This is a genomic window from Streptomyces sp. NPDC053560 (genome assembly GCF_044544605.1).
Classification (GTDB): Bacteria; Actinomycetota; Actinomycetes; order Streptomycetales; family Streptomycetaceae; genus Streptomyces.
The window spans coordinates 1-57,671 of the sequence record NZ_JBITXI010000012.1 but is presented as its reverse complement, the minus strand read 5'-3'; the positions used below and the strand labels follow the sequence as shown (position 1 = coordinate 57,671).

Sequence of the window (57,671 nt, the reverse complement as noted above, 5' to 3'; positions counted from 1 at the left end):
CAGTTGGCGCGGGTCGGCGAGGTAGCGGCAGCCGGTCGGGCCGCGTACCGCCAGCAGTCCCGGCTCGCCGTCCGGGACGGACCGGCCCGCCGCGTCCACCACCCGGGCCTCGTACCCCGGCACCGGCACCCCGGTGACGCCGGGGCGGGCGTGCTCGTCGGCGCCGGAGAGGAAGATGTGCAGCATCTCCGTCGCGCCGATGCCGTTGATGAGCCGCAGCCCGGTCGCGGCGTGCCAGGCGCGCCAGGTGGCGGCGGGCAGGTTCTCGCCCGCCGAGACGCACCGGCGCAGCGAGGTGACGTCGTGTCCGGTCAGTTCGGGCAGCATCGCGCGGTAGGCGGTGGGCGCGGTGAACAGGACGGACACGCGGTGGGTCTCGATGTGCCGCAGCAGTCCGCGGGGGCCGCCGGGCTCGGCGAGCAGGGTGGAGGCCCCGGCCCGCAGCGGGAAGACGACGAGTCCGCCGAGGCCGAAGGTGAAGCCGAGTGGCGGCGTGCCGGCGAAGACGTCGTCCGGTTCGGGGCGCAGCACGTGTGCCGAGAAGGTGTCGGCGATGGCGAGCACGTCGCGGTGGAAGTGCATGCAGCCCTTGGGGCGGCCCGTGGTGCCGGAGGTGAAGGCGATCAGCGCGACGTCGTCGGCCGCGGTGTCCACCGCGGGGTAGTCGACGGGCTTCCCGGCGGCCCGGCGCAGCAGGTCGTCCGGGCCCTCGCCGCCGTATGCCGTGATGGCGAGGCCGGGTACCGCGGCCTTGGTGAGGTCGTCCACCGTCCGTATGTCGCACACCGCGTGGCGTACCCGCGCGATGTCGCAGAGGGTGGCCAGTTCGTGGGCGCGCTGGGCGGCCGGCACGGTCACGGCGATGGCGCCGGCCTTCATCACGGCGAGCCAGCAGGCGGCCAGTTCGGGGGAGGTGGGGCCGCGCAGCAGGACCCGTTCGCCGGGCCGCACCCCGAGGTCGTCGGTCAGCGTGTGGGCGAGGCGGTTGACGTGCGCGCGCAGATCCTCGTACGTCCAGACCGTGCCGTCACCGTGGCGTACCGCGGGCCGGTCGGCGCCGAACCGGCGCAGGGAGCCGTCCAGCAGTTCGGTACCGCAGTTGAGCCGGGGCGGGTAGCCCGCATCGGCCATCAGAGGCCATTGCGCGGGTGGCGGGAGATGGTCGCGGGCGAAGGTGTCGGTGTGGGCCGTTGGCTGCAGATCCATGACGCATGCGCCCCCTCGTGACGCTCGGCCGTGGTGTCCGAGGGCCGCCGGGGGCTGCCGTACGGACGCTTCGTCAGCGTAACGTGTTCGTGACGACAGTCAACAGATCGCGATAAGGCAGACCGTGACAAGGGAGCCGCCCTGTGACCGCATTCGCGCTCGACTCCGACGACGTGGCGTGGTGTGCCGAACTCCGGGCCCTGACCGCCGACCGGCTGCGCCCGCTCGCCGAGAAGGCCGAGCCGGGGCGGGTGAACCGCCCCCTGGTGGCGGCCCTCGGCGAGCTGGGCCTGCTCCGCCGCCTGTTCCCCGACGGCGGCACCGTCCGCGCCCTCGACCTGTGCCTTCTGCGGGAGTCGCTGGCGCAGGAGTGCACGGAGGCGGAGACCGCGCTGGCCCTCCAGGGACTGGGCGCCTCTCCGGTACTCCAGTCGGGTACCGAGGAGCAGCGGGCGCGCTGGCTGCCGGAGGTCACCGCCGGGCGCGCGGTCGCCGCCTTCGCGCTGAGCGAGCCGGACGCCGGGTCGGACGCGGCGGCGCTCACCCTGGCCGCCGAGCCGGACGGCGCGGGCGGCTGGCGGCTCAGCGGCGAGAAGTGCTGGATCTCCAACGCGCCCGAGGCGGACTTCGCCACCGTCTTCGCGCGTACCGGCGAGGCCCCCGGCGCGCGCGGCGTGACCGCCTTCCTGGTGCCCGCCGACCGGCCCGGGCTGAGCGGCGAGCACCTGGACATGCTCAGCCCGCACCCCATCGGCACGCTGGTCTTCGACGGCGTCCCCGTGTCCCGGGACGACGTCCTGGGGGAGCCGGGCCACGGCTTCGGCGTCGCGATGCGCACCCTGAACCTCTTCCGGCCCAGCGTCGGCGCCTTCGCCATCGGCATGGCCCAGGCGGCGCTGGACGCCGCGCTCGAACACGCCGCCACCCGCACCGCGTTCGGCGGCCCCCTGAAGGACCTGCAGTCCGTCTCCCACCGCCTCGCCGACCTCGCCACCCGCGTCGAGGCGGCCCGGCTGCTGGTGTACGCGGCGGCCGCGGCCTACGACGCGGGCGCGCCCGGCATCGCCAAGCGCGCCGCGATGGCCAAGCTGCTCGCCACCGAGACCGCCCAGGAGGCCGTCGACGCGGCAGTGCAGATCCACGGCGCCCGCGCGCTGCGCCGCGGCCACCTCCTCGAACACCTCTACCGGGAGGTGCGCGCGCCGCGCATCTACGAGGGCGCCACGGAAGTGCAGCGGACGATCATCGCGCGGGAGCTGTACCGCTGACGGCGGCCCCGCCGTCGGGCGCCCCGCCACCGTCCCCGTCCCCGTCCCCGTCCGCGGCGCCGTCCTCCGGCCCGGCCGCCTCCAGCCCCGCGTCCGCAGCGGCCACCGCGGCCCGCTCGGCCGTCAGGTCCAGCCCGCGGCAGGCCAGCAGGTACACCCCGGCCGAGACCGGTAGGCCGATCAGCATGGTGATGTCGGCGCCGCCCACCCCCGCCAGAGCGAGGCGCTGCGGGCAATCGACGAAGCGCACGAACGGCTGCTGAAACTCATCGACATGCAGCTGCCGCGGTTCGGCCGGGTGCGCGAGGAGTGGTCGATCCGGCTGCAGTACTGGGCCGAGGCGGTCGTACGCCCCGAATTCCACGCCGCGCACAACGAGTTCTACGCCCGCTGGCAGGACGCCGTGATCCGCATAGTGCTGCGCGGCCGGCGACAGGGCGCCTTCCGCGCCGACGTCGACCTGGAGGGCGTCGCCCTTCCGCCTCACCGCCCTCACCGACGGCGCCGCCGTCCAGGTCCTCACGGGAGCCCCCCGCATGACGGTCCCGGTGATGCGCGAGCTACTGATCGACTTCGTCCGCCGGGAACTGGTGGCACCGCCGGAGATGCGGAAAGGCGCCGCCGTCCGGTACAGTCGATCTTGAGCTCGCCGCCGGAACCCCGGCGAACGGCCCGGCGTTGGTGGTCCAAGGAAAGACGCCCCGCTTCCTGCGGGGAAATGCAGGTGCAAGGCCTGCCCAGCGCTCGTGACGAACCCCGGCTCTCCGCACGGAGAGCCGGGGTTCTTGTCTGTCCGGTCCGCCCGGCCGCCAGGAAGGCGACCGGGGAGCCCCGTACCGGTCACGCGGCCAGCCGGGCCCCGAGCAGCACCATCCGCAGCGCCCGCTCGGTCGCGTCCGTGAGGAACTCGGTGCCTCTGCCGAGCGCCTCGTGCAGCGACACGGGGGCCGGCAGGATCGCGCTGTACGCGTCCACGCCCACGGCCCCGACCTGGTGCGCGCCCTCGCCGATGGTGCCCGCGAGCGCCAGGACCGGGCGCCCGAAGCGCTTGGCGCGCCGGGCCACCTCGGCCGGCACCTTGCCGCGCGGCGTCTGGTAATCCAGCGCCCCTTCGGCGGTGACCACGAGGTCGGCGCGGGCCAGGCGGGCGTCCAGGTCGAGATGGTCGAGGAGCACGTCGAAGCGGGGGAGCAGCCGGGCGCCGAGGGCCGCGAGCCCCGCGCCCAGGCCGCCGGAGGCGCCGGTACCCGGGGCGAGCCGGAGGTCGGTGCCGCAGGACAGGTCGCGCCCCAGGACGTACGCCCAGCGCTCCAGGGCGGCCGAGAGCTCCTCCACCTGCCGCGGCGTCGCGCCCTTCTGCGGGCCGAAGACGCGGGCCACACCGCGCTCGCCGCACAGGACGTTGTAGGGATTGCACGCGACGAGCAGTTCGACGTCCTTCAGGCGGGGATCCAGACGTGCCGGGTCGATCCGGTCGAGGCGCCCCAGCTCCCGGCCGCCGGGCGGCAGTTCGTACCCCCTGGCGGTGAGCAGCCGGGCACCGAGGGCCTGGAGGGCGCCGGCGCCGCCGTCGGACGTGCCGGAGTCGCCGCAGCCGATCAGGATGCGGCGTACGCCCGTGCCGAGGGCGGCGCGGATCAGTTCGCCCACGCCGTACGTGGTGGTGGCTCCCGGGTCGCGGCGCCCGCGCGGCACCAGGGAGAGCCCGGCGACGGCGGCCATCTCGACGACGGCCGTACCGGAGCCCAGCAGCGCGAAGTGGGTGCCGACAGGCTCGCCGACCGGGCCCGTCGCGGGCCGGGACACCAGCCGTCCGCCGGTCGCGGCGGCCAGCGCGGCGGCCGTGCCCTCACCGCCGTCCACCAGCGGAATCAGATCGATCTCGGCCCCGGGGACCACCCGGCGTACACCGGCGGCGATGGCCTTCGCCGCGTCCTGGGCGGAGAGCGACTCCTTGAAACCGCTGGGGGCGACGGCGAAACGGGTCAGCATGGCGGGGTTCCTTCCGGAAGGGCCGGCACTCGGGGAGCGGCTTCAGGGCTTGAGGAGCGGTACGCCGAGCAGTGGCCACACCGCGAGGGCGAACAGCAGGACCAGGGCGGCGGTCAGCGGGGCCAGTACGCCCGATAGCCGCAGCAGGTCACGCGGGGTGTAGGTGGGGGCACCGGGAAGCTGGGCGAAGAGTGCGACCGGCTTCGCCGAGGCGGGCAGGGTGTGGCAGAAGCCGGCCGCCGCGGTGGACGCGAGCGCCGCGGCCACCGGATTGACCCCGGCACCCACGGCGGCGGCCACGACGAGCGGGACGAGGACCGAGGACCGGGCCGAGCGGGACTGCAGGACCAGATGAGCGGCCGTGCTGATGACGATCACGGCGGCAAGGAAGAGGCCGGGCGGTACCGCGATGGGCAGGCCGGAGACCAGCCACCGGGCGGCGCCGGAGTCGGCGAGCGCGACGCCCATCGCCATCGTCGCGGCCATGAAGAGCAGCAGCGACCAGGGCACGGATTTCAGCGCGTCCTTCAGGCGCACCGTGCCCAGGGCCGGGGACGCCGCGACGACCGCGCCGGTGAGGGCCACCACCGCGGGCGGCACCTGGTGCAACGGCTCGCTGCACCACAGCGCGACCACCGTGCCGAGCAGCAGCGCGCACCGGGTCTCGTCGGTGCTGAGCGGGCCTGTGACCGGCTTGTCGCTGTGCTCCTGGATCTGCTCGGCGGTGATCCGCACGGGACCGCGGCGGTCGGCCCGCCGGGTCGTCGTCAGCAGCACGGCCTCGGCGGCCAGATGGGACGAGGCGACGGCGAGCGGCAGGCCGAGCAGCAGCCACCGGGTGAAGCCGATGCGCTCACCGGTCGCCTCCCACAGCACCGAAACGGTGATCAGGTGGGCACCGGCGCCGATCAGGGTCGCCACCGCGGAGAGCAGGATCACGGTCGGGAAGAGCAGCGCGAGCATCACGACCAGTCGCCTGCGGTCGGCGAGCACCTTGGCGAGCGCCAGGAACACCGGCAGCGCGAGCGCGGCCCGCCCCGAGGTGGCCGGCACCGCGAAGGCCGTGACCACCAGCGCCGCGGTCGTCAGATGCGTCAGCTGCCGCACGCTGCGGGCCCCACTGACCAGGAACGCGGCGGCCCGCCCCGCGAGCCCGGTGCGCGTGACGGCGGCGGCGAGCACGAAGGCGCAGATGAGCAGCCACACGGTGGCGTCGCCCAAGGTGCCGAACAGGGTCTCGCTGCTGATCACGCCGGTCGCCGTGAGCGCGAGACCGGCGCCGAGGGCGATGTACGTGTCGTCGATCGGCGTGCCGATCCAGGCGCAGGCCGCCAGCGCGAAGACGCCGAGGGTCAGGCGGGCCTCACCGTTGAGCCCGGGGAAGTTCCCGGGGACGGCGAGCAGGGCGCAGAGGCTGAGGGCCACGCACAGGGCCGCGGCGTGGCGGAGGTTCACACTCACCCTCACAGCGTCGGGCGACGCCGTGAGTCACCGATGAGCCGTACATGAAGGGAACTTCACGCGGGCAGCCGGTACCCCATCCCGCGTACCGTCTCCACCCGCTCGGCGCCCAGCTTCTTGCGCAGCGCCCGTACGTAGACGTCCACGATGTTGGAGCCGGGGTCGAAGTCGTACCCCCAGACGTGGGACAGGATCTGCTCGCGCGAGAGTACCTGCCCCGGGTGGCGCAGGAACAGTTCCAGCAGCACGAACTCCCGGGCGGTCAGGTCCACCAGCCGGTCGCCCGAACGCGCCCTGCGGGTCCGCAGGTCGAGCGTCAGCCCGTCGCTGCGCAGCACCGTCACCTCGGGCGCCCGCGCCGCCGTGCGCAGCCGCAGCCGTACCCGGGCGAGCAGTTCCTCGAAGCGGAACGGTTTGGTCATCCAGTCGTCCGCGCCGCCCTCCAGGCCCGCCACCGTGTCGCGTACGGAGTCGCGTGCGGTGAGCACGATGACCGGCACGGTGACCCGGGCCTCGCGCAGCTCCCGCAGCACGGTGAAGCCGTCCCGGCCGGGCAGCCCGATGTCGAGCACCATCAGGTCGAAGCCGCCGGTGAGCGCGTACTCGTAGGCCTCGTCGCCGTCGCCGACGACCGTGGTGGTGAAACCGTTGGCGCGCAGGCCCTTCTCGACGAACGAGGCGATCCGCTCCTCGTCCTCGACGATGAGTATCCGCTTCAACTGCCCGCCCCGTTCCTCTCCGTGGTCTTCTCGGCGTTCTCGATCTCCAGGACGAAGGTGGCTCCGCCGCCCTCGGTGTCGTGCAGCCGGACCCGGCCCCGGTGTCCCTCGGCGATCGCGCGGACGATCGCCAGGCCCAGCCCGGCCCCGCTGGTACGTGCCCCGCGGCGGGCCGTACCGCGCCGGAACCGCTCGAAGATCACCTCGGCGTCCTGCGGCTGTACGCCCGGCCCCGAGTCGGCGACGTACAGCTCGATGCGGCGGCCCCCGGCGCGTGAGCCGATCCGGATCGTCTGCCCCTGCGTGGTGTGCTGCACGGCGTTCTGTGCGAGCTGCACCATCGCCTGCGTGACGCGCTGCGGGTCCAGACGCGCCGCGCGGTCGGCGACCCCGTCCAGTTCCCAGCGGCGCTCGCCCAGCGTACGGGCCTTGACGAAGACGTCCGCCGTGAGTTCGGCGAGCTGCACCGGCTCCGGGCTGACGAAGTCGGGCCGCTCGGCCTTGGCGAGGAGCAGCAGGTCCTCGACGATCCGGCTCATCCGGTCCAGCTCGTCGGTGACCAGCCGTACGGTCTCCTCGCGCTCGGCCGGGTCGTCACCCATCAGCTCCAGGTGGCCGCGCACGATGGTGATGGGGGTGCGCAGTTCGTGTCCCGCGTCGTCGACGAACTCGCGCTGCGCGGCGAAGGCGCGCTCCAGGCGGTCCAGCATTCCGTTGAACGTGTCGGCCAGGGCGGCGATGTCGTCCCGCCCCTGCACGGGGATCCGCCGGGTCAGGTCCTGCTCGGTCAGCTGGGCCGCGGCGGTGCGCACCACACGTACGGGCTTGAGTATGCGGCCGGCGACGGCCCAGCCGATGCCGGTCGTCATCAGCAGCGCGACCCCCGAGATGGCGAGCAGGATCCGGAACACCTCGTCGGCCTTGGCACGTTCGCGTTCCGGGTGGAAGGCGACGACGAAGGCGGCCTCGGGGCTGTCACCGTGCCGGGCGACATCGACCTTGGCCCAGCGGATCTCGCCGGCCGCGCGGCGCAGGGTGCCGGTCGGCCCCTTCGAGGCGAAGATGGCCCGGCGGGCCGCGGCGTCGTCGCGCAGCGGCCGCCCGGTGGGGATGTCGCGCGGCTGCACCAGCTTCGCGGGATCGCGGCCCGCCCGACGGACCAGGCCGATCAGTTCCTCGTCGGCATCGGCGTACTGCCGCTCCAGGAAGACCCGGAGCAGCCGGTCGGGCTCGGTGAACCTGCGGCCGGTCTCCGGGTCGAAGCCCTGCTCCTCGAAGTGGGCGAACTCGCCGGCCTCCTGCGCGAGCAGCCGGGTGATCCGGTGCTCCACGTCGCGCAGCAGGATGGAACGGGTGGTGGCGGCCACGGCGGTGAGCGCGACGGCCATCACCACCAGCAGCCAGAGCAGGATGCGGACCCGGGCGGATATGCGCCTGCGCGGCGCCGGTTCATCCGTCGTCACGGTCTCCGGCACCGTGGTCGTCACCGTCGTCGGAGGAGTCGTCGGCGCCGTCATCGGAGGCGTCGCCGGACGGCTCGTCGGAGGCGTTCCCGGAACTGTCGTCGCTCACCGGAGGCCGCGGGACCACCTCGTCGCTGGGCGCGGGCCCCGGCCGCGTCGGCCCGGCCGACGGGGAACCGCTGTCCAGCTCGACCTTCGGGGGAACCTTGGGGGATTCCGGACTGTCGGTGAGGGCGTAGCTGGTCGCCGCGATACCGAGCGGTATCGCCACGACCGCGGCGAGCGCCGCCATGCGTTGCGAGAAGGCCATGGCGACGAGCCTGCGGGGCGTACCGCACCGTCACGATGAGCCGGAGATGAAGAACTCTTCATCCCGCGAGTCCGTCCCCCGCGCGCGGGACGGCCACCGGCACCCGGGCGCGCGCGGGACGCGCACGGGTGCCGTGGGCCGGGACGCCTGTACCGCAGCCGCCACTCAGATGTCCCGGAAGATCTCGATCTGGGCGCCCAGGGAGTTGAGGCGTTCGGCGAGGTCTTCGTAGCCGCGGTTGATGACGTAGACGTTGCGGAGGACGGAGGTGCCCTCGGCGGCCATCATGGCCAGGAGGACGACGACGGCGGGGCGGAGGGCCGGCGGGCACATCATCTCCGCCGAGCGCCAGCGGGTCGGGCCGTCGACCAGGACGCGGTGCGGGTCGAGGAGCTTGACCTGCGCGCCGAGGCGGTTGAGGTCCGTCAGGTAGATCGCGCGGTTGTCGTAGACCCAGTCGTGGATCAGGGTCTGGCCCTGGGCGCTGGCCGCGATCGCCGCGAAGAACGGCACGTTGTCGATGTTCAGGCCCGGGAACGGCATCGGGTGGATCTTGTCGATCGGGGCGCTGAGCTTGGACGGACGGACCGTCAGATCGATCAGGCGGGTGCGGCCGTTGTCGGCGGTGTACTCCGCGCTGCGCTCGTGGTCCAGGCCCATCTCCTCCAGGACCGCGAGCTCGATCTCCAGGAACTCGACGGGGACGCGGCGGATCGTCAGCTCGGACTCGGTGACGACCGCGGCGGCCAGCAGGCTCATCGCCTCGACCGGGTCCTCCGACGGCGCGTAGTCCACGTCGCGTTCGATGTGCGCGACGCCGTGCACGGTGAGGGTGGTGGTGCCGATGCCCTCGACCCGTACGCCCAGCTGCTCCAGGAAGAAGCAGAGGTCCTGGACCATGTAGTTGGAGGAGGCGTTGCGGATGACCGTGACGCCGTCGTGCCGGGCGGCGGCGAGCAGCGCGTTCTCGGTGACGGTGTCGCCGCGCTCGGTCAGTACGATCGCGCGCTTCGGGGCCACGGACCGGTCGACGTGCGCGTGGTACGTGCCCTCGGTGGCGGTGACCTCCAGGCCGAAGTGGCGCAGGGCGGTCATGTGCGGGGTGACCGTACGGGTGCCGAGGTCGCAGCCGCCCGCGTACGGGATCTTGAAGTGCTCCATGCGGTGCAGCAGCGGACCCAGGAACATGATGACGCTGCGGGTGCGCCGCGCGGCCTCGGTGTCCATGGCGTCCAGGTCCAGCTCGGCCGGCGGCACGATCTCCAGGTCGTTGCCGTCGTTGATCCAGCGGGTGCGGACACCGATGGAGCCGAGGACTTCGAGGATGCGGTAGACCTCCTCGATGCGGGCGACACGACGGAGCGTGGTGCGGCCGGCGTTCAGCAGCGTCGCGCAGAGCAAGGCCACGCAGGCGTTCTTGCTCGTCTTGACGTCGATGCTGCCGGACAGCCGCCTGCCGCCGACGACGCGGAGATGCATGGGTCCTGCGTACCCCAGGGAGACGATTTCACTGTCGAGCGCTTCGCCGATTCGGGCGATCATCTCAAGGCTGATGTTCTGGTTGCCGCGCTCGATGCGGTTCACCGCGCTCTGGCTGGTGCCGAGCGCCTCCGCCAGCTGCGTCTGCGTCCAGCCCCGGTGTTGGCGGGCATCACGGATGAGCTTGCCGATGCGTACGAGGTAGTCGTCTGCCATGAGGAAAACGGTATCTCAGATATGAGATGGATGTTCAATCGCCTGTTGTTCTACTACTATGCGAACAATAGGCCGTACGGCGGTAGTGGCAGGAGCGTCGCGACGGCTGCGGACGGACCGGAGGGGGAGCCGGAAATGGCCGGAGGCTGGGGCATTACCGCAGGACAGCGAGGTGGCGGGGCGGGTGCGCGCGGGCGGCCGGGCCTGCGCCGGGCGATCGTCGCGGCGGCACCCTTTCCGGTGGCCGCCGCAATCGTCGCAACGGCGTACGCGCGCCTCGCCGAACGGCTGCCCGAGACGCTGGCCACACACTTCCGTGCCGACGGGCGCGCCGACGGCTTCTCCTCGGCCGGCGGCTTCCTCTCCGTCGCGCTCGGCACGCTCCTCGTATGCGGGGTTCTTTTCGGGATTCTTGTCCTCGCGCCGGCCGCCGGCCGGCGTACGAGTGCCGTGCGGAACAGGGTGGACGGGGACCGTGCGGACGGCGTACGGAGCGCGGACCCGCGCCGTGCGACCGTCCGGGTGACGCCGCCGCGCTCCGGGCTCGGCGGGGCCCGCGCCTTCATCACGCTCGGTTACGGCCTCGCCGGCCTGCTCGGGTACGCCTTCGTGGCCACGCTGTACGCCAACGCCGCGGCCGCCGGCGGCAGCCCGGCGGCGGGCCTCCCGATGTGGCAGCTCGCCGCGGCCCTTGGGGCGGGAGCGGTGGCCGCCGTGCTCGGCCGGCTGCTGGCCGGCAAGGACACGCCGCTGCCCGACGACGGCGTCGGCGGCGACGCGCCCCGCCTCGCCCTCGCCGCCTCCGAGGTCGCCGGCTGGTCCCGGACGGTCACCTCGCCGCTCCTGTACGGCCTGGGGGCCGCGCTCCTCCTCGCGGGCCTGATCACGGGTCCGGCCGCCGGCTGGTCCGCGACGCCGGGCCTGTTCGTCGGCGGGCTGCTGGTGCTCGCGCTCGCGGGGCTGCGGGTGACCGCCGACCGGCACGGCCTCACCGTCACCCCGCCGCTCCTCCCGTACCCCCGCATGCGCATCCCGCCGGCCCGCATCCGGGAGGCCGACAGCCGGGAGATCTCCGCGCTGCGCGAGTTCGGCGGCTGGGGCTACCGGATGCGGCCCGGCGGCAGCGGGTTCGTCCTCCGCTCCGGCGAGGCGCTGTCGCTGCGGCTGGTGAGCGGGAAGGAGTTCGTGGTGACGGTCGGCGACGCGGCGACCGCCGCGGCCCTGCTCAACACCCTCATCGACCGCTCGGGCGCCGACGGGAACGGCCGTGCCCGCGGCCCGGAGGGGCCCGCGAAGGGTGCGGGCGACCCGGAGGGCACCGCCTGATGCTCGTCCGTATCGACCCGGCCTCCGCCGTGCCCCTGGGCGACCAGATCGCCGCATCCGTACGGGGCGCGATAGCCGACGGCTCGGTGCATGCGGGGGAGCGGCTGCCCGCCGCCCGTACCCTCGCCGTCTCCCTCGGCGTCAACGTCCACACCGTCCTCCGCGGCTACCAGCGCCTGAAGGAGGAGGGCCTGATCGAACTGCGCCGCGGCCGCGGCGCGGTGGTGACCGGAGCCGCCTCCCCGGCTCGCGCCCGCCTCACCGACGCCGCCGCTGGCCTGATCACCCAGGCCCGCGCCCTCGGTCTCTCGGACGACGAGATCGTCACCCTGGTCCGCACGAACCTGAGCAGGCCCCTGGGCACCGGCTGAGCCCCGTCGGGCCGACGCTCCCACGTACCCTCGCCACCTCTGTGCCTGCTCTCTCTTGCGCCCACCACCTCTGTACCTACTGGTATGTATGCTGGCCACATGACCTCAATGACCAGGCCGGAGGGTGCGCCGGACGGCCGCGCGAGCGCCACCGCGAGCAGCGCCGTCGAACGCCTCATCGAGAGCACCCGCGAACTGCTGTGGGAGCGCGGCTACGTCGGCACCAGCCCCAAGGCGATCCTCCAGCGCGCCAACGCGGGCCAGGGCAGCATGTACCACCACTTCAGCGGCAAGCCGGACCTCGCGCTGGCCGCCATCCGCCGGACCGCCGAGGAGATGCGGGCCGAGGTGGCGCGGCTGCTCGACGGGCCCGGTACGGCGCTGGACCGGGTCGGCGCGTACCTGCGCCGCGAGCGCGACGCCCTCAGGGGCTGTCCGGTCGGGCGGCTCACCCAGGACCCTGACGTGATGGCCGACCCGGCGCTGCGCGCGCCGGTCGACGAGACCTTCGACTGGCTGCGCGGCCGCCTCACGGAGGTGCTGGCCGAAGGCCGCGTGCGGGGTGAGCTGGACGCCGGACTGAATCCGGAGGCGACGGCCGCGAGCGTGGTCGCGGTGGTGCAGGGCGGCTACGTCCTCGCCCGCGCCGCCGGTACACCGGCCGCCTTCGACCAGGCCGTCACCGGCGTGCTCGGCCTGATCGAAGGCCACGCGGCCGCCGGGAACCGCTGATGTACGCCGCGCAGTACGAGATCACCCTGCCCGCCGACTACGACATGGGCGTCATTCGCGAGCGGGTGGCGGCCAGTGGGCATCTGCTCGACGACCGTGCCGGGCTGGCCCTGAAGGCGTATCTGGTCCGCGAGCGCGGTGTGCACGGCTCACCGGTCAACCAGTACGCGCCGTTCTACCTCTGGCAGGACACGGGCGCGATGGGTCACTTCCTCCTCGGCGGGGGCGGCTTCCAGAACATCGTGCGCGACTTCGGTCGCCCCGCCGTACGGCACTGGACGGGCGCCGCCGTCATGGCCGGCCCGGCGCGCGGCACGCCTCCGCGCACCGCCTCCCGCCGTCTCACCCCGGTCCCGGCCGACCTCGGCCCGGACCCCGACGGCCTGGCCCTCGGCCGCCTCCTGGCAGCGGAGACCGAAGCCCTCCGGGAGCTGGCCCGGCACCCCGCCGTCCACACCGCGGCCCTCGCCGTCGATCCCCACCACTGGACGCTGCTCCGCTTCGTCTTCCGAACGGACGCGGCCCCCGGGGCCGATGACGGCAGCGGCGACAGCGCCGAGCGCTACGAGGTCCTGCACCTCTCGGCACCGCAGCTCTCCGCCCTCCCGGCAGGGCCGGTGTGACGGTGGCATATCTGGTCATATCGGGTGGGTCGGGGTGAAGTGGACATCGGGCGGGCAGAGCATGACCGCACGGCGGCGATGTACTAGAGTTATCTCGACATCGAGATATCTGCCGAGAGGCGTACCGCTGCCGCGCTAGTAAGGCTCACCTAACTAAGCCTTACCTTAGCTGATGTGCTGGGGCCGGCGACGGCAGGATCGTGGTGGTACGCGCGAATTCATGCATGAAGGAGACTGTCGTGTCGGCGAACAGCTTCGACGCCCGCAGCACCCTGCAGGTGGGCGACGAGTCGTACGAGATCTTCCGGCTGGACAAGGTGGAGGGCGCCGCCCGCCTGCCGTACAGCCTGAAGGTCCTGCTGGAGAACCTGCTCCGTACCGAGGACGGCGCGAACATCACCGCCGACCACATCCGGGCGCTGGGCAGCTGGGACTCCCAGGCGCAGCCCAGCCAGGAGATCCAGTTCACGCCGGCTCGCGTGATCATGCAGGACTTCACCGGTGTGCCCTGTGTCGTGGACCTCGCCACCATGCGTGAGGCCGTGAAGGAGCTCGGCGGCGACGCCGACAAGATCAACCCGCTGGCCCCGGCCGAGCTGGTCATCGACCACTCCGTCATCGCCGACAAGTTCGGCACCAACGACGCGTTCGCGCAGAACGTCGAGCTGGAGTACGGCCGCAACAAGGAGCGCTACCAGTTCCTGCGCTGGGGCCAGACCGCCTTCGACGAGTTCAAGGTCGTCCCGCCCGGCACCGGCATCGTCCACCAGGTGAACATCGAGCACCTGGCCCGTACGGTCATGATCCGCAACGGTCAGGCCTACCCCGACACCCTGGTCGGCACCGACTCGCACACCACGATGGTCAACGGCCTGGGCGTCCTGGGCTGGGGCGTCGGCGGCATCGAGGCCGAGGCCGCGATGCTCGGCCAGCCGGTCTCCATGCTGATCCCGCGCGTGGTCGGCTTCAAGCTGACCGGCGAGCTGCAGCCCGGCACCACCGCCACCGACCTGGTCCTCACGATCACCGAGATGCTGCGCAAGCACGGCGTCGTCGGCAAGTTCGTCGAGTTCTACGGTGAGGGCGTCGCCGCCACCTCGCTCGCGAACCGCGCCACCATCGGCAACATGTCGCCGGAGTTCGGCTCCACCGCCGCGATCTTCCCGATCGACGACGAGACCCTGAACTACCTCAAGCTCACCGGCCGCTCCGAGCAGCAGGTCGCGCTGGTCGAGGCGTACGCCAAGGAGCAGGGCCTCTGGCTCGACCCGGCCGCCGAGCCCGACTTCTCCGAGAAGCTGGAGCTGGACCTCTCGACGGTCGTCCCGTCGATCGCCGGCCCGAAGCGCCCGCAGGACCGCATCGTCCTGGCCAACGCCGCCGAGCAGTTCGCCGTCGACGTGCGCAACTACGTCGCGGACGACGAGGAGGCGGGCAAGGAGTCCTTCCCGGCCTCCGACGCGCCGGCCGCCCACAACGGCGTGCCCAGCAAGCCGACCCAGGTCATCGCCGCCGACGGCTCGACCTACGAGATCGACCACGGCGCCGTGACCGTCGCCGCGATCACCTCCTGCACCAACACCTCGAACCCCTACGTCATGGTCGCCGCGGCGCTCGTGGCCAAGAAGGCGGTCGAGAAGGGCCTGACCCGCAAGCCGTGGGTCAAGACCACCCTGGCCCCCGGCTCGAAGGTCGTCACCGACTACTTCGACAAGGCCGGCCTGACCCCGTACCTGGACAAGCTGGGCTTCAACCTGGTCGGCTACGGCTGCACCACCTGCATCGGCAACTCCGGCCCGCTGGACGAGGAGATCTCCAAGGCGGTCAACGAGGCCGACCTCGCCGTCACCTCGGTGCTCTCCGGCAACCGCAACTTCGAGGGCCGGATCAACCCCGACGTCAAGATGAACTACCTGGCGTCCCCGCCGCTGGTCGTCGCGTACGCCATCGCCGGCTCCATGAAGGTGAACATCACCGAGGAGGCCCTGGGCGCCGACCAGGACGGCAACCCGGTCTACCTCAAGGACATCTGGCCCAGCGAGGCCGAGGTCAACGACGTCGTGGCGAACGCCATCGGCGAGGACATGTTCAACAAGTCCTACTCCGACGTCTTCGCGGGCGACGCCCAGTGGCAGGCCCTGTCGATCCCGACCGGCAACACCTTCGAGTGGGACGCCGAGTCCACCTACGTCCGTAAGCCCCCGTACTTCGAGGGCATGACGATGGAGACCAGCCCGGTCGAGGACATCGCCGGTGCCCGCGTACTGGCCAAGCTGGGCGACTCGGTCACCACCGACCACATCTCCCCGGCCGGTGCGATCAAGGCCGACACCCCGGCCGGCAAGTACCTCACCGAGCACGGCGTCGAGCGTCGCGACTTCAACTCCTACGGCTCCCGCCGTGGCAACCACGAGGTCATGATCCGCGGCACCTTCGCCAACATCCGCCTGCGCAACCAGATCGCGCCCGGCACCGAGGGCGGCTTCACGCGTGACTTCACGCAGGAGGACGGCCCGGTCTCCTTCATCTACGACGCGTCGCAGAACTACCAGGCCGCCGGCATCCCGCTGGTCATCCTGGCCGGCAAGGAGTACGGCTCCGGCTCCTCCCGCGACTGGGCCGCCAAGGGCACCGCGCTGCTCGGCGTCAAGGCCGTCATCGCCGAGTCCTACGAGCGCATCCACCGCTCGAACCTGATCGGCATGGGCGTCCTGCCCCTGCAGTTCCCCGAGGGCGCCTCCGCGCAGTCCCTGGGCCTGACCGGCGAGGAGACCTTCTCCATCACCGGCATCACCGCCCTGAACGACGGTGGCATCCCGGAGACCGTGAAGGTGAAGGCTGCTTCTCCCTCCGGGGCAGATGTCGAGTTCGATGCCAAGGTCCGCATCGACACCCCCGGCGAGGCCGACTACTACCGCAACGGCGGCATCATGCAGTACGTGCTGCGCTCGCTCATCCGCAAGTAAGCGCAGCGCCGCACGCGCGCACCGGCTGCCCGTAGCAGCCTGAAGGGCCGCACCCCGTTCCCGGGGTGCGGCCCTTCGCACGTGTGCTGCCCGCCCCAGGCGCGAACGTCCCGGAAGGCGCAACGGAATGGGGCCGGACGGGGGGCCCGTTCGGCCGGGGGAGTGGTGTACGGGGCGGGAAGGATGGGGTGCAGTCGTACCGCGGTAGATCTTCGCTCGTCGTTATTCCCTGCTTGTAGGAGAAACACATGCGCAAGACCATCGGCCGCTCCGTGGCGGCGGCCGTGCTCGCGGCAGTGACCATCGTCCCGGTCGCGGGCGTTGCCCAGGCCGCCCCGAAGGCCCCGGCCGCCATGTCCTGGAAGGACAAGTGCGACTGCAAGAAGGGCCACCACGACGATGACGACTGGGGCCGTTGGGGTCACTGGGGCGGTGGCCTGCTCTCCGACCTGCTGAGGATCCTCCTCTGACGCGATGTCGGAAGCGCTCGGGGCCATACCTCCTGGAGGAAGGGGTACGGCCCCGATGCCGTGGCGGAGCGGGTCAGGAGATCAGCTCCACCTCCGCGAGGCCGGCCCGGCCGGACGGGACCAGGCGGTAGTGCCGGTACGTGCCCGGGTGGTCCACCGAGAAGACGCGGGTCTGCTTGTCCCACGTGAAGGACTCGGCGGAACGGCGGTCGACGGTGGTCCACCGCTTGCCGTCGCGCGAGCCCTGGAGCGTCCATCCGCTCGGCGCCTCGGCCTTCGCCGACGAGGTCAGCGTGTACGAGGTGACGCGCGCGGACTTCGTGAGATCGGCGGCGGCCGTCTCGAAGGACGCCTCGGTGTCCGAGGTGTTGTCGAAGAGCGCCGAGCCGCCCGGTGAGGTCACGTCACCGGCCGGGGCCGGCACCTTGTCGTCCTTGGTGAGCGACGTGGGGCCGGCGTTCTTGCCGGTGCCCCAGCGGGACGGCTCCGGGCCCATGGCGAAGTCGAGCGTGCCGCCGCGGGCCAGGACCGAGTGGGGGAGCGCCGTGGAGTTCCACGTCTTCCCGTTGACCTTCACGCCCTGCACGTAGATGTTGCGCGCGCTGTTCTTCGGGGCCTTGATGACCAGGTCGCGGCCGTTCTCCAGGTGGACCGTGGCCTTGGTGAAGAGGGGGGAGCCGATGGCGTATTCGGGCGACCCCATCACCAGCGGGTAGAAGCCGAGGGCGCTGAAGACGTACCAGGCCGACATCTCGCCGTTGTCCTCGTCACCCGGGTATCCCTGGCCGATCTCGCTGCCCAGGTAGAGCCGGGAGAGGACCTCGCGGACCTTCTCCTGGGTCTTCCACGGCTGCCCCGCCGCGTCGTAGGCGTACGCGATGTGGTGCGACGGCTGGTTGCTGTGGCCGTACATGCCCATCCGGGTGTCGCGGGCCTCGGTCATCTCGTGGATCACGCCGCCGTAGCTGCCGGCGAACTCCTTGCTGCCGGTCTCGGGCGTCGAGAAGTACGTGTCGAGCTTCTTCGCCAGGCCCGCGCGGCCGCCGTAGAGGTTGGCGAGCCCCTTCAGGTCCTGCGGGGCCGTGAAGGCGAAGGACCAGCCGTTGGTCTCGGTGTAGTCGTTGCCCCAGACGCGCGGGTCGTACTTGTCGGGCGACAGCCGCCAGTCGCCCTTCTCGTCCTTGCCCTGGAAGAAGCCGACCTTGTCGTCGAAGAGCTTCACGTAGTCCCGGGCGCGGTTGAGGAAGTACGCCGACTCCTCCTTGTACCGCTTCTCGTGGGTCTTCTTGTAGAGCGCCTGGCCCATGCGGGCGATGCCGGAGTCGTTCAGGTAGCCCTCCAGTGCCCAGGAGAGGCCCTCCTTGGTCTTCGTCGAGGTGTAGCCGAGGAAGGGGGAGGTCTCCATGCCCTTGCGGCCGACGCCGGGGCTGGGCGGCGCGACCGTGGCGTTCTTCAGCGCCGCCTCGTACGCCGCCTTCGCGTCGAAGTCCACGCCCTTGCCGTAGGCGTCGGCGAAGGCCACGTCGGAGCTGGTGCCGGTCATCAGGTCGGCGTAGCCGGGGGAGGACCAGCGGGAGATCCAGCCGCCGTCCTTGTACTGCTGCACGAAGCCGTCGGCCAGTTCGCCGGCCCGCTTCGGGGTGAGGAAGGAGTACGCGGGCCAGGTGGTCCGGTAGGTGTCCCAGAAGCCGTTGTTGACGTGCACCTGGCCGTCGACGATCTTCGACCCGGTGTGCGTCGGGGTGTCGGGGCCGGTCTGCGGGGAGAAGGGGCTGGCGTAGCGGACCTTGCCGTCCACCTTCTCGGAGCCGGAGTTGGGGTAGAGGTAGAGCCGGTAGAGGTTGGAGTAGAGCGTGGTGAGCTGGTCCCGGCTCGCGCCCTCGACCTCGATGCGGCCGAGGATGCCGTCCCACTGCGAGCGGGCCCGGTCCCTTACGGATGTGAACGAGGCGTCCTCCGCGATCTCCTGACCGAGATTCGCCTTCGCCTGGTCGACGCTGATGAGGGAGGTGGCGATGCGCATGGTGACGGTGCGGTCCGCGCCGGGCTTGAACCGCAGGTAGCCGGTGACGTCGGGGCCGCCGCCCCCGGAGAGCTTGCCGCCGCCGGTGACCGGGGCGTCGAAGACCGCGTACACGAACATCCGGGTGGCGCCGGTGGAGAGGCCGCTCTTGACGTCGGAGAAGCCGCTGACCACGCCCTTGTCGGTGTCGAGCGTGAGCCCGCCCTTGTTGTTGACGTTGTCGAAGATCAGGCTCGCGTCGTCACCCGGGAAGGTGAACTTCATCATCGCGGCGTGGTCGGCGGGAGCGATCTCGGTCTTCAGTCCGTTGTCGAAGGTGACGCCGTAGTAGTGGGGCTTGGCCGTCTCGCGGGAGTGGTGGAAGGGGAGCGCGCGGGCGGTGCGGGAGGCGTCGGGGGTGCCGGCCGCGGTGGACGGCATCACCTGGAAGGTCTGCCGGTCGCCCATCCAGGGGCTGGGTTCGTGGCTGGCGCCGAAGGCCTGGAGCGTGGGGAGGTTGTCGGAGTTGTTCTTGCGTGCGTATTCGTAGAGCCAGTCCTGGGAGCCGGCGTTGGTCACCGGGGTCCAGAAGTTGAAGCCGTTGGGCACGGCGGTCGCGGGGAAGGTGTTGCCGCGCGAGAAGCTGCCGCTGGAGTTCGTGCCGCGGACGGTCGAGGCGTAGTCGGCGACATGGGCGAGCGGCTTCTCGGGCCGCTTCTCCCGCACGCTGACGTCGTCCAGCCAGCCGCGGAAGGCCGCCGGGCCCTTCGGGGAGTCGTACGCGATCAGGATCCGGTCGATCGTCCTGCCGTTCGCGACCTGCCCGATCCGCGAGGCGACATGGTTCCACTGGTTCACGTACAGGCCCTTGGCGGCGCCCTGGCCCTGTGGGGTGAGGGCGAAGCCGTGCTGGTCGACGGCGTGCAGGTCGCTGAGGTAGCTGCCGTCCGTGAAGGCCAGGTCCACGGCCACGTTCGTGGCGGCGTAGTCGCGGTCGCCGTCGGCCATGGACGGGAAGACGCGGTAGGAGAGTTCGGTGTCGCGCCGGACGTCGACGTTCACGTCGAAGACCTTGTTGTACGAGTAGCCGTGGCCGTCGGCCGTGTGCGTCCCGGCGTAGCGCAGGGCGCGGGTGCCGGTGAAGCCGGCCCGGGCCTTGGCGGTCGGCGAGCCGCTCGGGCCCCGGTCGACGAGGGAGAGCATGTCACCGGGGGCGGGGGTGTCGTCGCCGCCCACCGACAGCTGGACCTCGGCGAGTTGCAGCGCGTCGTCGGCGCCGTTGTTCGCGGTCACTTCGAGGCGGTAGTGCGCGTAGTCGCCCGCGTCGCCGATGTCGTACGTCCTGGTCTGATGGCGCTCCGGGAACGACTGGTCCGCCCGGCTGTCGAGGACCTTCCAGTCCTTGCCGTCCGTCGACCCCTTGAGGATCCAGTCCGCGGGGTCGCGCTCGGCGTGGTCATTGGCCGAAGTCAGAGCGTAGGTGACGGCCTTGACGCTCTTGTCGAGGTCGAACTCCACCCAGCCGGTGGGCTCGAAGGTGAGCCATTTACTGCCCGGGTCGCCGTCGGCGAGGTTCTCCTTCACCTCGCCGCCGCCGGTGTTCTCCGCGCTGGCCCGGACGTCGGTGACATGGTCCGTCACATTGCCCGGGATGCCGGAGCTGTACCCGCCGTTGACGCCGGCGGCCTTCTTCTTGCCGTCCGGGCCGGTCTCCACGGTGTTCAGCCAGTCCGGCGCGGCGTCGCGTTCCTCGAAGGAGGAGCTGAACGCCCGGTCGGTACGGGCTGCCGCGTCCGGCTTCGCGACGGCCGCGCCCTGGCCCGCCACGACGAGGGCGAAGGAGAGCGCTCCGGTCATCGCCACGGCCGCCGGCCGGCGTCTGTGTCGAGGTCTGTGCCCCATCCGCGTGGTGCCTCCCTACGAGTTGGACAACGTTGTCAGCGTGCTCGCAAAGGACCAGTAGGGCGGCAAGCAGCAAGGAGTGTCAAGGGCGACGGCCGGGAAACAGCCGCTCAGGCGGGCGCGGACACCGGGGAGAAGAAGCTCACCATGTCGATGTACTCCTGGTGCGGCGCGTCGTCCGCGGCGAGCCAGTCGCCCGGCCCGACCCGCTCCTCCCACGCGCGGTGCGCCGCGGTGACGGCCTCGACGAAGTCCCTGGCCAGCTGCCCGGCTTCGAACAGGTCCTGGTCCGGGGACTGCGAGCTGGCCCCGACGATCTGCCCGCGCACCTCGGCGGAGTGCCCGTAGCGGAAGCCGGCGCTGCCGCACAGGTGGGTGTCGACGAGGACCGCCTCGCCGTAGTTGCGTCCGAGCCGCCGGTGGCCGGCGGCCTTGGCGGCCGCGTTGGGCAGGAAGCGGTGGGCGTCCTCGCCGATGGTGATCACGCCGAGCACCGCGGCCTCGTTGGGTGTCCAGGGGCCGGCCGTGGGGTCCAGGAGGACGAAGCCCATGGCCGCGCGGGGGTAGGTGCCGAGGGGTGCGGCGGACGGATCGGCGGTGTGGTGGCGGTGGATGCTCGCCGCGCGCTTCCGCCCGAGGTCCAGCAGGAGCGCGTCGAGCCCGTCGCCGTCGAAGAGGTAGTCGTAGGGGTTCCGGCGATGCCGGGCGCGCACCGTCAGCCCGTGTTCCGGGACCGTCTCCTGAACGCTCATTGTCGTCTCCTCCGATGGCGGACCGGCCATGATCGCAACGACAGGGCGTGCGGGCCGTCGCAGATCATAGATCGGGATTCGCCCGCTGCCACGGGAAAGCCCGGAATTCCTCCCGGAGCGCGGGCCGTTGCCCATTACGCAAGGACTCTTAATAACTGACGCGGAGACTTGGCTCTTCGAATTCCCCCTGGTCAGAGCGGTGTTCCGACGGAAAACGGAAGCGCTCAAGGAAATGCTTGACCGGCGGGACGATCGCCCCTTAGATTGCTCGGCGCTGCGAAGAACGAAGGTCGAACGGGGGGCGATCGCATCGTGGGTGTTCAGGGATCACCATGATTTTCCTGCTGCCGAGTACGTGGAGCAACTGACTCCGTATTCGTGCCCCGACCGCATCGGGCATCAATCGTTCCGCCCGTTTCCCGGTTCGCGTTCAAGTATTAGCGAGATCATCTCAGATTCGGCGTGGTCGCCTTTCTCTGCCGGTGTTTCCGCCCTGTCCGGGCTGAATGCGGCATGCCGTGCGACCGCTCATGGGGAAGGGTTCGGCATGACAGTGAGCGCTCATCTCGAAGTGGCGCAGGTGTTCCAGCAGGACGGTTTCGCCGCGACGGGGCCGCTGCTCTCCGCGGACGAGGTCGAGATGTACCGGAACATCTACGACCGCTTTCTGAGCGGCGAGATAGAGAGCGGGGACAAGCGCTCCGACCTCGGCTCCCACGTTCCGCGCCGGGACGGCGTGCGGGAGAACATCACCCAGATCATGTGGCCCTCCGCGCTCTACAAGCCGCTGCTGGACCTCCCGCTGCACAGCCGGGCGCTGGCGGTGGCCCGCGAACTCATCGGCGACGACGCCGAGCTGGACTTCGACATGCTGATCCACAAGGACCCGCACACCGGAGTCCCGACGCCCTGGCACCAGGACGCCGCCTACTGGATCGACCTCCCCGACACCCGCGCGGTCACCGTGTGGGTGGCGCTCGACGAGGCCGTCCTCGACAGCGGCTGCATGTGGTACGTCAAGGGCTCGCACCGGCAGCCGCTGCGCCCGCACCGCCCGACCAGCGACGGCAAGAACATCGAGACCGACTGCGCCGAGGACGAGCCCGGTGCCACCGCGGTCCCCGTGTCGGCGGGCGAAGGGGTCGCGCACGACGGCCACACCCTGCACTACTCCCGCGGCAACACCACGGACCGGGTGCGCCGCGCCTACATCCTCAACTACCGCCCCGCCGGGATGATCCGGCTCGAACGCGAGCGGGGCGCGGACCACGGCCTGCAGGAGAACGTGCGCAAGGTGCGCAACACCGACGCCACCACCACCGCCGGCTGACCGTCCGCCGACCGCCCCGACCACGCCAGTGAGGTAATGCCATGGATTCCCCCCGTCGACCGGTGACGCTGAGCGGTGCCGTGATGGCGCACCCCAAGCGCCTGAAGGAGGCCCGGCTCCTCGCCGAGGCCGACCCGGAGGGCCGGATACGGGTCACCACCGACCCCGAACCGGAAGGGCGGCCGACGGCGCTGCGCACCGCGCTCGTCTCCTGGGGCTGCGTCGCGCCGGACGCCACCCACCACCTGGTGCTCCAGGACGACGTCCTGCTGGCCGACGGGTTCTACGAGCAGGCCGAGCGCATCGCGTCGCGGGTCCCGGACGAGGCCGTCTCCTTCTACGCCGGATGGGAGGCGCGCAACGGCGCCGTGGCCCGCCTCGCGGCGCTGACCGGCTCCCCGTGGGCGTACACCCTCCAGGAGCACGTGCCCTGCCAGGCACTGATGCTGCCCGCAGACGTCGCCCGCGGGTACGTGCGCTTCCAGGAGGAGCACGGCGAGGGCTGGCCCTACGACGTCGTGATGCAGCAGTACCTCAACTCCCTCGGCATGCCCGTGCGGTTCACCACGCCCAGCACGGTGCAGCACGACGAGGTGCCCAGCATCGCCGGCAACAGCTACCACGGCTTCCGCCAGGCGACGCTCTTCGCCGACCGGGCCGAGGAGCCGGCGACGTACGACTGCCCGCGCTTCCCGGTCGTCCCCTTCTACCAGTACGGCGACGCCCGGTGCGCGGTGCGGCGCGGCACGGAGTGGGAGTACCTGGAGACGGAGCGGTACCTGCGGCGCGAGGGGCTGCTCGACCAGTGCCGCACGGCCTACGCGGCGGCCGGACCGGGCGCGCTGCCCGAGCGGGTGACCCGGGCCGTGTGGGCGACGGGCTTCGCGCTCGGCGTGGTCACCGCCGGGGCGCCGGAGCCCGACCCGGCGGTGGCGGGCGCGGTGCTGGAGACGCTGGTGCCGGGCGGCCTGTGCGAGGAGTACACCGCCGCCGAGCTGCTCGCCATGGCCCCCGAGGCCCGGGACCTGGCCCTGGCGGCACTGGCGGAGGGGCGCCGTGCGGAGCCGCGCCCGGTGGCCCCGGGGCCCGGCGCCGCCCGCCTCGCCGTCACCGGTGGCGACGCCCGCTTCGGCGGCCAACTGGCGCGGCTGCTGGGCGACCTGGGACACCGCGCGGAGTACGTGCCGGGCGTGCCGGAGGCGGGGGACCTGGACGGTATCCCGTGCGTGGTCCACCTGGGCGCCCCGGCCGACGCCGGCCTGACCGACGCCGTGCTGACGGCGGCGGGCAAGGCGGGGGTGGCGCGGTTCGTCCTCGCCGGCTCGGCGGCCGTCTACCGCGGCAGCCCCGAAGGGCCCGTGCCGGAGACGGCGCTCGCCGGGCCGCCGGCCGACCCCGTCGCCCTGGGCTGGTGGCAGGAGGAGGAGCGCTGCCGCCAGTGGGGCGAGCGGACCGGGACCCCGGTCCAGGTGCTGCGCCTCGCCGCGCCGGTCGGACCGCACGCGCCCGCCGGCAGCGCCCCCATGGAGTGGGTCCACCTGGCGTGGACCCGCCACTCGCTCACCCTGAACGAGCGGCGGACGCACCAGATCCTGGACTACCGGGACATGGCCGACGCGATCGGCGCCGTCGTCGCCGCCCCGGCCGACCGGCCGGTCCTCAACGTGGCCTCCGCGGCGTACACCGAGGAGGAACTGGCCGACCTGGTCTCCGACGTCTCGCGCCGCACGCCCCGGGAGGAGAGCCGGGAGCCCGGAGCCGAGCGGTGGACCATGTCGACGGACCTGATCACGGCCGAACTCGGGTGGCGCCCCGCCGCGTCGGTCTTCGAGGGCATGCGCGCCATGGCCCAGTGGTACGCCTGCGACATCCACGGCGACTACGACGTCCCGTAGCCGCCCGCCCGCTGCCGGCCGCGTACGCGCGAGAACTCCGCGTACGCGGCCGCGCGCCGCACACCCACCCCACGCTCACCGACTTCTCAAGGAGTACCGCATGTCCGGTATCGCCGGCCTGGTCGACTTCTCCCGCAACGTGGCCCCCGACCGGGACACCGTGCAGGCCATGACGGCCACGCTGGCCCGCCGCGGCCCGGCCGGCGAGGGCCTGTGGCTGTCGGGGCACGCAGCGCTCGGCCACCGGCGGCGGTCCGCGGCCGTACCCGAGGGCGGCGCGCTGCCGCTCGTCGTGCCGGACGGCTCGGGGCCGCGCGCGGCGCTCACCCTCAACGGGGAGGTCTTCAACGCGCGCGAGCTGCGCGGCAGACTCCGCTCGCTCGGCCACGACCTCAGGACCGGGACCGACGCCGAGGCCGTCGCGCACGCCTACCTCGAATGGGGCGCCGACTGCGTCACGCGCATCGAGGGCACCTACGCCTTCGCGCTCTGGGACGTACGCCGCGAGGAACTGCTGCTGGTCCGGGACCGGATGGGGGTGAAGCCGCTGTTCTACGCGATCACGGCCGCCGGCGTGCTCTTCGGCTCCGAGCCGAAGGCGATCCTCGCCCACCCGGACTTCACCCCCGCCGTCGACGCCGACGGCCTGCGCGACATCCTCTCCGTCGCCCGGGTGCCGGGCCACGCGATCTTCCGCGGCATGCAGGAGGTCCGCCCCGGCCACACGGTGCGGGTGACCCGGGCCGGCACGGTCGAACGGCGGTACTGGGGACTGCGGACAGCCGACCACCACGACAGCCTCGACGCGACCGTCGACGCCGTCCGCGGCCTCCTCGAAACCGTCGTCACCGAGCAGATGGCGGGCGACACGCCGCCCTGCGCCCTGCTCTCCGGCGGCCTGGACTCCAGCACCCTCACCGCCCTGGAGGCCAAGGTGGCCGGGGAGCAGGGGCTCGGCCCCGTCCGCTCCCTCGCGGTCAACGACCACGACCCCGGCCGGCCCGCCGGTGAACAGGGCAACGACGACCACCTCTACGCCCGTCAGCTGGCCGAGCACGTCGGCACCGACCACGGCGAGATCTCCCTGAAGGACCTGGACCTGCTCGACCCGGAGCTGCGCGCCTCGGTCCTCGCCGCCTACGACGTGCCCCTGAACAAGGGCGACCAGTACGCCTCGCTGCACCTGCTGTTCCGCGCCGCGCGGGAGCACGCCGCCGTCGCCTTCTCGGGGGAGTGCGGCGACGACGTCTTCGGCGGGTACAACTGGAACCGGCTGCCCGAATGGATCGCCGCCCCCACCTTCCCGTGGGTCGCGGAGGGCAGGCCGCGTTTCCGGGGCAACGCCGCCGTCTTCGACGCCGGCCTGCTCACCAAGCTCGACCTGGCCGGGTACGAGCACGACTGCCACCGGGACGCCGTCGCGGAGATCGCGGCGGACCGGCTCGACGACGCGGACGAGGCCCGCTACCGGGAGGTCACGTACCTGGCGCACACCCGCCACTCCCGGGTCCTCTTCGACCGGCTGGACCGCCTCGGCATGGCGTCCGGGCTGGACATCAGGGTCCCGTTCGCCGACCACCGCCTGGTCGAGTACACCTTCAACATCCCCCGGGCCATGAAGGGCTTCGACGGGCGGGAGAAGAGCCTGCTGCGCGCGGCGATGAAGGACCTGCTGCCCGAGCCGGTCGCCATGCGGGTCAAGACCCCCTACCCCAACCTCCGGGACACCGGCTACGACCGGGTGCTCCGGGACCGGCTGGTGGCCGTCGTCCGGTCCCCCGACAGCCCGGTCGGCCCGCTGCTCTCCCCCGATCTCGCGGCGGCGGTGGCCCGGGACGGGGCCGCGGCCCTGACGGACGGGGTGAGCCGGGCGGTGCTGGAGACGGCGCTGCAGCTGGACAGCTGGCTGCGGACCTACGGGGTGCGGGTGGACCTCTGAGCGGTCCGACGCCCCCGTAACGGAACGATCGAAGGAAGCCGCATGGTTCTGTCCGGCGCAGCGCCGTCCCGTCTGTGGACCCGGAACTTCAGTCTCTACTTCATCGCCCGCATCGCCTCGATGCTGGGCGACGCGATGCTCCCGGTCGCGCTGTCGGTCGCGATGCTCGCGCTCGGGTACGGGGTGAGCGCGGTCGGGTTCGCGCTCGGCGCCTGGATGGGCGCGTTCGCGCTCTTCGTCGTGTTCGGCGGGGTCTTCGCCGACCGCTTCCACCCCCGGCCGCAGATGATCGCGGCCGACGCGGCCCGGTTCCTGCTCATGGGCGCGCTCGCGGCCTACTTCCTGCTCGGGCACCCGCCGCTGTGGTTCGTGGTGGGCGTGGCCCTGCTGGGCGGGACCGCGACCGCGATGTTCCAGCCGGGCGTCACCAGCCTGGTGCCCCAGGTCGCGGCCGACCCGCAGCAGGCCAACGGCGTGCTGCGGGTGGCCCAGGGCATGTCCACCATGGCGGGGCCCGCGCTGTCCGGGGCGCTCGTCGCGACCACCTCGGCGGCCGTGGCGTTCGCCGTCACCGCGGGGACCTTCGCGGTCAGCGGCCTGTGCCTGGTGGCGCTGCGGCTGCCCCGCTTCGAGGTGGACCGGACGGCCTCCACCCTGGAGAACCTGCTGACCGGCTGGCACGAGTTCCGGTCCCGGTCCTGGCTGTGGGCGGTCATCCTCATCTGGTGGATGCTGGGCATGTTCGTCTGGGGCCCCATCACCCCGCTGGGCGCTGCGTCCATCACCGACGCGCACGGCAGTGCCGCTTTCGGCTACGCGGAGGGGGCGTTCGGCGCCGGCTGCGTCCTCGGCGGCGTCATCGCGATCCGCGTCCGCCCGTCCCGGCCGCTCCTCGGCGGCGGGATCGCGATGTTCCTCTTCCCGCTGATGCCGCTCGCGGCCTCCCTGGTGCCGGCCCAGCCGCTGCTCATGCTCGGATACGGGATCAGCGGCATCGGCTGGGCGTTCTGGGGCGTCCAGTGGGCCACCACCATGCAGACCCAGATCCCCGAGGACCGGCTCAACCGGGTGTCCGCCTACGAGATCGCGGGCTCGATCCTGGCCGTCCCGCTCGGGCAGATGATCGCGGGCCCCGCGAGCACCGTCGTCGGCGTCCACCGGATGCTGATGGTCGCCACCGTGATCGGCTTCTGCTGCGCGGCAGCGCTGATCGTCGTCACCCCCGTACGCCGCCTCACGCGCGCCCCGGAACCGGCGGTGCCGGCGGCCGGCTCCCCCTCCCTCGACCCGACCGTCACATGAACATGATTGGGGCTCGTCCATGCGGTACCGCACCACGGTGATCGGCAGTGGCTATCTCGGCATCACCCACGCCGCGTGCATGGCAGAACTGGGCCATGACGTCCTGGCCCTGGACGTCGACGCGGACAAGGTAAGACGGCTGAACGACGGTGAGCTGCCCATTCACGAGGAGGGGCTCGGTGAGCTGCTGCGCCGGGGGCTGGCCGCCGGGAAGCTGCGGTTCACCACCTCCTACCGGGAGGCCGCCGACTTCGGTGACGTGCACTTCCTGTGCCTCGGCACGCCGCAGCGCGCCGACGGGTACGCGGCCGACGTGTCGCAGCTCGACGCGGCCGTCGACGCGCTGGCCCCGCACCTGACGCGGACGTGCCTGGTCGTCGGCAAGTCGACCGTGCCCGTCGGCACGGCCGAGCGGCTCGCCGGCCGGCTGCAGGGGCTCGCGCCCGCCGGTGACCGGGCCGACCTGGCGTGGAACCCCGAGTTCCTGCGCGAGGGCTTCGCGGTGGCGGACACCCTCACCCCGGACCGCATCGTCCTCGGCGTCCGCACCCCGTATGCCGAGCGGGTGCTGCGCGCGTGCTACGCGCCGCTCGGCGAGGTGCCCGTAGTGGTCACCGACTTCGCCACCGCCGAGCTGGTCAAGGTGGCCGCGAACTCCTTCCTGGCCACGAAGATCTCGTACATCAACGCCATGGCCGAGGTGTGCGAGGCGGCCGGTGCGGATGTGGTGCGGCTCGCCGAGGCGCTGGCCCACGACGACCGCATCGGCGGGCGCTTCCTCAGCGCGGGGCTCGGCTTCGGCGGGGGCTGCCTGCCCAAGGACATCCGTGCCTTCATGGCCCGCGCCGGCGAACTGGGCGCCGGAGAGGCGCTGTCGTTCCTCCGCGAGATCGACGCGATCAACCTCCGCCGCCGGGACCGGGTGGTGGAGCTCGCCCGCGGCCTCGTCGGCGGCGCGTTCGACGGCCGTACCGTGGCCGTCCTCGGGGCGGCCTTCAAGCCGGACTCCGACGACATCCGCGACTCGCCCGCACTGCACGTGGCCAGGGAGATCCAGCGGCGGGGCGGCCTGGTGTCCGTGTACGACCCGGTCGCGCTGGACAACGCGCGCAAGGCGTACCCGGAGCTGGGCTTCGCCACCTCGGCGACGGAGGCGGCCCGCGGGGCGCAGGTGGTGCTGCTGCTCACCGAGTGGCGGGAGTTCGTGCGGCTGGATCCGGCGGAGCTGGGCGCGGTGGTGGCGGGGCGCGGGATCGTCGACGGGCGCAATGCGCTCGACCCGGTCGCGTGGCGGCGGGCCGGGTGGCAGTACCGGGCGCCGGGCCGCCCCTGACGGACGAGCCGCCCCTGCGGGCGGGGGTGTCGGGGACGCGGTGGGGCCGGAGGTCTCAACTCGGAAAAGACCGGCGCCCAAACCTGCTTTCGATCTTGCCCGATTCGTGTGGAGAGGACTATACCTGTCGGCGTCAGCATCGCCGTTCGGCCGGATGCCGGCTCGTGGCGGGAGGGGCCGGGCGAACGCCCGGGCTGCGAAAAGGACTTGAACGTCCTCCCATGCCGTCACGCTCACCACAGGCTGAGCGCCACAGCAGCACCGTACGACCCCAGCTTCACACCACCGCGGTGCCGGGGAGGGTCCGGTTCACCGCCTGAGTCCCGGAGAGAGCGAGGACTTGAGCATGGGATCCACCAGCCTCAACCGTCGTGACGTGATGAAGAGGGCGGCGGCGGCAGGCATCCTCACGGTGCCCGCGGTCGGCGCTCTCGGCTCGTGCGCCAGCGCCGGCGGTGATGAGAACCGGGCCGAAAAGGGTAAGAAGAGCAAGGACAACCCGCTCGGCGTGAAGGCGGACGCGGGCCTCGCGGTCTACATCTTCAACGGCGGCTACGGCGACAAGTACGCGCAGTACGTGACCGACATGTACGCGGAGAAGTACCCCAAGGCCAAGCCGGTGCAGAAGGCCACGGAGCGCATCGCGACGCAGGTGCAGCCGAAGATCATCAGAGGCAATCCGACGGCAGACGTGATCAACAACTCCGGCGCCGACGACATGAACATCGGCAAGCTCGTCAAGAACGAGCAGGTGGCCGATCTCACCGAGCTGCTCGACGCCCCGTCGTGGGACGACCCGGACGTCAAGGTCCGGGACACCCTTGTCGCCGGCATGGAGAAGATGGGCAGCTTCGGCACCGACGGCTGCTACCAGCTGAACATCGCCATGACCGTGTACGGCAACTGGTACTCCAAGCGGCTCCTCAACGACGAGCTGGAGATGGCGTACCCGAAGACCTGGGACGAGATGCTGGCCGTCTGCCGCAAGGCCAAGGCGAAGGGCATCCACGGCTGGAGCTACCCGGGCGGCCACGCCCGCTACATGCTCTTCAGCATGTACGCGATGTTCGCGCAGGCCGGCGGGCGCGAGGTCATCGAGGCGATGGACTACCTGGAGCCGAACGCCTGGAAGCACGACGCGGTGAAGTCCGTCCTGGAGGCGTTCGAGGAGCTGGTCGCCAAGAAGTACGTGCTCAGCGGCTTCGACGGCCAGGACGCGCACACCGAGATGCAGACCGCCTGGACCAAGGGCAAGTGCGTCTTCATCCCCGACGGCTCCTGGGTGGAGAGCGAGGCCAAGGACACCGTGCCGAAGGGCTTCGGCATGACCGTCGGCGCTACTCCCTCGCTCGACAAGAGCGACAAGCTGCCGTTCGGCACGCTCTACGCCCCGCCGGGCGAGCCCTTCCTCGTACCGGCCAAGGCCAGGAACGTCCAGGGCGGCATGGAGTGGCTCCGGATGATGTACAGCAAGAAGGCCGCGCAGAACTTCTTCAAGGAGGTCTCGTCGATCCCCGCGCTCAAGGGCGCGATCGACGGCATGGACCTGCCGCCCGGCGTCGACAGCGCCCAGAAGGCCATCACGGCGGCCGGCGACAACATCGTCATCCCGTACTTCAAGGAGTGGTACGAGGAGCTGTTCGAGAACGACTTCGACGGCGCCATGGCCAGGTTCATGGTGGGCGACATGTCGGTGAAGGGCGTGATGGACACCATGCAGAAGGCATCCGACCGGGTGGCCAAGGACCCCGACATCAGCAAGGTCAAGAAGGCCTGACGACGCCGCGACGGGCGCGTGGCACGGGCACGGCGCAGTACGGCACGACACAGCACGGCACGGACCAGTACGGAGCACGGGTACCACGGATCTGAAGCGGGGCGGCGTGATCGCACATGCACGGGTGGACAAGTCTCCGCCCTCCAGTACGAGTGACCACCGGACGCACGACGTCGCCGCACCGGGGCGGCTCGCCTTTCTCGCGGCGGTCTTCCTGCCGCCCCGGTTCACGCCCCAGAGCGTGCGGAACGACCGGAGATACCGCACGCTCGACAAGTACCGCTTCATCGCCGGCTTCCTGGTCCTGCCACTCGTCTTCTACGCGATATTCGTCGTCTCGCCCTTCATCCAGGCGATCTACTACTCGTTCACCGACTGGTCCGGCGGCCCGGTGGCGAACTTCATCGGGCTCGGCAACTTCGAGAAGATGTGGCACGACGAGCGGTTCTGGGACTCGCTGACGACCAGCCTCTCGCTGCTCGTCATCGCCCCGCTCATCACCCTCGTCCTCGGCATGTTCTTCGCCTACATGCTCACGGCGGGCGGCCGGCACCGCAGGGGACAGGCCGTCGCGGGCGTCGCGGGATCCGCCTTCTACAAGGTCGTCTACTTCTTCCCGCAGGTCCTCTCCGTCGCGATCATCGCCGTCGTCTGGGGGCGGGTCTTCAGCACCAACAGCGGACTGCTCAACGGCGCGCTGAAGGGCGCGGGCGTGACCGGCCCCGCCTGGCTGGGCGGGAACCACACCCTCGCCCTCGTCGCGGTGCTCACCGTGCTGTCCTGGAGCTTCGTCGGCTTCTACGTCGTGCTGTTCTCCGCGGCGATGGGCGCGATCCCCAAGGACATCTACGAAGCCGCGCTGCTGGACGGCGCGGGCCGGTCCCGGACCTTCTTCCACGTCACGCTCCCGCTGATCTACGACACGGTGCGGACCAGCTGGATCTACATGGGCATCCAGGCCCTCGACTCGTTCGCCATCGTCCTCGTCATGGTGCCGGGGAACGCCCTGAAGGTGACCCCGGTCTTCCTCTACGAGCGTTTCCGCGACGGCCAGTTCGGCTATGCCACCTCCATCGGTGTCGTGCTCCTCGTCCTCAGCGTGGTGTTCTCCCTGATCATCATGAGGCTCGGGAACCGCGACCGGATCGAATACTGACCGCGGGAGCCATACCGCCATGACGACCACAACCGGAACCGCGGAGCAGTCGCGGGAGGTCTCCTCCCGGCGCACCCCCGGCCGCGGCCGTTCCTCCGAGAGCGCCACCCTCAACGTCTTCTCGCACGCCTTCCTCATCCTCTGGGTGGTGATGGCGGCGGGCCCGCTGATCTGGGTCGCGGTGACGTCGTTCCGCACCTCGGGCGACATCCTCAGCGACCCGATGGGCATTCCCCTGTCGCTGCACTGGGAGAACTTCTCGCACGCCTGGGCAGAGGCGAACATCGGCCGGTACGCCCTGAACTCCCTGCTGATCCTCGCGGGTTCGCTCACCGGCACCATGCTGCTCGGCTCGATGGCCGCCTACGTGATCGCCCGATTCGCCTTCCCCGGCAATCGCGTCATCTTCCTGCTGTTCGCGGGCGGCATGATGTTCCCGGTCATCCTCGCCCTCGTCCCGCTGTACGCCGTGATGGAGAACTTCGGCCTCCTCGACACCCGGCCGGGCCTGATCATCGCGTACATCGCCTATTCGCTGCCCTTCACCGTCTTCTTCCTGACCTCCTTCTTCCGCACCCTCCCGACCGGGGTGCAGGAGGCGGCGATGGTGGACGGCGCCTCGCACACCCGCACGTTCTTCCAGATCATGCTGCCGATGGCCAAGCCGGGCCTGGTGAGCATCGGCATCTTCAACTTCCTCGGCCAGTGGAATCAGTACCTGCTGCCGCTGCTGCTCAACAACGAGAGCGAGGGCAGCTATGTGCTGCCGCAGGGACTCGCGTCGCTCGCGATCTCGCAGGGCAGCCACGGCGACTGGGGAGCGCTCTACGCCGGCCTGACGATCGCGATGCTCCCGGTGCTCGTCGTGTACGTGGTCTTCCAGCGGCAGGTACAGGCGGGGCTGACAGCCGGCGCCCTGAAGTGAGCTCGTACCACGTCTTTTCCGGGCCTTTACCGGTATGAATGTCGAAGGGTTGAACACATGAGGAATCGGATGATCGCCACAGGTGCGGCGATGTGTGCCATGTCCTTGGCGCTCGCCGCCTGCGGCGGTGGGGGAGACAGCGGCGACGGCAAGACCATCAAGCTGGTCGCCGCCGATTACGGGGACAAGGCGTCCAATGCGTCCAAGGTCTACTGGGCGGATGTGAAGAAGGAATTCGAGAAGGCGAACAAGGGCTACAAGGTCGATGTCCAGGTGGTCAACTGGAACGAGATCGACAAGACCGTGAAGAACATGATCCAGGCGGGCAACGAGCCCGACCTGCTGCAGACCGGCGGCTATGCCGACAAGGTCGCGGACGATCTGCTCTACAAGGCGGACGAGGTGCTGTCGCCGAAGACCCGCGCCAATCTCATTCCGACCTTCGCCAAGGCCGGCGAGGTCAAGGGCACGCAGTACGGCATTCCGTGGGTCTCCTCCAGCCGCGTGCTGTTCTACAACAAGGACGTCCTGAAGAAGGCGGGGGTGAAGACGCCGCCGAAGACCTGGGACGAACTCGCCGACGCCGCGAAGAAGATAAAGTCCTCGAAAGCCGCGGAGACCCCCTATGCGCTGCCCCTCGGCCCCGAAGAGGCCCAGGGCGAGACGATGATGTGGGAACTGGGCAACGGCGGCGGATACACCGACGCGAGCGGCAAGTACACCATCGACAGCCCGAAGAACGTAGAGACGTTCGGCTGGCTGAAGTCCAAGCTGGTCGACCCCGGCCTGACCTATGCCAACCCGGCGTCCACCGACCGCAAGACGGCCTTCGCCGATTTCGCGGCCGGCAAGGTCGGCATGCTCAACGGCCACCCGAGCCTCATCCAGATGGCGAAGGAGGGCAAGGTCGACTACGGCGTCGTGCCCATTCCGGGCAAGAACGGTCCGCTGGACAGCACCCTCGGCGTGGCCGACTGGATGATGGCATTCAAGGACGGCGGCGCCGACAAGGAAGGCGTGAAGAAGTTCCTGGACTTCACGTACTCCAAGAAGATGCTCCAGTTCGACGAGATGTACAACCTCATGCCGGTCACCCAGGACGTGCTCAAGGAGATGCAGAGCAACGGCAAGCACAAGGACCTGGAGCCGTTCTTCGAGGTGCTGCCGAAGGCGAAGTTCTACCCGCTGGGCGACACCTCCTGGGACGTCATCTCGGCCGAGATCAAGAAGACCGGCGGCAAGGCGGTCACCGACAGCCCGAAGCAGGTCCTCGGCGACCTCCAGAAGAAGGCCGAATCGGCGGCGGCCGACGCCAAGTAACGGGCATCGCCCCCCTTTTCGCAAGGAGCTTCCGTGTCACTGAAGGCCCCACCGTCCCCGGCCGCCGGCCGGGGACGGGCCGGGCGCGTGTCCGGGCCGCCGCGCCGCCGCGGCGGCCTCGCCAGGCTCGGCCCGCTGCCCTGGACAGCGCCCGTCATCCTGCTGATTCTCGCCGTCGTCGTCTGGCCGGTCGTCGAGCTGATCCGCACCTCGTTCCTGAACATCTCCATCGCCGGAAAGGTGCGCGGCGGCGCGGGGACGGACAAGTTCGCGAAGCTCTTCGCGGAGAGCGACTTCGGCGCGGTGCTGCTGTGGACGGCGGTGTGGACCGTCGTCGTCGTGGCGGTCACCATGCTGCTCTCGCTGGCCCTCGCCCAGCTGTTCAACCAGAACTTCCCCGGCCGCCGCATCACGCGCTGGGCGCTCATCGCCCCCTGGGCGGCATCCGTGCTGATGACCGCGGTCGGCTTCAAATGGATGCTCAATCAGACGGCCGGCGTGCTCAACACGCTGATGCTGGACCTCGGCCTCATCGACAGCTCCCGGGACTGGCTCGGCTCCCCGGGCACCGCCTGGCCGTGGATGATGGCCGTCGCGGTGTTCGTCTCCCTGCCCTTCACCACGTACACCCTCCTCGCCGGGCTGCAGACCATCCCGCGGGACGTCTACGAGGCGTCGCGGATCGACGGGGCGGGAACCTGGCAGACGTACCGGCGGATCACCCTGCCGCTGCTGCGGCCGGCGTTCCTCGTCGGCGTGGTCATCAACCTCATCAACGTCTTCAACTCCTTCCCCATCATCTGGGCCATGACGCAGGGCGGCCCGGGCTATGACACCTCCACGACCATGGTGTTCATGTACAAGCTGAAGGAGACCGACATCGGCGAGTCCGCGGCCATGTCGGTGGTCAACTTCGCGATGGTCGTGGTGCTCGTGCTGATCTTCCTGAAGGTCAGCCGGTGGAACGAGGAGGACTGATGGCCACCGCGACGGCGGCCCGCCCCACGGCCCCCGCGCCCCGGCGTACGTTCCGGCCGCGCACCCTCGTCATCGCGGTCTGCGCCTGGGCGCTGGCCGCGGTCTTCCTCGCCCCGTACCTGGAGATGATCGTCACCGCGCTGCGCCCCAAGAGCGAGCTGCGGGACCGTACGTACCTCCCACAGCACTTCGAGTGGGCGAACTTCGTCGAGGTCTGGAAGGAGTCGACGCTCGGGCAGAACCTCCAGGTCAGCCTGGTCGTCGCGGGCGGCGCCACGCTGCTCGTGCTGCTGGTCTCGCTGCCCGCCGCCTACTACACGGCGCGGATGCGCTACCGGGGCCGCAAGCTGTTCCTGCTGCTCGTCCTGGTCACTCAGATGTTCCAGCCCACGGCGCTGCTCGTCGGCCTGTACCGGGAGTTCCACCAGCTGGACATGCTGAACTCCGTCTGGACGCTGATCCTCGCCAACGCGGCGTTCAACCTCGCGTTCGCGGTGTGGATCCTGACGGCCTACATCGGCTCGATCCCGCCCGAGCTGGAGGAGGCCGCCATGGTGGACGGCACCAGCCGCTTCGGCGCCATGATGAAGGTGACGCTGCCGCTGGCCCTGCCGGGCGTCGTCACCACGGTCATCTTCACGTTCATCTCGGCGTGGAACGAGTTCGTCATGGGCCTCACCCTCACCACCGAGCCGGACAAACAGCCGCTGACGGTCGGCATCAACAACTTCATCGGCGCCTACACGGTCGAATGGAACTACCTCTTCGCCGCGTCCGTGGTGGCGATCGTGCCGGTCGTCGTGCTGTTCGCCTTCATCGAGAGGCATGTGGTCTCGGGCCTGACGGCGGGTTCGGTGAAGTGAAGCGGCCGGCCGCCGGGCCGGATCCCCAGGGGCCTTCCGCCGCCGGAGGACGGAAGGCCCCGAGCCGTGTCCACGTGAGGCATCGGCCGTCGTGCGTGGATATCCGCCCTCCTGCGGTCGAGGACTTGACGGGAGCGGACCCGGGCGGCTCGACTTAGATTCACATGTTGGAGACAAGCCGGGCCTCATGGATGCGGCCCGGCCGGCGGGCGGTCGTCGTGCCGCCCGCGGCAGGCGGGAGTGGATGAGTCGATGGAGACTCCGGGGTCGCAGTCCTCGCTGCACCGGGCCAATCTTGAGCGGGTCGTGCGCGCCGTTCGGATGGCGGGATCGCTCACCCAGGCGGAGATCGCCCGGACCACGGGACTGTCGGCGGCCACGGTCTCCAACATCGTGCGGGAGCTGAAGGACGGCGGGACCGTCGAGGTCACCCCCACCTCGGCCGGCGGCCGCCGGGCCCGCAGCGTCTCGCTCTCCGGCGACGCCGGCGTCGTGGTCGGCGTCGACTTCGGCCACAGCCACCTGCGGGTCGCGGTCGGCAACCTCGCGCACCAGGTACTCGCCGAGGAGTCCGAGCCGATCGACGTGGACGCCTCCGCCGCCGAGGGCTTCGACCGGGCCGAGCAGCTGGTCAGCCGGCTGGTGGAGACGACCGGCATCGACCGGTCCAAGGTCGTCGGGGTCGGCCTCGGCGTACCGGGCCCGATCGACGTGGTGTCCGGCACGCTCGGCTCGACGGCGATCCTGCCGGGCTGGACGGGCACGAACCCGGGGGAGGAGCTGTCGGCCCGGCTGGGCGTGCCCGTGCACGTCGACAACGACGCCAACCTCGGCGCGCTCGGCGAGCTGGTGTGGGGCGCGGGCCGGGGCGCGGTGGACCTCGCGTACATCAAGGTGGCCAGCGGCGTCGGCGCCGGGCTGGTGATCAGCGGGCAGATCTACCGCGGCCCCGGCGGCACGGCGGGCGAGATCGGGCACATCACGCTGGACGAGTCGGGCCCGGTGTGCCGCTGCGGCAACCGCGGCTGCCTGGAGACCTTCACCGCGGCCCGGTACGTCCTCCCGCTGCTCCAGCCGGGGCACGGCCCGGATCTGACCATGCCGGGCGTCGTCCAGCTGGCCCGGGACGGCGACCCGGGCTGCCGCCGGGTGATCGCGGACGTCGGCCGGCACATCGGCAGCGGCGTGGCGAACCTGTGCAACCTGCTGAACCCCAGCCGGGTGGTGCTCGGCGGGGACCTGGCGGAGGCCGGTGAGCTGGTGCTGGCGCCGATCCGGGAGTCGGTCTCGCGGTACGCCATTCCCAGCGCGGCGCGGCAGCTGAGTGTCGTACCGGGCACGCTGGGCGGCCGGGCCGAGGTGCTGGGCGCGCTGGCGCTGGTGCTCAGCGAGATGGGGGACTCCACGCTGCTGGACGGTTCCCTGAGCCCGGACACTGCCGCCATTGCCTGAAGCGAGCGGGGCGCCCCAGCACTGCTGGAGCGCACTCTGAGTTCAGACACCTAACGGATGGCACCGTTGTCATCTCGTTAAGGATTTACTCCTTGACGCCCTGCGAGCGGCCGAGTTGACTCCAAGCACCTCGGCCGCAAGGGCGCGGCCATGTCAGGGAGGGCCATCCCCATGAACGCATTTGTGCGTCGCGTCGTCATAGCCACCACCGCGGTCTCCATGGCCGCGACCGTGGCCGCCTGCGGCAAGGCCGGCGGTGGCAGTGACGGCGGCGGTGACAACAAGACCATCGGCCTGTTGCTGCCGGAGAACAAGACCACGCGTTACGAAACGTTCGACCGCCCCTTGATGGAAGCGAAGATCAAGGAGCTGTGCTCGGACTGCGTGGTGAAGTACAACAACGCCGCGCAGGAGACCGAGACCCAGAAGAAGCAGTTCGACGCGCTGATCACGCAGGGCGTCAAGGTCATCATCCTGGACGCGGTCGACTACAAGGCCACCAAGTCCTGGGTGAACCAGGCCGCCAAGAAGGGCGTGAAGGTCGTCGCGTACGACCGACTCGCCGAGGGCGACATTTCGGCATACGTCTCCTACGACAACGAGAAGATCGGTCGTCTGCAGGGCGAGGGCCTGGTCAAGGCCCTGGGGAGTGACGCCAAGGATGCCAACGTTGTCATGATCAACGGGTCGCCGACCGACCCGAACGCCCCGTTCTTCAAGAAGGGCGCGCACTCGGTCCTGGACAAGCAGGTCAAGAAGATCGCCTACGAGCAGGACATCCCGGACTGGTCGACCGACGAGGCCAACAAGAAGATGAACTCGGCGATCGACGCGCTCGGCAAGGACGGCATCCAGGGCGTCTACTCCGCCAACGACGGCATGGCCGGCGGCATCCTCACCGCCCTGAAGCAGCGCAACATCGACGTCCCGGTCGGCGGCCAGGACGCCGAGCTGGCCGGTCTGCAGCGGATCCTGAAGGGCGACCAGGCCTTCACCATCTACAAGCAGATCAAGCCGCAGGCCGAGACCACCGCCGAGGTCGCCGTCAAGCTCCTCAAGGGCGAGAAGATCGACTCCGTCGCCCCCGACGAGGTCGACAGCCTCAGTGGCGAGGTCAAGGGCATCCCGGCGAAGCTCTACGACGCGCAGATCGTGACCAAGGACGACATCAAGGACACGATCATCAAGGACAAGGTCTACAAGGCCGGCCAGCTCTGCACGGCGGACTACAAGAAGGCCTGCGAGGAAGCCGGCATCAAGTAACCCCCTCGGCGGCCCGCGCCCCGAGCGGCGCGGGCCCCGGCAGCCTCGTACGCACCATTCCCGCCCGACAGGCGGCGAAGGAGATGATTCACGTGTCCGCTGCGCCCGTGCTGGCGTTGCGCTCGGTCTCCAAGCGGTTCGGCGCCGTCCAGGCGCTCACGGACGTCACGCTGGAGATCGAACCCGGTGAGGTGGTCGCCCTGGTCGGCGACAACGGTGCCGGCAAGTCGACCCTCGTCAAGACCATCGCGGGGGTCCACCCCATCGACGAGGGCGTCATCGAGTGGGAGGGGCGTCCGGTCCGCATCAACCGGCCGCACGACGCCCAGGAGCTCGGCGTCGCCACCGTCTACCAGGACCTCGCGCTCTGCGACAACCTCGATGTGGTCGCCAACCTCTTCCTCGGCAGCGAGCTGCGCCGCGCCTCCGTCCTGGACGAGATCGCCATGGAGAAGCGCGCCAAGGAGCTGCTGGACACCCTGTCCATCCGCATCCCCAGCGTCCGCATCCCCGTCGCGGCGCTCTCCGGCGGTCAGCGCCAGGTCGTCGCCATCGCCCGCGCGCTGATCGGCGACCCCAAGGTCGTCATCCTCGACGAGCCGACCGCGGCGCTCGGCGTCGAGCAGACCGCGCAGGTGCTCGACCTCGTCGAGCGGCTCCGCGAGCGCGGCCACGGAGTGATCCTGATCAGCCACAACATGGCCGACGTGCAGGCCGTGGCGGACCGGGTCGCGGTGCTGCGCCTCGGCCGCAACAACGGTGTCTTCTCCGTGGCGGACACCTCCCACGAAGAGATCATCGCCGCGATCACCGGCGCCTCGGACAACGCCGTCACCCGCCGCAAGGCCCGTACGGACCAGGTCAAGAAGGAGCAGGGCGCGTCATGAGCAGCGACCTCACCAAGAGCGCGGCAGGCGCCCCGGCGGAGCAGCCGGCAGAGCCGGTGGAGCAGGGCGCCGTCCCGGCCGCCGCCGTCGACCCCCGCCTGCTCGTCCGCGAGCAGGGCTTCAAGGGGTACTGGACCGACTTCACCCGGCGGATGCGCGGCGGCGAGCTGGGCTCGCTCCCGGTCGTCCTCGGCCTGATCGTCATCGCGGTCATCTTCCAGCTGCAGACCAGCAGCTTCCTCTCCGCCGGCTCCCTCGCGAACATCGGCGTCTACACCTCCGGCCTGGGCATCATGGCCGTCGGCATCGTCTTCGTGCTGCTGCTGGGCGAGATCGACCTCTCGGTCGGCTCGGTGGCCGGCGTGGGCGCAGCGGCCTGGGCCGTGCTCAGCGTCACCAACGGTCTGAACGACTGGCTGTCCGTACTGATCGCCATCGGCTGCGGTCTGCTCATCGGCGCGCTGCACGGCTTCTTCTTCGCCAAGATCGGCGTGCCCGCCTTCGTGGTCACCCTGGCCGGCTTCCTCGGCTGGAGCGGCCTGCAGATCTGGATGATGGGCAAGGAAGGCTCCATCAACACGCCGGACGACAGCGTGGTCGCCTACCTCACCGGCTACTACTTCGAGGACAAGGCCGCGGCGTACGGCCTGGCGCTGATCGCCGTCCTGGCGTACGCGGGCTCGCTGCTGCTGGACACCAAGCGGCGCAAGGCCGCGGGGCTGCCCTCGCGGCCGCTGAGCGAGGTGGGGCTGCGGACCGCCGTGGTCGCGGTGATCGCCTTCGCCGTCGCGTACGTGCTGAACGAGCCGGCGGGCGCGCGCGGCCTGCCGCTGGCCCTCGTGCTCTTCCTGGCCGTCCTGGTGATCGCGGACTTCGTGGTCCGCCGGACGAGCTACGGCCGGCAGATCTTCGCGGTCGGCGGCAACGCGGAGGCCGCCCGCCGGGCCGGCATCAACGTCGACAAGGTCCGGATCACGGTCTTCGCGATCTCCGGGATGCTCGCCGCGTTCGGCGGTCTCTTCATCGCCAGCCTCTCCGGCGGTGCCACGAAGAACCTCGGCGCGGGCAACACCCTGATGAATGTGATCGCCGCCGCGGTCATCGGCGGCACCAGCCTCTTCGGCGGCCGCGGCAAGATCTGGTCGGCGCTGCTGGGCATGCTGGTCATCCAGTCCATCCAGCAGGGCCTGAACCTGCTGGGCATGGCCAGCGAGATCCAGTTCATGATCACGGGTGCGGTGCTGCTGGCCGCCGTCGTCATCGACTCGGTCTCCCGCCGGACCCAGAAGACGGCCGGCCGCACGTAACAGCTCTGCCACGGATCCGGACACGTGCGGCCCGCCGCAGGGCCCGCCGCCGCCCATTCCGTCCGACCCCGTACGGGCCCTGCCAGGCGCGATGCCTTCGGCAGGGCCCGCCCGTCTCCCGCCACCGCCCCGAGGGGAGGCGCTGCGCGCCGTAGCATCCATTTGCGTGACATAGATCGCACAGCCCGGGCGCCGGTGTCCGAGGCGGAACATTAGACTCGACTGATCGGCAAGCTCGATCAAGCTCGAACCGGCGACCAGGTTCGAACAACGCTCGAACGCAAGGAGGCACGGGTGGCTCTGCTTACCCGTATCAAGGAACCGCGTGACCTGGACCGGCTCGGCCCGGAGCAGCTGGACCAGCTGGCGGCGGAGATCCGCACGTTCCTGGTCGACGCGGTCTCCAAGACCGGCGGACACCTCGGCCCGAACCTCGGCGTGGTCGAGCTGACCATCGCCCTGCACCGCGTCTTCGAGTCGCCCAAGGACAAGGTCCTCTTCGACACCGGCCACCAGTCGTACGTCCACAAGCTCCTCACGGGGCGTCAGGACTTCGCCAAGCTGCGGGCCAAGGGCGGCCTGTCCGGTTACCCCTCGCGCGCCGAGTCCGACCACGACGTCATCGAGAACAGCCACGCCTCCACGGTGCTCGGCTGGGCCGACGGGCTGGCCAAGGCGAGCCAGGTCCGCGGTACGGACGACCACGTCGTCGCGGTGATCGGCGACGGCGCGCTGACCGGCGGCATGGCCTGGGAGGCGCTGAACAACATCGCCGTCGCCAAGGACCGCCCGCTGGTCATCGTCGTCAACGACAACGAGCGTTCGTACGCGCCGACCATCGGCGGCCTCGCCAACCACCTCGCCACCCTGCGTACGACCGACGGCTACGAGCGGTTCCTCGCCCGCGGCAAGGACCTCCTGGAGCGCACGCCGGTCGTCGGCAAGCCGCTGTACGAGACCCTGCACGGCGCGAAGAAGGGGCTGAAGGACTTCATCGCCCCGCAGGGCATGTTCGAGGACCTGGGCCTGAAGTACGTCGGCCCGATCGACGGCCACGACATCGAGGCGCTGGAGTCCGCGCTGCAGCGCGCCAAGCGCTTCGGCGGCCCGGTCATCGTGCACTGCCTCACCGAGAAGGGCCGCGGCTACGAGCCCGCCGAGCAGGACGAGGCCGACCGCTTCCACGGCATCGGCGTGATCCACCCGGACACCGGCCTCCCGGTCTCCGCCTCCGGCGCCGACTGGACCTCCGTGTTCGGCGAGGAGATGGTCAAGCTCGGCCGGGAGCGCGAGGACATCGTCGCGATCACCGCCGCGATGCTCCAGCCCGTCGGCCTGAAGAAGTTCGCCCAGGCCTTCCCCGACCGCATCTACGACGTGGGCATCGCCGAGCAGCACGGCGCGGTCTCCGCCGCCGGCCTGGCCACGGGTGGCCTGCACCCGGTCTTCGCGCTGTACGCGACCTTCCTGAACCGCGCCTTCGACCAGATCCTGATGGACGTGGCGCTGCACAAGTGCGGGGTCACCTTCGTCCTGGACCGCTCCGGCGTCACCGGCACCGACGGTGCCTCGCACAACGGCATGTGGGACATGTCGATCCTCCAGGTCGTCCCGGGCCTGCGGATCGCCGCGCCGCGCGACGCCGACCAGGTACGCGCCCAGCTGCGCGAGGCCGTCGACGTCGACGACGCGCCGACCGTGGTGCGCTACTCCAAGGGCGCGGTCGGCCCGGCCGTCGAGGCCGTGGAGCGGGTCGGCGGCATGGACGTGCTGCGCAAGGCGCCCGAGGGCGTGGACCGGCCGGACGTGCTGCTGGTCTCCGTCGGCGCGCTCGCCCCGATGTGCCTGGAGATCGCCGACCTGCTCGACAAGCAGGGCATCTCCGCCACCGTCGTCGACCCGCGCTGGGTCAAGCCGGTCGACGCGGCCCTGCCGGGCCTGGCCGCCCGGCACCGCGTCGTGGTCACCGTCGAGGACAACATCCGCACCGGCGGCGTCGGCTCCGCGGTCGCGCAGGCGCTGCGGGACGCGGGCGTGGACGTGCCGCTGCGCGACTTCGGCATCCCCGAGCGCTTCCTCGACCACGCCTCCCGCAAGGAGATCATGGCCGAGATCGGACTCACCGCGCCGGACATCGCGCGCCAGGTCACCGGCCTGGTCGCGAAGATCGACGGTCGTTACGACGACGCGGCGGACTCCGGGAACGAGCGGGCCGCCGAGCCGGCCCGGGCGGCCCGGGACTGACCCGAATACGCGGCCCAGGGGCCGGCGCTCACTCCACCGGGTGAGCGCCGGCCCCTCCGCATATCGAGTGATCTCGGGCCCGTCCGCGCAAGCCGTGAATGAGCCTTCTCCGGCGATTGATGAAACTCGGTCAGTTGGGGATTCATGCACGGTCGCCCAGGCGGAGGTTCGCTCATGAGCAGTTCGTTGCCCGAGCCGGAGGGCCGCCGGCGCGGCCTCTTCCGGACCAAGACGGTCGAGGAGTCGATCCGCGACACCGAGGAGCCGGAGCACGCGCTCAGGAAGTCGCTGTCCGCACTGGACCTCACGGTCTTCGGCGTCGGCGTGATCATCGGTACCGGCATCTTCGTCCTCACCGGCAAGATCGCCAAGGAGTCGGCGGGGCCCTCGGTCGCCCTCGCCTTCGTCGTCGCCGGTGCGGTCTGCGCGCTGGCCGCCCTCTGCTACGCCGAGTTCGCCTCCACCGTCCCGGTGGCCGGCTCCGCGTACACGTTCTCCTATGCCTCGCTGGGCGAGTTCCCCGCCTGGATCATCGGCTGGGACCTGGTGCTGGAGCTGGCGCTGGCCTGTGCCGTGGTGTCCGTCGGCTGGTCCGGCTACATCCGCTCGCTGCTGGACACCGCGGGGTTCCACCTGCCGCAGAGCCTCTCCGGGACGCATGAGGGGCAGGTCGGGTTCGACCTGCTGGCCTGCCTCCTCGTCCTGGTCCTGACGGTCATTCTCGTCGCGGGCATGAAGCTGTCCTCGCGGGTGACCGCGGTGGTCGTCGGCGTCAAGGTCACCGTCGTGCTGCTCGTCATCATCGTCGGCGCGTTCTTCATCAACGGCGCCAACTACGATCCGTTCGTTCCGGAGGCCGTGCCCAGTGAGGGTGGCGGCGGCTGGCAGGCCCCGCTGGTCCAGCTGATGTTCGGCTTCACCCCGGCGAGCTTCGGCGTGATGGGCATCTTCGCGGCCGCCGCCGTGGTGTTCTTCGCCTTCATCGGCTTCGACATCGTCGCCACCGCGGCGGAGGAGGCCCGCAATCCGCAGCGCGACGTACCGCGCGGCATCCTCGGCTCACTGCTCATCTGCACGGTGCTCTACGTCGCGGTGTCCATCGTCGTCACCGGCATGCGGAAGTACAGCCGGCTGTCCACGGACGCGCCGCTGGCCGACGCCTTCAAGGACGTCGGGCACCCGTTCTGGGCGGGGCTGATCAGCTTCGGCGCCGCGGTCGGCCTCACCTCGGTCTGCATGATCCTGCTGCTGGGCCAGAGCCGGGTGTTCTTCGCGATGAGCCGCGACGGACTGCTGCCCCGGGTGTTCTCCACGGTCCACCCCCGCTTCGGCACGCCCTACCGGTCCACGATCGCGCTCGGCGTGGTGGTCGCGGTGGTGGCGGGGTTCACGTCCATCGACGTCCTGGCGGAACTGGTCAACATCGGCACCCTGTTCGCGTTCGTCGTGGTCGCGCTGGGCGTGATCATCCTGCGCCGCACCCGGCCCGACCTGCCGCGTTCCTTCCGTACCCCGCTGGTGCCGCTGGTGCCGGTCCTGTCGGTGCTGGCGTCCCTGTGGCTGATGATCAATCTGACCGCCGAGACCTGGATGCGGTTCGCTGCCTGGATGGTTCTCGGGCTCGTCTTCTACTTCGTGTACGGGCGGTCGCACAGCCGGATGGGCCGTCGGGAGCGCTGACGCCCCCTCAGCGGCCGTGCGCCCGGCCGCCTCCGGTGCCGGCCGGGCGCACGGAACGCGGCCCCGCCACCCGGGCGCCCAGCGCCTCGACACGGGCGCGCAGGCCCCGGTCGGCGGTCACGACCACGCAGGGCCGGCCGGCGGGCAGGGCGGCGACCAGCTCCACGATGCGGTCGTCGCCGCTGCCGTCGGCGGACTCCACCCGTACCCCGTCGACGCTCGCCACGCCGCGGGCCGCGCCCTCCACGACGAGCACCAGCTCCACGGGCGGGTCGGCGATACCGGGCACGCCCGTCCCGTCGTACGCCACGAGTCCGTCGCGCAGCCGCTCGGCCGCGCCCCGCCGGTCGTGCCACCAGCCGTCGGGCACCGAGCCGACGACGTTGGCGCCGTCGACGATGAGGGTGGTTGTCGCTGTCATGGGTTCATCGTGGCACCGATGGGACGCCGCGGGCTCACGGTGCCCCAGAATCGACAACCTGGGGTTGACGACAGCTGGCGCGTCAACCTAAAGTTGACGCATGGCAGATTCCGTGGAACCCGTACGCAACACGCATCCGGTACGCCTCGACGACCTGATCGAGGCCATCAAGAAGGTCCACACCGACGCGCTGGACCAGCTGACCGACGCGGTCCTCGCCGCCGACCACCTCGGCGACGTGGCCGACCACCTGATCGGGCACTTCGTGGACCAGGCCCGCCGCTCGGGCGCCTCCTGGACGGACATCGGCAAGAGCATGGGCGTCACCAAGCAGGCCGCCCAGAAGCGCTTCGTCCCGAAGGGCCCCGCGACCTCCGCCCTCGACCCGAACGAGGGCTTCGGGCGCTACACACCGCGCGCCCGCAACGTCGTCGTCAGCGCCCAGAACGAGACCAGGGCGGGCGGCCACGCCGAGATCGGTGCCGGGCACCTGATCCTCGGCCTCCTCGCCGAGCCGGACGGGCTCGCCGCACGGGCGCTGGCCGCCCAGGGCGCCACGGCCGAGGCCGTGCGCGAGGCGGTCGCCGCCGCGCTGCCCCCCGCCGCGGAGGGCGAGTTGCCCGCTCTGATCCCCTTCGACGCGGCCGCCAAGAAGGCGCTGGAGCTCACCTTCCGCGAGGCCCTGCGGCTGGGCCACAACTACATCGGCACCGAGCACGTGCTGCTCGCCCTGCTGGAACAGGAGGACGGAGACGGCGTCCTGACCGGCCTCGGGGTCACCAAGGAAGCCACCGAGGCATGGGTGACCGACACCCTCGACGCCATCGTGGCGGACCGCGCGACCGAGTGACGGAACGTCAGGGGCGGCGGCCGCGCAGCGCCAAGCGGCTGTGAGCGGTCGCGGGCGGCAGTAGGCTGCGCCGATGCCGATATTCGGACGGTCCAGGACCCGGCGCTCGGCGCGGGTCCTGCTCATCGACGGCGACGGCCGGACACTCCTCTTCCGGTCCCAGCAGGTTCCGGGCAGGCCCGAGGAGGGGTACTGCTGGTTCACGCCCGGCGGGGGAGTGCGCCGCTGGGAGCGCACGGCGCGGGCCGCGGCCCGCGAACTCGCCGAGGAGACCGGTCTGTCGGTGCCGCACACGGCGCTGACCGGGCCGGTGGCCCGCACCTCCGGCCACGCCGACCTGGGCTGGCACTCGGGGATGTTCGAGGACGTCTTCTACGTGTACCGGGTGGCCCGGCACGACGTGGACACCGGCGGCTTCGAGGCCCACGAGCGGGCGACGATCGTGGCCCAGCCGGTGGTGGACGGCGGAGGAGCTGGCGGCGGCGACGGAGGAGGTCCATCCGTACGGCCTCGCCGGCCTCCTCGCGGACATCCTGGCGGACCGACTGCCCGCCGGGCCGGTACGGCTGCCCTGGCACCACTGAACGGCGCTCACGGCCGCCCGGAGCCCCGGGAGGCGGCGCGGCAAACCGTCGCTTCCGCACATACGGAACTGTCCCGGCACCACTGAGGGATGGTGCCGGGACAGTGACCCGTGGGGGCGGCGGGGCCGCCCGCTGGGGTGTTACGCGGGGACGCTCGCGACGCCCGGCGCGAGGAACTTCTTGCCGTTGACCCGCTCGGAGACGCCCTCACGGTCCAGGTACGGCGTGATGCCGCCCAGGTGGAAGGGCCAGCCGGCGCCGGTGATCAGGCACAGGTCGATGTCCTGCGCCTCGGCGACGACACCCTCGTCCAGCATCAGGCCGATCTCCTGTGCGACGGCGTCCAGGACGCGGTCGCGGACCTGCTGCTCGGTGAGGACCGTGTCGCCCTGCTGGAGCAGCGCGGCGACCTCCGGGTCCAGCTCGGGCGCGCCCGAGTCGTACACGTAGAAGCCGCGCTTGCCGGCGTCCACGACGGCCTTCAGGTTCGGCGAGACCGTGAAGCGCTCCGGGAAGGCGCGGTTCAGGGTCTCCGAGACGTGCAGGCCGATGGCCGGGCCGACCAGCTCCAGCAGCACCAGCGGGGACATCGGCAGGCCCAGCGGCTCGACCGCCTTCTCCGCCACGGCCACCGGGGTGCCCTCGTCGATCACGTTCTGGATCTCGCCCATGAAGCGGGTCAGGATCCGGTTCACGACGAACGCCGGGGCGTCCTTGCACAGAACGGCCGTCTTCTTCAGCGACTTGGCGACCGAGAAGGCCGTGGCCAGCGACGCGTCGTCGGTCTGCTCGCCGCGCACGATCTCCAGCAGCGGCAGGATCGCGACCGGGTTGAAGAAGTGGAAGCCCACGACCCGCTCGGGGTGCTTCAGCTTCGACGCCATCTCCGAGACGGACAGCGAGGAGGTGTTGGTCGCCAGGATGGCGTGCGCCGGAGCGACCGCCTCGACCTCGGCGAACACCTGCTGCTTGACGCCGATCTCCTCGAACACGGCCTCGATGACGAAGTCCGCGTCCGCGAAGCCGTCCGCCTTGTCCAGGACGCCGGAGACCAGGCCCTTGAGGCGGTTGGCCTTGTCCTGGTTGACGCGGCCCTTGAGCAGCAGCTTGTCGATCTCGTCGTGGACGTACTTCACGCCCTTGTCGATGCGCGCCTGGTCGATGTCGGTCAGCACGACCGGCACCTCCAGGCGGCGGGCGAAGAGCAGCGCCAGCTGGGAGGCCATCAGACCGGCGCCGACCACGCCGACCTTGGTGACCGGGCGGGCCAGGCTCTTGTCCGGGGCACCGGCCGGGCGCTTGGCGCGCTTCTGCACCAGGTTGAACGAGTAGATGCCGCTGCGCAGCTCGCCGCCCATGATCAGGTCCGCGAGGGCCTGGTCCTCGGCGTCGAAGCCCTGGCGCAGGTCGCCGTTCTTGGCCTTGGCGATGATGTCCAGCGCGCGGTAGGCGGCCGGGGCCGCGCCGTGCACCTTGCTGTCGGCGATGGCCTTGCCGCGCGCCACGGCCTGGTCCCAGGCGTCGCCGCGGTCCAGCTCCGGGCGGACGACCTCGACGTCGCCCTTGAGGACGGAGGCGGTCCACAGCAGCGACTGCTCCAGGAAGTCCGCGCCCTCGAAGATCGCGTCGGCGATCCCCAGGTCGTAGACCTGCTGGCCCTTGAGCTGCTTGTTCTGGTTGAGCGAGTTCTCGATGATCACCGAGACCGCGCGCTCGGGGCCGATGAGGTTCGGCAGCAGCACGCAGCCGCCCCAGCCGGGCACCAGGCCGAGGAAGACCTCGGGCAGCGAGAAGGCGGGGAGCGCCTTGGAGACGGTGCGGTACGAGCAGTGGAGGCCGACCTCGACGCCGCCGCCCATAGCCGCGCCGTTGTAGTACGCGAAGGTCGGCACGGCCAGCTTCGCCAGCCGCTTGAAGACGTCGTGGCCGCCCTTGCCGATGGCGAGCGCGTCCTCGTGCTTCTTCAGCAGTTCGACGCCCTTGAGGTCGGCGCCGACCGCGAAGATGAAGGGCTTGCCGGTGATGCCCACACCGACGATCGAGCCGTCCGCGGCCTCCTTCTCGACCTGGTCGATCGCCACGTTGAGGTTGGCGAGCGACTGCGGGCCGAAGGTGGTCGGCTTGGTGTGGTCCAGGCCGTTGTCCAGCGTGATGAGCGCGAAACGCCCGGCGCCGTACGGGAGGTCGAGGTGGCGTACGTGCGCCTGGGTCACGACCTCGTCGGGGAAGAGCTCGGCCGCGCCCTTCAGAAGCTCTGCGGTAGTAGTCACTTGTTCCCCTCGAAGTGCGGGTTCTCCCAGATCACGGTGCCGCCCATGCCGAAGCCGACGCACATGGTGGTGATGCCGTAGCGGACGTGCGGCTGCTCCTCGAACTGCCGTGCCAGCTGCGTCATCAGACGCACGCCGGAGGAGGCGAGGGGATGGCCGAACGCGATCGCGCCGCCGTACTGGTTGACGCGCGGGTCGTCGTCGGCGATGCCGTAGTGGTCCAGCAGCGACAGGACCTGGACGGCGAACGCCTCGTTGATCTCGAACAGGCCGATGTCGTCGATCGACAGACCGGCCTTGGCCAGCGCCTTCTCGGTCGCCGGGACCGGGCCGATGCCCATGACCTCCGGCTCCACACCGGCGAACGCGTAGTCCACCAGGCGCATCTTGACCGGCAGGTCCAGCTCGCGCGCCACGTCCTCGGCGGCGATCAGCGAGGCGGTGGCGCCGTCGTTCAGGCCCGCCGCGTTACCGGCCGTCACCCGGCCGTGCGCGCGGAACGGGGTCTTGAGGCCGGCCAGGTTCTCCAGGGTGGTGCCCGGGCGCATCGGCTCGTCGGCGGTGGCCAGACCCCAACCGGTCTCGCCCGCCTCCTCGTTCGTCCGGCGGACGGAGATCGGCACCAGGTCGGCCTGGATCTTCCCGTCCGCGTACGCCTTGGCCGCCTTCTCCTGGCTGCGCACGGCGTACTCGTCGGCGCGCTGCTTGGTGATGTGCGGCAGGCGGTCGTGCAGGTTCTCCGCGGTCATGCCCATGAACAGCGCGGACTGGTCGACCAGCTTCTCGCTGACGAACCGCGGGTTCGGGTCGACGCCCTCGCCCATGGGGTGGCGGCCCATGTGCTCGACGCCGCCCGCCACGGCGATGTCGTACGCGCCGAAGGAGACGCCGCCCGCGATGGACGTCACGGCGGTCATCGCACCGGCACACATCCGGTCGATCGAGAAGCCGGGCACGGACTGCGGCAGACCGGCCAGAATTCCGGCGGTCCGGCCCAGGGTCAGGCCCTGGTCGCCGATCTGCGTCGTCGCGGCGAGCGCGACCTCGTCGATACGGGCCGGGTCCAGGTCCGGGTTGCGGCGCAGCAGCTCCCGGATGCACTTGACGACCAGATCGTCGGCGCGGGTCTCGTGGTAGATGCCCTTCGGGCCCGCCTTGCCGAACGGGGTGCGGACGCCGTCGACGAAGACGACGTCCCTAGCGGTACGAGGCACGTTGGCTCTCCTCCAGGTGCGGGGTGGCACTGCTGCGGGGCGCGCTCATGGCGCGCTGCCCACCGTCATGCTACTTGCGGGTAACCAGCCTGCCCACCCCCCTCGGCCGGAGCGGCGAACATCACATTCCCCGGCTGTGGTCAAGGGTGACTTCCGGGGCTTCCCGCGATCCGGGTGGCTTCGGCCGGTCTTCGCTGCGTCGCGGACGTACAGGGACGTACCGGCCCTACTCTGCCCCCATGGATACGAAGCGAAGCGGAATGCTCGCGCAGCGGAACCGTACGGCGGGACTCCGCGCGGCCGGACTGGTGTGCGCCGTCGCCATGGCGGGCGCGCTGATCACCGGCTGCGGCGACGACAAGAGCAGCGGTGGGGACAGCTCCTCTTCCCCGTCGGCCTCCGGCGGCGGAAAGTCCGCGGCCGCCACCGCGTCCCCCGGCGGCAAGCTCACCGAGGACCAGGCCGAGCGCAAGGCGCTGATCCCCAAGGCCAAGATCACGTACGACAAGGCGCTGTCGGCCGCCACCGGCGCGGTCTCCGGCGCCGAGCCGGTCTCGGCCGAGCTGAAGAACGGCTCCGGCAACAAGCCGGTCTGGGAGACCACGGTCGCCAAGACCGACGGCACCAAGAGCATGGTCACGGTCGACGCGGTCTCCGGGAAGGCGGCCGAGCCCCGTACCGACAGCGACGAGGACGCCGACGACAAGAAGAAGCTCGCCGACTGGCTGAAGAAGGCCACGGTCACGCCCCAGCAGGCGGCCGAGGTGGCCACCGGCAAGAAGAAGGGCACGGTCAGCTCGATCGAGCTGGACGACAACGACCAGGGCAAGGCGATCTGGTCCGTCGACGTCGTCACCGAGAACGACTGGAACAAGACGACGTACGACATCGACGCGACCAACAAGAAGGTGCTCCGCACCCACGTCGACAAGGACTGAGGCTCCGCCGAATCAAGCCCGTCCTGGGGGCGCCTCCCGGCGGTAGCCGGGGGAGATTGAGGACAGGGCGGCCGGAGGCCGTGCTTTCTCACGACGGGGCGGGCAGTCCGCCCCGGGCCGTTGCGCATTGCACGCGGCCCGGGGCCGAACCAGGCCGCTCACTGCGAGAGCGCTCGTACCAGCAACGGTGTAACAAGCTCGACCTGCCAGGGCCGCGCCCCGTAGTCGGCCAGGGCCGCAGAAACCGCCGACTCCGTCGGCTCAGGCTCCGGCGGCTCCCAGCACACCCGCCGCACCGTGTCCGGCGTGATCAGGTTCTCCTGCGGCAGGTGCAGTTCCTCGGCAAGCGCCGTCACCGCCGTGCGGGCCGCGGAGAGCCGGGCTGCGGCCGCCGGGTCCTTGTCGGCCCAGGCGCGCGGCGGCGGGGGGCCGTTCAGCGGCTGGCCCGGCTGCGGCAGCTCGGACTCGGGCAGCGCACGCGCCCGGTCGACCGCCGCCTGCCACTGCTCCAGCTGCCGGCGGCCCATGCGGTGCCCGAAGCCGGACAGCGTGGCGAGCGCGTGCGCGTTCGGCGGGACGTTCAGCGCGGCCTCCACGATCGCCGCGTCGCTCAGCACCTTGCCCGGCGAGACGTCCCGCTTCTGCGCGACCCGGTCGCGGGCCGTCCAGAGTTCCCGTACCACTGCCATCTGCCGCCGTCGCCGCACCTTGTGCATCCCGGACGTACGGCGCCAGGGGTCCTTCCGGGGCGGCGCCGGCGGAGCGGCGGCGATGGCCGCGAACTCCTGCCGGGCCCAGTCCAGCTTCCCCTGCCGGTCCAGCTCCTCCTCCAGCGCGTCCCGCAGATCGACCAGCAGCTCCACGTCGAGCGCGGCGTACCGCAGCCAGGGCTCGGGCAGCGGGCGGGTGGACCAGTCCACCGCCGAGTGGCCCTTCTCCAGCGCGTAGCCGAGGACGTTCTCGACCATCGCGCCGAGGCCGACCCGGGCGAAGCCGGCCAGCCGGCCGGCCAGCTCGGTGTCGAAGAGCGAGGCGGGGAGCATCCCTATGTCACGGAGGCAGGGCAGATCCTGGGTCGCCGCGTGCAGGACCCACTCGGCGCCGGCGATCGCCTCGCCGAGCGCGCTCAGGTCGGGACACGCGACCGGGTCGATCAGGACGCTGCCCGCGCCCTCGCGGCGCAGCTGGACCAGGTAGGCACGCTGGCCGTAGCGGTACCCGGAGGCCCGCTCGGCGTCCACGGCGACCGGGCCACTGCCGGCCGCGAAAGCCGCGACGACCTGCGCGAGGTCCTCGTCGGTCGCGGTCACGGGCGGGATGCCCTCGCGGGGTTCGAGAAGCGGGACCGGTGCCGGCCGGGGGTCTTCCGTTGCGTCCCCGGGGGTTCGCAGTGTCGAGTCTTCTGCGGTCTTTTGGGCGTCGGTCACCAGTCAAGGGTATCGGTGTATGCACCACGTCCGTCGAGGGAACGTTCCCTCGACGGACGCTGCACCTGTGTAAAGGCGCGGTAAGGGGGGGCGGGTGAGCGGCAGGGCGGCCTCAGCGGCCGGTCCCGGTGCTCAGTGGATGATCCCGGTACGCAGTGCGACGGCGACCATGCCGGCCCGGTCGCCCGTGCCGAGCTTGCGGGCGATGCGGGCGAGGTGGCTCTTGACCGTCAGGGCCGACAGGCCCATCGAGACGCCGATGGCCTTGTTGGACTGGCCCTCGGCGACGAGTCTGAGCACCTCGACCTCGCGCCCCGAGAGCTCGCGGTAGCCGCCGGGGTGACCGGGGGCGCCGGGCGGGCGGCGGTGCATGCGGGCCGCGCCTGCGCCGATGGGCGCTGCGCCGGGCCGGCCCGGGATGCCGAGGTTGGTACGGGTGCCGGTGACGACGTAGCCCTTGACGCCGCCGGCGAGGGCGTTGCGTACCGCGCCGATGTCGTCGGCGGCGGACAGTGCCAGGCCGTTCGGCCAGCCCGCCGCCCGGGTCTCGGACAGCAGGGTGAGGCCGGAGCCGTCGGGAAGATGTACGTCGGCCACGCAGATGTCGCGCGGGTTGCCGACGCGGGGGCGGGCCTCCGCGATGGACGATGCCTCGATCACGTCGCGTACTCCGAGGGCCCACAGGTGGCGGGTCACGGTGGAGCGGACGCGCGGGTCGGCCACGACGACCATGGCCGTCGGCTTGTTCGGGCGGTAGGCGACCAGGCTGGAAGGTTGCTCGAGGAGAACAGACACCGGGCCTCCTGGGGAGTGGCGGGGACGGAAGCCGGCTTCAGGGGAGAGTGAACCGGAGTGCTTCCGTGTTTGAAGGGTCACCCACCTCTTCGGCAGTAATCCGGCCGGACTTTAGAGTTTGATCACGATTTAATTGGGACCAATTCGGGCAAATCGGATGAGTGATCGAGGGTCCGGGCAGCACGCGTACAGCCCGGAACCGACCCGCCGCGGTCCGGGCTGTGACGTGAAGAGGGAGCTCAGCGGGGCTGTGGCCCCCGTCGCTGGGGGAGCGGTACCACGCCGCCCCGGCCCGCCGGTTCGACCGGCGCCGGCGGCAGCCCGGCCACCTGGCACAGCAGGTCGCACCAGGCCGTCAGATGGACCGCCGCGTCCCGTACCCCGTGCGGCCCCTCGGCCGGCGTCCACGAGGCACGCAGCTCGATCTGGCTGTCCGGCGCCCGGTCCCCGAGCCCGCCGAAGTAGTACGAGCCCGCGCGCGTGACCGTGCCGCTCGGCGCCCCGTACGGCACGCCGCGCGCCTCCAGCGCCCCCGTCAGCCAGGACCAGCACACCTCCGGCAGCAGCGGATCGGTGGCCATCTCCGGCTCCAGCTCGGCGCGGGCCAGCGTCACCACCCGGAAGGTGCCCTGCCAGGCGTCGTGTCCGTCGGGGTCGTGGAGCAGCACGAGCCGCCCGTCGGCCAGGTCCGTTTCGCCGTCCGTGTCCCGGTCGAGGACCGTCGCCTCCAGCGCGTGCGCGAACGGCGCGAGCCGTTTCGGCGCGGGCATCGGCGCGATGTCGATCTCGGGTCGCAGCCGGGCGGCATGGAGTGCCTCGACCGCCTGACGGAAGGCGATCGGGGTCTCGTCCGCGCTGTCCGCGAGGTGTTCGTGAGCCGCTGCCATGCTGGGAAGGTTAGGCGCAATGCGGCGTTCATATGCGGAGGACACCCGGTGGGCGGGTCGCCCGTTCGGAGGTGTCTCCCCGCGCGTGCGAAGATTTGGGGCGTGAGTGCCAACGACTTCCCCCAAGCTCTCCACTCCGTTCGAGCCGGGGAGACCCCGATGACGGGCCAGCAGACCGCGTCCTTCGCCCCGGAGAGCACGCGGGAGTCCGCGTTCCTCAAGGCCTGCCGGCGCGAGCCGGTCCCGCACACGCCGGTGTGGTTCATGCGCCAGGCCGGGCGCTCACTGCCCGAGTACCGCAAGCTGCGCGAGGGCATCGCGATGCTCGACTCCTGCATGCGGCCGGACCTGGTCACCGAGATCACGCTGCAGCCGGTCCGCCGCCACAACGTGGACGCCGCGATCTACTTCAGCGACATCGTCGTCCCGCTCAAGGCCATCGGCATCGACCTGGACATCAAGCCCGGCGTCGGCCCGGTCGTCGAGCAGCCGATCCGCAGCCGCGCCGACCTGGAGCGGCTGCGCGACCTGACGCCCGAGGACGTCTCGTACGTCACCGAGGCGGTCCGCATGCTCGTCGGCGAGCTGGGCACCACCCCGCTCATCGGCTTCGCGGGCGCCCCCTTCACCCTCGCCAGCTACCTCGTCGAGGGCGGCCCGTCCCGCAATCACGAGCACACCAAGGCGCTGATGTACGGCGACCCGCAGCTCTGGGCCGATCTGCTGGACCGCCTCGCCGACATCACCGCCGCCTTCCTGAAGGTGCAGATCGAGGCCGGCGCCAGCGCCGTGCAGCTCTTCGACTCCTGGGTCGGCGCGCTCGCCCCGGCCGACTACCGCCGCTCGGTCATGCCGGCCTCCGCGAAGGTCTTCGAGGCCGTCTCGGGGTACGGCGTGCCGCGTATCCACTTCGGCGTCGGCACGGGCGAGCTGCTCGGCCTCATGGGCGAGGCCGGCGCCGACGTCGTGGGTGCCGACTGGCGGGTGCCGATGGACGAGGCCGCGCGCCGGGTCGGCCCCGGCAAGGCCCTGCAGGGCAACATCGACCCGGCCGTCCTCTTCGCCCCGCGCGAGGCGGTGGAGGCCAAGGCCCGCGAGGTGCTGGACGCCGCCGCCGGCCTGGAGGGCCACGTCTTCAACCTCGGCCACGGAGTCCTGCCGAACACCGACCCCGAGGCGCTGACCCGCCTGGTCGAGTACGTCCACGAGCAGACGGCACGCTGAGCCGGTCCGGGCGCCCGCACGCGGCGGGCGCCCCGCGGCACGGTCCGGTGGCCTGCGGCGCGCCCCGGCCCACCGCGACGCGGTCCCGGCTACTGCGGTGCCGCGTCCGCCCGTACCGCCTGTACGGCCTTCCGCGCGGCCACCAGCACCGGGTCCCACACCGGTGAGAACGGCGGTGCGTAGCCCAGGTCCAGCGCCGTCATCTGCTCGACCGTCATCTTCGCCGTCAGCGCGACCGCCGCGATGTCCACCCGCTTCGCCGCGCCCTCCCGGCCGACGATCTGCACGCCCAGCAGCCGCCCCGTCAGCCGCTCGGCGAGCATCTTCACCGTCATCGGCGCGGAGTCCGGGAAGTACCCCACCCGGCTCGTCGACTCGATGGTGACGGCCACGTACTGGAGCCCGACCGCCTGCGCGTCCTTCTCGCGCAGCCCCGTCCGCGCGATCTCCAGGTCGCAGACCTTGCTGACGGCCGTGCCGACCACGCCGGGGAAGGTGGCGTAGCCGCCGCCCACGCCCGAGCCGATGACCTGCCCGTGCTTGTTCGCGTGGGTGCCGAGCGCGATGTGCCGGGTGCGCCCGGAGACCAGGTCCAGCACCTCCACGCAGTCGCCGCCCGCCCAGATGTCCTCGTATCCGCGTACCCGCATCGCCAGGTCGGTGAGGATGCCGCCGGAGGGACCCAGCGGCAGCCCGGCCGCCTCGGCGAGCGCGGTCGCCGGCCGTACGCCGAGCCCCAGCACCACCACGTCCGCCGGGAACTCCTGCTCCGGCGTCACCACCGCGCAGGCCCGGCCGTCGTCACCGGTACGGATCTCCGTCACCTCGGCGCCGTTGACCATCTCGATGCCGAGCCCCTTCATGGCGTCGTGCACCAGACAGCCCATGTCCGGGTCCAGCGTGGACATCGGCTCCGAGCCGCGGTTGACGACGGTCACCTCGTACCCGCGCTGGATCAGGGCCTCGGCCATCTCCACGCCGATGTACCCGGCGCCCACCACGACCGCGCGCCGGCCCTCGGTACGGGAGAGCGTCTCCAGCAGCGCCTGGCCGTCGTCGAGGGTCTGCACGCCGTGCACGCCCGGCGCGTCGATGCCCGGCAGCGGCGGCCGCAGCGCAGTCGCGCCGGTCGCGATCACCAGCTTGTCGTACCCGGTCCACTCCTCCGCGCCGCTGTCGAGGTCGCGCGAGCGCACCCGCCGCTCGTCGATATCGAGCTCGGTGACCTCCGTCCGCATCCGCAGGTCGATGTCGCGGGCCCGGTGCTGCTCCGCCGTCCGCGCGATCAGCGCGTCCCGCTCGTCCACGACCCCGCCGATCCAGTACGGGATGCCGCAGGCGGAGTACGACGTGAAGTTCCCGCGCTCGAACGCGACGATCTCCAACTCGTCGGGCCTGCACAGCCTGCGGGCCTGTGACGCGGCGGACATCCCGGTCGCGTCCCCGCCGATGACCACCAGCCGTTCCGCCATGACCGGCCCCTTTCCCGTTCCACGGACTGTTCGGGCGGACCCGCCCGGTACCGCAAAGGCTACGACCTGCCGCTCCTGTCGCCGGGCGCCCGCGCCGCGTCACGCGTGTGTCACAGGGGTGTGCCCGCTGTTGGCACCGATGTCCCTGAGTTGCCACGATGTATCCGCAAACAACCGTTCAGTTCGTGGCAGGGGGAACCTGATGAAGTTCGACATGGGTTCGCAGGTGCTGTCGACGCTGCAGTCGAAGTCGCGGGGGTCGAGTGAGGACCTCGGAGGGCTGATCCGCCAGCTCGTGGATGCCGCGGCGCCGTTGGAGGGCAAGTTCAACGGCTCCGGCAAGGCGGCCTTCGACCAGTTCAAGGCCCGTTCCGACGAGATCGCGTCCTCGCTGCAGAGCTCGCTGTCGGGCATTCTCGGCGGTCAGGCCGGCATGGATTCGGCGTTCAGCTCGGGTGACCAGGAGCACGGCGACAACGCCCGCCAGCAGATGTCGTCGGCCAATTTCGACGCGGCCCGGTTCGGCGGCCGCTGATCAGTTCATCCAGCGGCCCGTGCGGTGCGGGCCGGTGCCTGACATGTGACGGGAGTGAGTGTTGATGGGTGCTGCGGGTCAGGACCGTCGTTCGTACGACACGGGTGCGTCGGCGGATGCGCAGGGCAATATCCAGACGGTGATC

General features: G+C 71.1%; 46 protein-coding genes and 1 pseudogene (1 of these 47 running past the window's edge). 30 read left to right on the top strand and 17 right to left on the bottom strand.

From position 1 onward, the window contains the following. On the bottom strand, positions 1-1,206 hold the 5' portion of the coding sequence (locus tag ACIGQF_RS27355) for an AMP-binding protein (protein ID WP_399715255.1). It extends 408 nt beyond the left edge of the window; 1,206 of the gene's 1,614 nt are visible here — the first part of the coding sequence; the start codon lies at positions 1,204-1,206; its stop codon lies off the left edge, out of view. 143 nt (positions 1,207-1,349) lie between these two features. Between ACIGQF_RS27355 and ACIGQF_RS27350 the strand changes: the two genes are divergently transcribed. Next, a complete protein-coding gene (locus ACIGQF_RS27350) occupies positions 1,350-2,474 on the top strand; it encodes an acyl-CoA dehydrogenase family protein (protein WP_399715251.1) in 1,125 nt (374 codons plus the stop codon). On the opposite strand, the gene ACIGQF_RS27345 is transcribed toward ACIGQF_RS27350, so the two are convergent. Then, the gene (locus tag ACIGQF_RS27345) at positions 2,449-2,724 is read right to left on the bottom strand and encodes a hypothetical protein (protein ID WP_399715248.1); all 276 of its coding nucleotides are present in this window, start codon (positions 2,722-2,724) and stop codon (positions 2,449-2,451) included. The two genes, ACIGQF_RS27350 and ACIGQF_RS27345, sit on opposite strands and share 26 nt — an antisense overlap. A gap of 24 nt (positions 2,725-2,748) precedes the next feature. Between ACIGQF_RS27345 and ACIGQF_RS27340 the strand changes: the two are divergent. Continuing rightward, positions 2,749-2,889 (top strand): annotated as a pseudogene (locus ACIGQF_RS27340) (TetR family transcriptional regulator C-terminal domain-containing protein); the annotation flags it as partial. 425 nt (positions 2,890-3,314) lie between these two features. On the opposite strand, the gene ACIGQF_RS27335 reads toward ACIGQF_RS27340, so the two are convergent. The 6 genes from ACIGQF_RS27335 to ACIGQF_RS27310 all read right to left on the bottom strand — a co-directional run bounded on the left by ACIGQF_RS27335 (position 3,315) and on the right by ACIGQF_RS27310 (position 10,114). Continuing rightward, positions 3,315-4,466, bottom strand: coding sequence for a glycerate kinase (locus tag ACIGQF_RS27335; RefSeq protein WP_399715245.1), 1,152 nt, complete (start codon positions 4,464-4,466; stop codon positions 3,315-3,317). 42 nt (positions 4,467-4,508) lie between these two features. Beyond that, complete coding sequence (locus ACIGQF_RS27330) at positions 4,509-5,927, bottom strand: SLC13 family permease (protein WP_399715241.1); 1,419 nt, start codon at positions 5,925-5,927, stop codon at positions 4,509-4,511. 56 nt (positions 5,928-5,983) lie between these two features. Further along, positions 5,984-6,646 carry a response regulator transcription factor gene (locus ACIGQF_RS27325; protein WP_399715239.1) on the bottom strand — a complete coding sequence of 221 codons (663 nt, stop codon included), beginning with the start codon at positions 6,644-6,646 and terminating at the stop codon, positions 5,984-5,986. Beyond that, positions 6,643-8,034 carry a sensor histidine kinase gene (locus ACIGQF_RS27320; RefSeq protein WP_399715747.1) on the bottom strand — a complete coding sequence of 464 codons (1,392 nt, stop codon included), beginning with the start codon at positions 8,032-8,034 and terminating at the stop codon, positions 6,643-6,645. Before ACIGQF_RS27320 ends, ACIGQF_RS27325 begins: the two co-directional genes overlap by 4 nt. Positions 8,035-8,095: 61 nt before the next feature. Then, positions 8,096-8,419, bottom strand: a complete 324-nt coding sequence (locus ACIGQF_RS27315) for a small secreted hydrophilic protein (protein ID WP_399715236.1) — start codon at positions 8,417-8,419, stop codon at positions 8,096-8,098. Positions 8,420-8,584: 165 nt separating this feature from the next. Further along, positions 8,585-10,114 (bottom strand): UDP-N-acetylglucosamine 1-carboxyvinyltransferase, encoded by a 1,530-nt coding sequence (locus tag ACIGQF_RS27310; protein ID WP_361567544.1) that lies wholly within the window; start codon positions 10,112-10,114, stop codon positions 8,585-8,587. Between the two features lie 240 nt (positions 10,115-10,354). On the opposite strand from ACIGQF_RS27310, the gene ACIGQF_RS27305 reads away from it, so the two are divergent. The 6 genes from ACIGQF_RS27305 to ACIGQF_RS27280 all read left to right on the top strand — a co-directional run bounded on the left by ACIGQF_RS27305 (position 10,355) and on the right by ACIGQF_RS27280 (position 16,602). Further along, positions 10,355-11,440, top strand: coding sequence for a DUF1648 domain-containing protein (locus ACIGQF_RS27305; RefSeq protein ID WP_399715232.1), 1,086 nt, complete (start codon positions 10,355-10,357; stop codon positions 11,438-11,440). Continuing rightward, positions 11,440-11,811: a GntR family transcriptional regulator gene (locus ACIGQF_RS27300; protein WP_399715229.1), complete on the top strand. Its 372-nt coding sequence runs from the start codon at positions 11,440-11,442 to the stop codon at positions 11,809-11,811. The genes ACIGQF_RS27305 and ACIGQF_RS27300 overlap by 1 nt, the downstream gene beginning before the upstream one ends. Before the next feature lie 108 nt (positions 11,812-11,919). Next, the gene (locus ACIGQF_RS27295; protein ID WP_399715745.1) at positions 11,920-12,543 is read left to right on the top strand and encodes a TetR/AcrR family transcriptional regulator; all 624 of its coding nucleotides are present in this window, start codon (positions 11,920-11,922) and stop codon (positions 12,541-12,543) included. Further along, complete coding sequence (locus ACIGQF_RS27290; RefSeq protein WP_399715226.1) at positions 12,543-13,166, top strand: DUF4865 family protein; 624 nt, start codon at positions 12,543-12,545, stop codon at positions 13,164-13,166. Before ACIGQF_RS27295 ends, ACIGQF_RS27290 begins: the two co-directional genes overlap by 1 nt. A 239-nt stretch (positions 13,167-13,405) precedes the next feature. Beyond that, positions 13,406-16,132 carry an aconitate hydratase AcnA gene (gene acnA / locus ACIGQF_RS27285; protein ID WP_399715223.1) on the top strand — a complete coding sequence of 909 codons (2,727 nt, stop codon included), beginning with the start codon at positions 13,406-13,408 and terminating at the stop codon, positions 16,130-16,132. Positions 16,133-16,380: 248 nt separating this feature from the next. Then, the gene (locus ACIGQF_RS27280) at positions 16,381-16,602 is read left to right on the top strand and encodes a hypothetical protein (RefSeq protein WP_399715221.1); all 222 of its coding nucleotides are present in this window, start codon (positions 16,381-16,383) and stop codon (positions 16,600-16,602) included. Between the two features lie 73 nt (positions 16,603-16,675). Here the strand turns inward: ACIGQF_RS27280 and ACIGQF_RS27275 are convergent, their stop codons facing one another. Then, entirely contained in the window at positions 16,676-20,506 is a 3,831-nt protein-coding gene (locus ACIGQF_RS27275; protein WP_399715218.1) for a GH92 family glycosyl hydrolase, read from the bottom strand. Between the two features lie 110 nt (positions 20,507-20,616). Beyond that, on the bottom strand, positions 20,617-21,258 hold the full coding sequence (locus ACIGQF_RS27270; protein WP_399715214.1) for a hypothetical protein: 642 nt from the start codon (positions 21,256-21,258) through the stop codon (positions 20,617-20,619). Between the two features lie 547 nt (positions 21,259-21,805). On the opposite strand from ACIGQF_RS27270, the gene ACIGQF_RS27265 reads away from it, so the two are divergent. The 17 genes from ACIGQF_RS27265 (at position 21,806) to ACIGQF_RS27185 (ending at position 44,909) form a co-directional block, all read left to right on the top strand. Next, entirely contained in the window at positions 21,806-22,588 is a 783-nt protein-coding gene (locus tag ACIGQF_RS27265; RefSeq protein WP_399715211.1) for a phytanoyl-CoA dioxygenase family protein, read from the top strand. A gap of 41 nt (positions 22,589-22,629) precedes the next feature. Further along, positions 22,630-24,483 (top strand): NAD-dependent epimerase/dehydratase family protein, encoded by a 1,854-nt coding sequence (locus tag ACIGQF_RS27260; protein ID WP_399715208.1) that lies wholly within the window; start codon positions 22,630-22,632, stop codon positions 24,481-24,483. A gap of 100 nt (positions 24,484-24,583) precedes the next feature. Continuing rightward, positions 24,584-26,422, top strand: a complete 1,839-nt coding sequence (gene asnB / locus ACIGQF_RS27255) for an asparagine synthase (glutamine-hydrolyzing) (RefSeq protein WP_399715205.1) — start codon at positions 24,584-24,586, stop codon at positions 26,420-26,422. Positions 26,423-26,464: 42 nt separating this feature from the next. Then, the gene (locus ACIGQF_RS27250) at positions 26,465-27,724 is read left to right on the top strand and encodes an MFS transporter (protein ID WP_399715202.1); all 1,260 of its coding nucleotides are present in this window, start codon (positions 26,465-26,467) and stop codon (positions 27,722-27,724) included. Between the two features lie 19 nt (positions 27,725-27,743). Continuing rightward, the gene (locus tag ACIGQF_RS27245; protein WP_399715198.1) at positions 27,744-29,057 is read left to right on the top strand and encodes a UDP-glucose dehydrogenase family protein; all 1,314 of its coding nucleotides are present in this window, start codon (positions 27,744-27,746) and stop codon (positions 29,055-29,057) included. Positions 29,058-29,403: 346 nt separating this feature from the next. Then, positions 29,404-30,834, top strand: coding sequence for an N-acetylglucosamine/diacetylchitobiose ABC transporter substrate-binding protein (gene ngcE, locus ACIGQF_RS27240; protein WP_399715196.1), 1,431 nt, complete (start codon positions 29,404-29,406; stop codon positions 30,832-30,834). 214 nt (positions 30,835-31,048) lie between these two features. Beyond that, the gene (locus ACIGQF_RS27235; RefSeq protein ID WP_399715742.1) at positions 31,049-31,990 is read left to right on the top strand and encodes a carbohydrate ABC transporter permease; all 942 of its coding nucleotides are present in this window, start codon (positions 31,049-31,051) and stop codon (positions 31,988-31,990) included. 19 nt (positions 31,991-32,009) lie between these two features. Continuing rightward, the gene (locus ACIGQF_RS27230) at positions 32,010-32,915 is read left to right on the top strand and encodes a carbohydrate ABC transporter permease (RefSeq protein WP_399715193.1); all 906 of its coding nucleotides are present in this window, start codon (positions 32,010-32,012) and stop codon (positions 32,913-32,915) included. Between the two features lie 69 nt (positions 32,916-32,984). Continuing rightward, entirely contained in the window at positions 32,985-34,235 is a 1,251-nt protein-coding gene (locus ACIGQF_RS27225; RefSeq protein ID WP_399715190.1) for an extracellular solute-binding protein, read from the top strand. 33 nt (positions 34,236-34,268) lie between these two features. Further along, positions 34,269-35,213, top strand: a complete 945-nt coding sequence (locus ACIGQF_RS27220; RefSeq protein WP_399715187.1) for a carbohydrate ABC transporter permease — start codon at positions 34,269-34,271, stop codon at positions 35,211-35,213. Next, positions 35,213-36,076 (top strand): carbohydrate ABC transporter permease, encoded by an 864-nt coding sequence (locus ACIGQF_RS27215; RefSeq protein WP_399715184.1) that lies wholly within the window; start codon positions 35,213-35,215, stop codon positions 36,074-36,076. The genes ACIGQF_RS27220 and ACIGQF_RS27215 overlap by 1 nt, the downstream gene beginning before the upstream one ends. A gap of 252 nt (positions 36,077-36,328) precedes the next feature. Beyond that, on the top strand, positions 36,329-37,528 hold the full coding sequence (locus ACIGQF_RS27210; RefSeq protein ID WP_399715182.1) for an ROK family protein: 1,200 nt from the start codon (positions 36,329-36,331) through the stop codon (positions 37,526-37,528). A gap of 171 nt (positions 37,529-37,699) precedes the next feature. Further along, positions 37,700-38,791 carry a substrate-binding domain-containing protein gene (locus ACIGQF_RS27205; RefSeq protein WP_399715179.1) on the top strand — a complete coding sequence of 364 codons (1,092 nt, stop codon included), beginning with the start codon at positions 37,700-37,702 and terminating at the stop codon, positions 38,789-38,791. An 83-nt stretch (positions 38,792-38,874) separates the two neighbouring features. Next, positions 38,875-39,678 (top strand): ATP-binding cassette domain-containing protein, encoded by an 804-nt coding sequence (locus tag ACIGQF_RS27200; RefSeq protein WP_399715176.1) that lies wholly within the window; start codon positions 38,875-38,877, stop codon positions 39,676-39,678. Next, positions 39,675-40,985, top strand: a complete 1,311-nt coding sequence (locus ACIGQF_RS27195) for a sugar ABC transporter permease (RefSeq protein ID WP_399715174.1) — start codon at positions 39,675-39,677, stop codon at positions 40,983-40,985. Before ACIGQF_RS27200 ends, ACIGQF_RS27195 begins: the two co-directional genes overlap by 4 nt. A gap of 294 nt (positions 40,986-41,279) precedes the next feature. Next, positions 41,280-43,229, top strand: a complete 1,950-nt coding sequence (dxs, locus tag ACIGQF_RS27190; RefSeq protein WP_399715171.1) for a 1-deoxy-D-xylulose-5-phosphate synthase — start codon at positions 41,280-41,282, stop codon at positions 43,227-43,229. A gap of 174 nt (positions 43,230-43,403) precedes the next feature. Next, positions 43,404-44,909 carry an amino acid permease gene (locus tag ACIGQF_RS27185; protein ID WP_399715169.1) on the top strand — a complete coding sequence of 502 codons (1,506 nt, stop codon included), beginning with the start codon at positions 43,404-43,406 and terminating at the stop codon, positions 44,907-44,909. A 7-nt stretch (positions 44,910-44,916) separates the two neighbouring features. Here ACIGQF_RS27185 and ACIGQF_RS27180 read toward each other — a convergent pair whose 3' ends face one another. After that, positions 44,917-45,330: an NTP pyrophosphohydrolase gene (locus ACIGQF_RS27180; RefSeq protein WP_399715167.1), complete on the bottom strand. Its 414-nt coding sequence runs from the start codon at positions 45,328-45,330 to the stop codon at positions 44,917-44,919. A gap of 100 nt (positions 45,331-45,430) precedes the next feature. Here ACIGQF_RS27180 and ACIGQF_RS27175 point away from each other — a divergent pair, with 100 nt between their 5' ends. Together ACIGQF_RS27175 and ACIGQF_RS27170 are read left to right on the top strand one after the other, a co-directional pair. Beyond that, positions 45,431-46,180, top strand: coding sequence for a Clp protease N-terminal domain-containing protein (locus ACIGQF_RS27175; protein ID WP_399715164.1), 750 nt, complete (start codon positions 45,431-45,433; stop codon positions 46,178-46,180). Between the two features lie 73 nt (positions 46,181-46,253). Continuing rightward, the gene (locus tag ACIGQF_RS27170) at positions 46,254-46,850 is read left to right on the top strand and encodes an NUDIX domain-containing protein (RefSeq protein ID WP_399715162.1); all 597 of its coding nucleotides are present in this window, start codon (positions 46,254-46,256) and stop codon (positions 46,848-46,850) included. Between the two features lie 54 nt (positions 46,851-46,904). Here ACIGQF_RS27170 and ACIGQF_RS27165 read toward each other — a convergent pair whose 3' ends face one another. Beyond that, the gene (locus ACIGQF_RS27165; protein ID WP_399715160.1) at positions 46,905-49,034 is read right to left on the bottom strand and encodes a 3-hydroxyacyl-CoA dehydrogenase NAD-binding domain-containing protein; all 2,130 of its coding nucleotides are present in this window, start codon (positions 49,032-49,034) and stop codon (positions 46,905-46,907) included. Then, a complete protein-coding gene (locus ACIGQF_RS27160; RefSeq protein ID WP_399715158.1) occupies positions 49,031-50,248 on the bottom strand; it encodes a thiolase family protein in 1,218 nt (405 codons plus the stop codon). Before ACIGQF_RS27160 ends, ACIGQF_RS27165 begins: the two co-directional genes overlap by 4 nt. A gap of 239 nt (positions 50,249-50,487) precedes the next feature. Here ACIGQF_RS27160 and ACIGQF_RS27155 point away from each other — a divergent pair, with 239 nt between their 5' ends. Next, a complete protein-coding gene (locus ACIGQF_RS27155) occupies positions 50,488-51,186 on the top strand; it encodes a PepSY domain-containing protein (protein WP_399715155.1) in 699 nt (232 codons plus the stop codon). 158 nt (positions 51,187-51,344) lie between these two features. On the opposite strand, the gene ACIGQF_RS27150 is transcribed toward ACIGQF_RS27155, so the two are convergent. The 3 genes from ACIGQF_RS27150 to ACIGQF_RS27140 all read right to left on the bottom strand — a co-directional run bounded on the left by ACIGQF_RS27150 (position 51,345) and on the right by ACIGQF_RS27140 (position 54,295). Then, positions 51,345-52,613 carry an HRDC domain-containing protein gene (locus ACIGQF_RS27150; protein ID WP_399715153.1) on the bottom strand — a complete coding sequence of 423 codons (1,269 nt, stop codon included), beginning with the start codon at positions 52,611-52,613 and terminating at the stop codon, positions 51,345-51,347. Between the two features lie 132 nt (positions 52,614-52,745). Beyond that, positions 52,746-53,408: a response regulator transcription factor gene (locus ACIGQF_RS27145; RefSeq protein ID WP_030261220.1), complete on the bottom strand. Its 663-nt coding sequence runs from the start codon at positions 53,406-53,408 to the stop codon at positions 52,746-52,748. Between the two features lie 239 nt (positions 53,409-53,647). Continuing rightward, positions 53,648-54,295, bottom strand: coding sequence for a DUF3000 domain-containing protein (locus ACIGQF_RS27140; RefSeq protein ID WP_399715150.1), 648 nt, complete (start codon positions 54,293-54,295; stop codon positions 53,648-53,650). Between the two features lie 159 nt (positions 54,296-54,454). Here ACIGQF_RS27140 and hemE point away from each other — a divergent pair, with 159 nt between their 5' ends. Beyond that, the gene (hemE, locus tag ACIGQF_RS27135) at positions 54,455-55,519 is read left to right on the top strand and encodes a uroporphyrinogen decarboxylase (RefSeq protein WP_399715147.1); all 1,065 of its coding nucleotides are present in this window, start codon (positions 54,455-54,457) and stop codon (positions 55,517-55,519) included. An 89-nt stretch (positions 55,520-55,608) separates the two neighbouring features. Here hemE and ACIGQF_RS27130 read toward each other — a convergent pair whose 3' ends face one another. Next, positions 55,609-56,991 carry an FAD-dependent oxidoreductase gene (locus ACIGQF_RS27130; protein WP_399715144.1) on the bottom strand — a complete coding sequence of 461 codons (1,383 nt, stop codon included), beginning with the start codon at positions 56,989-56,991 and terminating at the stop codon, positions 55,609-55,611. Positions 56,992-57,193: 202 nt separating this feature from the next. Between ACIGQF_RS27130 and ACIGQF_RS27125 the strand changes: the two genes are divergently transcribed. Then, entirely contained in the window at positions 57,194-57,526 is a 333-nt protein-coding gene (locus tag ACIGQF_RS27125; protein WP_399715141.1) for a hypothetical protein, read from the top strand. Positions 57,527-57,671 lie beyond the last annotated feature (145 nt).

What these genes read in the sequence shown, in the direction of transcription:
- ACIGQF_RS27335 (WP_399715245.1), bottom strand. Translation starts at nt 4,466, where the DNA reads ATGCTGACCCGTTTCGCCGTCGCCCCCAGCGGTTTCAAGGAGTCGCTC.
- ACIGQF_RS27155 (WP_399715155.1), top strand. Translation starts at nt 50,488, where the DNA reads ATGGATACGAAGCGAAGCGGAATGCTCGCGCAGCGGAACCGTACGGCG.
- ngcE (WP_399715196.1), top strand. Translation starts at nt 29,404, where the DNA reads ATGGGATCCACCAGCCTCAACCGTCGTGACGTGATGAAGAGGGCGGCG.
- ACIGQF_RS27125 (WP_399715141.1), top strand. Translation starts at nt 57,194, where the DNA reads ATGAAGTTCGACATGGGTTCGCAGGTGCTGTCGACGCTGCAGTCGAAG.
- ACIGQF_RS27320 (WP_399715747.1), bottom strand. Translation starts at nt 8,034, where the DNA reads ATGGCCGTCGCGCTCACCGCCGTGGCCGCCACCACCCGTTCCATCCTG.
- ACIGQF_RS27200 (WP_399715176.1), top strand. Translation starts at nt 38,875, where the DNA reads ATGATTCACGTGTCCGCTGCGCCCGTGCTGGCGTTGCGCTCGGTCTCC.
- ACIGQF_RS27130 (WP_399715144.1), bottom strand. Translation starts at nt 56,991, where the DNA reads ATGGCGGAACGGCTGGTGGTCATCGGCGGGGACGCGACCGGGATGTCC.
- ACIGQF_RS27230 (WP_399715193.1), top strand. Translation starts at nt 32,010, where the DNA reads ATGACGACCACAACCGGAACCGCGGAGCAGTCGCGGGAGGTCTCCTCC.
- hemE (WP_399715147.1), top strand. Translation starts at nt 54,455, where the DNA reads ATGACGGGCCAGCAGACCGCGTCCTTCGCCCCGGAGAGCACGCGGGAG.
- ACIGQF_RS27225 (WP_399715190.1), top strand. Translation starts at nt 32,985, where the DNA reads ATGATCGCCACAGGTGCGGCGATGTGTGCCATGTCCTTGGCGCTCGCC.
- ACIGQF_RS27210 (WP_399715182.1), top strand. Translation starts at nt 36,329, where the DNA reads ATGGAGACTCCGGGGTCGCAGTCCTCGCTGCACCGGGCCAATCTTGAG.
- ACIGQF_RS27175 (WP_399715164.1), top strand. Translation starts at nt 45,431, where the DNA reads ATGGCAGATTCCGTGGAACCCGTACGCAACACGCATCCGGTACGCCTC.
- ACIGQF_RS27185 (WP_399715169.1), top strand. Translation starts at nt 43,404, where the DNA reads ATGAGCAGTTCGTTGCCCGAGCCGGAGGGCCGCCGGCGCGGCCTCTTC.
- asnB (WP_399715205.1), top strand. Translation starts at nt 24,584, where the DNA reads ATGTCCGGTATCGCCGGCCTGGTCGACTTCTCCCGCAACGTGGCCCCC.
- ACIGQF_RS27315 (WP_399715236.1), bottom strand. Translation starts at nt 8,419, where the DNA reads ATGGCCTTCTCGCAACGCATGGCGGCGCTCGCCGCGGTCGTGGCGATA.
- ACIGQF_RS27245 (WP_399715198.1), top strand. Translation starts at nt 27,744, where the DNA reads ATGCGGTACCGCACCACGGTGATCGGCAGTGGCTATCTCGGCATCACC.
- ACIGQF_RS27260 (WP_399715208.1), top strand. Translation starts at nt 22,630, where the DNA reads ATGGATTCCCCCCGTCGACCGGTGACGCTGAGCGGTGCCGTGATGGCG.
- ACIGQF_RS27140 (WP_399715150.1), bottom strand. Translation starts at nt 54,295, where the DNA reads ATGGCAGCGGCTCACGAACACCTCGCGGACAGCGCGGACGAGACCCCG.
- ACIGQF_RS27215 (WP_399715184.1), top strand. Translation starts at nt 35,213, where the DNA reads ATGGCCACCGCGACGGCGGCCCGCCCCACGGCCCCCGCGCCCCGGCGT.
- ACIGQF_RS27300 (WP_399715229.1), top strand. Translation starts at nt 11,440, where the DNA reads ATGCTCGTCCGTATCGACCCGGCCTCCGCCGTGCCCCTGGGCGACCAG.
- ACIGQF_RS27170 (WP_399715162.1), top strand. Translation starts at nt 46,254, where the DNA reads ATGCCGATATTCGGACGGTCCAGGACCCGGCGCTCGGCGCGGGTCCTG.
- ACIGQF_RS27265 (WP_399715211.1), top strand. Translation starts at nt 21,806, where the DNA reads ATGACAGTGAGCGCTCATCTCGAAGTGGCGCAGGTGTTCCAGCAGGAC.
- ACIGQF_RS27290 (WP_399715226.1), top strand. Translation starts at nt 12,543, where the DNA reads ATGTACGCCGCGCAGTACGAGATCACCCTGCCCGCCGACTACGACATG.
- ACIGQF_RS27270 (WP_399715214.1), bottom strand. Translation starts at nt 21,258, where the DNA reads ATGAGCGTTCAGGAGACGGTCCCGGAACACGGGCTGACGGTGCGCGCC.
- ACIGQF_RS27310 (WP_361567544.1), bottom strand. Translation starts at nt 10,114, where the DNA reads ATGGCAGACGACTACCTCGTACGCATCGGCAAGCTCATCCGTGATGCC.
- ACIGQF_RS27195 (WP_399715174.1), top strand. Translation starts at nt 39,675, where the DNA reads ATGAGCAGCGACCTCACCAAGAGCGCGGCAGGCGCCCCGGCGGAGCAG.
- ACIGQF_RS27280 (WP_399715221.1), top strand. Translation starts at nt 16,381, where the DNA reads ATGCGCAAGACCATCGGCCGCTCCGTGGCGGCGGCCGTGCTCGCGGCA.
- ACIGQF_RS27250 (WP_399715202.1), top strand. Translation starts at nt 26,465, where the DNA reads ATGGTTCTGTCCGGCGCAGCGCCGTCCCGTCTGTGGACCCGGAACTTC.
- ACIGQF_RS27275 (WP_399715218.1), bottom strand. Translation starts at nt 20,506, where the DNA reads ATGGGGCACAGACCTCGACACAGACGCCGGCCGGCGGCCGTGGCGATG.
- ACIGQF_RS27180 (WP_399715167.1), bottom strand. Translation starts at nt 45,330, where the DNA reads ATGACAGCGACAACCACCCTCATCGTCGACGGCGCCAACGTCGTCGGC.
- ACIGQF_RS27205 (WP_399715179.1), top strand. Translation starts at nt 37,700, where the DNA reads ATGAACGCATTTGTGCGTCGCGTCGTCATAGCCACCACCGCGGTCTCC.
- ACIGQF_RS27295 (WP_399715745.1), top strand. Translation starts at nt 11,920, where the DNA reads ATGACCAGGCCGGAGGGTGCGCCGGACGGCCGCGCGAGCGCCACCGCG.